This is a genomic window from Microvirga pudoricolor (assembly GCF_016892705.1).
Lineage (GTDB): Bacteria > Pseudomonadota > Alphaproteobacteria > Rhizobiales > Beijerinckiaceae > Microvirga > Microvirga pudoricolor.
Window position 1 is genome coordinate 167,884 of the sequence record NZ_JAFEMB010000006.1, and the last position, 54,633, is coordinate 222,516.

61 protein-coding genes and 4 tRNA genes (2 of these 65 cut by a window edge) are annotated in these 54,633 nt (G+C 63.8%); 54 read left to right on the forward strand and 11 right to left on the reverse strand.

The genetic code is table 11. The features are described from left to right. On the forward strand, positions 1 to 1,505 hold the 3' portion of the coding sequence (gene thrS / locus ILT42_RS18560) for a threonine--tRNA ligase (protein WP_204217263.1). The gene continues 508 nt to the left of window position 1, outside the view; the window shows 1,505 of its 2,013 coding nt (coding positions 509-2,013); its start codon lies off the left edge, out of view; the stop codon is at positions 1,503 to 1,505. A 52-nt stretch (positions 1,506 to 1,557) separates the two neighbouring features. Here thrS and ILT42_RS18565 read toward each other — a convergent pair whose 3' ends face one another. Continuing rightward, on the reverse strand, positions 1,558 to 2,439 hold the full coding sequence (locus ILT42_RS18565) for a hypothetical protein (protein ID WP_229428753.1): 882 nt from the start codon (positions 2,437 to 2,439) through the stop codon (positions 1,558 to 1,560). A 17-nt stretch (positions 2,440 to 2,456) separates the two neighbouring features. Beyond that, complete coding sequence (locus tag ILT42_RS18570) at positions 2,457 to 4,889, reverse strand: hypothetical protein (protein ID WP_204217265.1); 2,433 nt, start codon at positions 4,887 to 4,889, stop codon at positions 2,457 to 2,459. Positions 4,890 to 5,239: 350 nt separating this feature from the next. On the opposite strand from ILT42_RS18570, the gene ILT42_RS18575 reads away from it, so the two are divergent. Continuing rightward, positions 5,240 to 5,803 (forward strand): nitroreductase family protein, encoded by a 564-nt coding sequence (locus tag ILT42_RS18575; RefSeq protein WP_204217266.1) that lies wholly within the window; start codon positions 5,240 to 5,242, stop codon positions 5,801 to 5,803. Between the two features lie 3 nt (positions 5,804 to 5,806). Beyond that, positions 5,807 to 6,415 (forward strand): flavin reductase family protein, encoded by a 609-nt coding sequence (locus ILT42_RS18580; protein WP_204217267.1) that lies wholly within the window; start codon positions 5,807 to 5,809, stop codon positions 6,413 to 6,415. Between the two features lie 166 nt (positions 6,416 to 6,581). Here the strand turns inward: ILT42_RS18580 and ILT42_RS18585 are convergent, their stop codons facing one another. Genes ILT42_RS18585 through ILT42_RS18595 form a run of 3 tightly spaced genes read right to left on the reverse strand, consistent with a single transcriptional unit; the run spans position 6,582 to position 8,752 of the window. Beyond that, a complete protein-coding gene (locus ILT42_RS18585; RefSeq protein WP_204217268.1) occupies positions 6,582 to 7,454 on the reverse strand; it encodes an HpcH/HpaI aldolase/citrate lyase family protein in 873 nt (290 codons plus the stop codon). Next, the gene (locus ILT42_RS18590; RefSeq protein ID WP_204217269.1) at positions 7,454 to 7,951 is read right to left on the reverse strand and encodes a MaoC family dehydratase; all 498 of its coding nucleotides are present in this window, start codon (positions 7,949 to 7,951) and stop codon (positions 7,454 to 7,456) included. The genes ILT42_RS18585 and ILT42_RS18590 overlap by 1 nt, the downstream gene beginning before the upstream one ends. Before the next feature lie 27 nt (positions 7,952 to 7,978). Beyond that, positions 7,979 to 8,752, reverse strand: a complete 774-nt coding sequence (locus ILT42_RS18595; protein ID WP_204217270.1) for an NAD kinase — start codon at positions 8,750 to 8,752, stop codon at positions 7,979 to 7,981. A 133-nt stretch (positions 8,753 to 8,885) separates the two neighbouring features. Between ILT42_RS18595 and cutA the strand changes: the two genes are divergently transcribed. Next, positions 8,886 to 9,224, forward strand: coding sequence for a divalent-cation tolerance protein CutA (cutA, locus tag ILT42_RS18600; protein ID WP_204217271.1), 339 nt, complete (start codon positions 8,886 to 8,888; stop codon positions 9,222 to 9,224). 123 nt (positions 9,225 to 9,347) lie between these two features. Here the strand turns inward: cutA and ILT42_RS18605 are convergent, their stop codons facing one another. Beyond that, on the reverse strand, positions 9,348 to 10,340 hold the full coding sequence (locus ILT42_RS18605; RefSeq protein ID WP_204217272.1) for an MBL fold metallo-hydrolase: 993 nt from the start codon (positions 10,338 to 10,340) through the stop codon (positions 9,348 to 9,350). Between the two features lie 91 nt (positions 10,341 to 10,431). After that, on the reverse strand, positions 10,432 to 11,238 hold the full coding sequence (locus ILT42_RS18610; RefSeq protein ID WP_204217273.1) for a TrmH family RNA methyltransferase: 807 nt from the start codon (positions 11,236 to 11,238) through the stop codon (positions 10,432 to 10,434). A 169-nt stretch (positions 11,239 to 11,407) separates the two neighbouring features. Between ILT42_RS18610 and ILT42_RS18615 the strand changes: the two genes are divergently transcribed. Then, positions 11,408 to 11,569, forward strand: coding sequence for a hypothetical protein (locus ILT42_RS18615; RefSeq protein ID WP_204217274.1), 162 nt, complete (start codon positions 11,408 to 11,410; stop codon positions 11,567 to 11,569). A gap of 54 nt (positions 11,570 to 11,623) precedes the next feature. On the opposite strand, the gene ILT42_RS18620 is transcribed toward ILT42_RS18615, so the two are convergent. After that, positions 11,624 to 11,698: transfer RNA gene (locus ILT42_RS18620), tRNA-Thr, on the reverse strand. A 261-nt stretch (positions 11,699 to 11,959) separates the two neighbouring features. Between ILT42_RS18620 and ILT42_RS18625 the strand changes: the two genes are divergently transcribed. Beyond that, positions 11,960 to 12,232 (forward strand): hypothetical protein, encoded by a 273-nt coding sequence (locus tag ILT42_RS18625; RefSeq protein ID WP_204217275.1) that lies wholly within the window; start codon positions 11,960 to 11,962, stop codon positions 12,230 to 12,232. Between the two features lie 94 nt (positions 12,233 to 12,326). Here the strand turns inward: ILT42_RS18625 and ILT42_RS18630 are convergent, their stop codons facing one another. Both ILT42_RS18630 and ILT42_RS18635 read right to left on the reverse strand, forming a co-directional pair. Continuing rightward, a complete protein-coding gene (locus ILT42_RS18630; RefSeq protein WP_204217276.1) occupies positions 12,327 to 14,042 on the reverse strand; it encodes an MFS transporter in 1,716 nt (571 codons plus the stop codon). 250 nt (positions 14,043 to 14,292) lie between these two features. After that, a complete protein-coding gene (locus ILT42_RS18635; RefSeq protein ID WP_204217278.1) occupies positions 14,293 to 15,123 on the reverse strand; it encodes a TrmH family RNA methyltransferase in 831 nt (276 codons plus the stop codon). Positions 15,124 to 15,305: 182 nt separating this feature from the next. On the opposite strand from ILT42_RS18635, the gene ILT42_RS18640 reads away from it, so the two are divergent. The 12 genes from ILT42_RS18640 to rpoC all read left to right on the forward strand — a co-directional run bounded on the left by ILT42_RS18640 (position 15,306) and on the right by rpoC (position 29,783). Continuing rightward, positions 15,306 to 15,390, forward strand: a tRNA-Tyr gene (locus tag ILT42_RS18640). 33 nt (positions 15,391 to 15,423) lie between these two features. After that, positions 15,424 to 15,497, forward strand: a tRNA-Gly gene (locus tag ILT42_RS18645). Between the two features lie 333 nt (positions 15,498 to 15,830). Further along, positions 15,831 to 17,021 (forward strand): elongation factor Tu, encoded by a 1,191-nt coding sequence (tuf, locus tag ILT42_RS18650; protein WP_204217286.1) that lies wholly within the window; start codon positions 15,831 to 15,833, stop codon positions 17,019 to 17,021. Between the two features lie 41 nt (positions 17,022 to 17,062). Next, positions 17,063 to 17,139 (forward strand) — tRNA-Trp (locus ILT42_RS18655). Positions 17,140 to 17,297: 158 nt separating this feature from the next. Continuing rightward, entirely contained in the window at positions 17,298 to 17,495 is a 198-nt protein-coding gene (secE, locus tag ILT42_RS18660) for a preprotein translocase subunit SecE (RefSeq protein ID WP_204217288.1), read from the forward strand. A gap of 11 nt (positions 17,496 to 17,506) precedes the next feature. Further along, complete coding sequence (gene nusG, locus ILT42_RS18665) at positions 17,507 to 18,040, forward strand: transcription termination/antitermination protein NusG (RefSeq protein WP_204217290.1); 534 nt, start codon at positions 17,507 to 17,509, stop codon at positions 18,038 to 18,040. 195 nt (positions 18,041 to 18,235) lie between these two features. After that, entirely contained in the window at positions 18,236 to 18,664 is a 429-nt protein-coding gene (gene rplK, locus ILT42_RS18670; RefSeq protein WP_204217292.1) for a 50S ribosomal protein L11, read from the forward strand. An 11-nt stretch (positions 18,665 to 18,675) separates the two neighbouring features. Beyond that, positions 18,676 to 19,377, forward strand: coding sequence for a 50S ribosomal protein L1 (gene rplA / locus ILT42_RS18675; RefSeq protein WP_204217299.1), 702 nt, complete (start codon positions 18,676 to 18,678; stop codon positions 19,375 to 19,377). Between the two features lie 805 nt (positions 19,378 to 20,182). After that, positions 20,183 to 20,701 carry a 50S ribosomal protein L10 gene (gene rplJ, locus ILT42_RS18680; protein ID WP_204217301.1) on the forward strand — a complete coding sequence of 173 codons (519 nt, stop codon included), beginning with the start codon at positions 20,183 to 20,185 and terminating at the stop codon, positions 20,699 to 20,701. A gap of 50 nt (positions 20,702 to 20,751) precedes the next feature. Next, positions 20,752 to 21,123, forward strand: a complete 372-nt coding sequence (rplL, locus tag ILT42_RS18685) for a 50S ribosomal protein L7/L12 (protein ID WP_204217303.1) — start codon at positions 20,752 to 20,754, stop codon at positions 21,121 to 21,123. A gap of 243 nt (positions 21,124 to 21,366) precedes the next feature. Further along, positions 21,367 to 25,497: a DNA-directed RNA polymerase subunit beta gene (gene rpoB, locus ILT42_RS18690; RefSeq protein WP_229428755.1), complete on the forward strand. Its 4,131-nt coding sequence runs from the start codon at positions 21,367 to 21,369 to the stop codon at positions 25,495 to 25,497. A gap of 110 nt (positions 25,498 to 25,607) precedes the next feature. Then, on the forward strand, positions 25,608 to 29,783 hold the full coding sequence (gene rpoC / locus ILT42_RS18695; protein ID WP_204217306.1) for a DNA-directed RNA polymerase subunit beta': 4,176 nt from the start codon (positions 25,608 to 25,610) through the stop codon (positions 29,781 to 29,783). Between the two features lie 48 nt (positions 29,784 to 29,831). Here the strand turns inward: rpoC and ILT42_RS18700 are convergent, their stop codons facing one another. Then, complete coding sequence (locus ILT42_RS18700; RefSeq protein WP_324617752.1) at positions 29,832 to 31,178, reverse strand: glycosyltransferase family 4 protein; 1,347 nt, start codon at positions 31,176 to 31,178, stop codon at positions 29,832 to 29,834. A 99-nt stretch (positions 31,179 to 31,277) separates the two neighbouring features. Between ILT42_RS18700 and ILT42_RS22935 the strand changes: the two genes are divergently transcribed. The 36 genes from ILT42_RS22935 to ILT42_RS18875 form a co-directional block, all read left to right on the forward strand. Further along, positions 31,278 to 31,511 (forward strand): hypothetical protein, encoded by a 234-nt coding sequence (locus ILT42_RS22935; RefSeq protein ID WP_229428786.1) that lies wholly within the window; start codon positions 31,278 to 31,280, stop codon positions 31,509 to 31,511. Between the two features lie 423 nt (positions 31,512 to 31,934). Then, positions 31,935 to 32,306, forward strand: coding sequence for a 30S ribosomal protein S12 (gene rpsL / locus ILT42_RS18705; RefSeq protein WP_109596495.1), 372 nt, complete (start codon positions 31,935 to 31,937; stop codon positions 32,304 to 32,306). Between the two features lie 37 nt (positions 32,307 to 32,343). Further along, the gene (gene rpsG, locus ILT42_RS18710; protein ID WP_204217310.1) at positions 32,344 to 32,814 is read left to right on the forward strand and encodes a 30S ribosomal protein S7; all 471 of its coding nucleotides are present in this window, start codon (positions 32,344 to 32,346) and stop codon (positions 32,812 to 32,814) included. A 24-nt stretch (positions 32,815 to 32,838) separates the two neighbouring features. Beyond that, positions 32,839 to 34,914, forward strand: a complete 2,076-nt coding sequence (gene fusA / locus ILT42_RS18715; protein WP_204217311.1) for an elongation factor G — start codon at positions 32,839 to 32,841, stop codon at positions 34,912 to 34,914. Positions 34,915 to 34,959: 45 nt separating this feature from the next. After that, positions 34,960 to 36,150 carry an elongation factor Tu gene (gene tuf / locus ILT42_RS18720; RefSeq protein ID WP_204217286.1) on the forward strand — a complete coding sequence of 397 codons (1,191 nt, stop codon included), beginning with the start codon at positions 34,960 to 34,962 and terminating at the stop codon, positions 36,148 to 36,150. 63 nt (positions 36,151 to 36,213) lie between these two features. Further along, positions 36,214 to 36,522, forward strand: coding sequence for a 30S ribosomal protein S10 (gene rpsJ, locus ILT42_RS18725; RefSeq protein ID WP_009764298.1), 309 nt, complete (start codon positions 36,214 to 36,216; stop codon positions 36,520 to 36,522). 44 nt (positions 36,523 to 36,566) lie between these two features. Continuing rightward, positions 36,567 to 37,292, forward strand: coding sequence for a 50S ribosomal protein L3 (gene rplC, locus ILT42_RS18730; RefSeq protein ID WP_204217312.1), 726 nt, complete (start codon positions 36,567 to 36,569; stop codon positions 37,290 to 37,292). Next, entirely contained in the window at positions 37,292 to 37,912 is a 621-nt protein-coding gene (rplD, locus tag ILT42_RS18735; protein WP_204217314.1) for a 50S ribosomal protein L4, read from the forward strand. The genes rplC and rplD overlap by 1 nt, the downstream gene beginning before the upstream one ends. Next, positions 37,909 to 38,205 carry a 50S ribosomal protein L23 gene (locus tag ILT42_RS18740; protein ID WP_204217315.1) on the forward strand — a complete coding sequence of 99 codons (297 nt, stop codon included), beginning with the start codon at positions 37,909 to 37,911 and terminating at the stop codon, positions 38,203 to 38,205. Before rplD ends, ILT42_RS18740 begins: the two co-directional genes overlap by 4 nt. 20 nt (positions 38,206 to 38,225) lie before the next feature. After that, complete coding sequence (gene rplB / locus ILT42_RS18745) at positions 38,226 to 39,062, forward strand: 50S ribosomal protein L2 (RefSeq protein WP_204217317.1); 837 nt, start codon at positions 38,226 to 38,228, stop codon at positions 39,060 to 39,062. Positions 39,063 to 39,077: 15 nt separating this feature from the next. Further along, positions 39,078 to 39,356, forward strand: coding sequence for a 30S ribosomal protein S19 (gene rpsS / locus ILT42_RS18750; RefSeq protein WP_204217319.1), 279 nt, complete (start codon positions 39,078 to 39,080; stop codon positions 39,354 to 39,356). A gap of 1 nt (position 39,357) precedes the next feature. Next, on the forward strand, positions 39,358 to 39,738 hold the full coding sequence (gene rplV / locus ILT42_RS18755) for a 50S ribosomal protein L22 (RefSeq protein ID WP_204217326.1): 381 nt from the start codon (positions 39,358 to 39,360) through the stop codon (positions 39,736 to 39,738). 11 nt (positions 39,739 to 39,749) lie between these two features. Next, positions 39,750 to 40,454 (forward strand): 30S ribosomal protein S3, encoded by a 705-nt coding sequence (gene rpsC / locus ILT42_RS18760; RefSeq protein WP_204217328.1) that lies wholly within the window; start codon positions 39,750 to 39,752, stop codon positions 40,452 to 40,454. 24 nt (positions 40,455 to 40,478) lie between these two features. Further along, positions 40,479 to 40,892, forward strand: coding sequence for a 50S ribosomal protein L16 (gene rplP, locus ILT42_RS18765; RefSeq protein WP_112663949.1), 414 nt, complete (start codon positions 40,479 to 40,481; stop codon positions 40,890 to 40,892). A 10-nt stretch (positions 40,893 to 40,902) separates the two neighbouring features. Next, a complete protein-coding gene (gene rpmC / locus ILT42_RS18770) occupies positions 40,903 to 41,115 on the forward strand; it encodes a 50S ribosomal protein L29 (RefSeq protein ID WP_204217330.1) in 213 nt (70 codons plus the stop codon). 11 nt (positions 41,116 to 41,126) lie between these two features. Next, positions 41,127 to 41,366 (forward strand): 30S ribosomal protein S17, encoded by a 240-nt coding sequence (rpsQ, locus tag ILT42_RS18775; protein WP_204217337.1) that lies wholly within the window; start codon positions 41,127 to 41,129, stop codon positions 41,364 to 41,366. A gap of 165 nt (positions 41,367 to 41,531) precedes the next feature. Then, positions 41,532 to 41,900, forward strand: a complete 369-nt coding sequence (gene rplN / locus ILT42_RS18780) for a 50S ribosomal protein L14 (protein ID WP_099511397.1) — start codon at positions 41,532 to 41,534, stop codon at positions 41,898 to 41,900. Then, positions 41,900 to 42,217 (forward strand): 50S ribosomal protein L24, encoded by a 318-nt coding sequence (gene rplX / locus ILT42_RS18785; RefSeq protein ID WP_204217339.1) that lies wholly within the window; start codon positions 41,900 to 41,902, stop codon positions 42,215 to 42,217. Before rplN ends, rplX begins: the two co-directional genes overlap by 1 nt. Beyond that, positions 42,210 to 42,776 (forward strand): 50S ribosomal protein L5, encoded by a 567-nt coding sequence (gene rplE / locus ILT42_RS18790; protein WP_204217341.1) that lies wholly within the window; start codon positions 42,210 to 42,212, stop codon positions 42,774 to 42,776. The genes rplX and rplE overlap by 8 nt, the downstream gene beginning before the upstream one ends. 39 nt (positions 42,777 to 42,815) lie before the next feature. Beyond that, on the forward strand, positions 42,816 to 43,121 hold the full coding sequence (rpsN, locus tag ILT42_RS18795; RefSeq protein ID WP_204217348.1) for a 30S ribosomal protein S14: 306 nt from the start codon (positions 42,816 to 42,818) through the stop codon (positions 43,119 to 43,121). 13 nt (positions 43,122 to 43,134) lie between these two features. After that, positions 43,135 to 43,530, forward strand: a complete 396-nt coding sequence (gene rpsH, locus ILT42_RS18800) for a 30S ribosomal protein S8 (RefSeq protein ID WP_204217350.1) — start codon at positions 43,135 to 43,137, stop codon at positions 43,528 to 43,530. Positions 43,531 to 43,566: 36 nt separating this feature from the next. Then, positions 43,567 to 44,100, forward strand: coding sequence for a 50S ribosomal protein L6 (rplF, locus tag ILT42_RS18805; RefSeq protein ID WP_204217352.1), 534 nt, complete (start codon positions 43,567 to 43,569; stop codon positions 44,098 to 44,100). A gap of 12 nt (positions 44,101 to 44,112) precedes the next feature. Continuing rightward, positions 44,113 to 44,475: a 50S ribosomal protein L18 gene (rplR, locus tag ILT42_RS18810; RefSeq protein WP_204217353.1), complete on the forward strand. Its 363-nt coding sequence runs from the start codon at positions 44,113 to 44,115 to the stop codon at positions 44,473 to 44,475. Positions 44,476 to 44,535: 60 nt separating this feature from the next. Continuing rightward, positions 44,536 to 45,105: a 30S ribosomal protein S5 gene (gene rpsE, locus ILT42_RS18815; RefSeq protein ID WP_204217355.1), complete on the forward strand. Its 570-nt coding sequence runs from the start codon at positions 44,536 to 44,538 to the stop codon at positions 45,103 to 45,105. A gap of 14 nt (positions 45,106 to 45,119) precedes the next feature. Continuing rightward, positions 45,120 to 45,329: a 50S ribosomal protein L30 gene (gene rpmD, locus ILT42_RS18820; protein WP_204217357.1), complete on the forward strand. Its 210-nt coding sequence runs from the start codon at positions 45,120 to 45,122 to the stop codon at positions 45,327 to 45,329. A gap of 10 nt (positions 45,330 to 45,339) precedes the next feature. Further along, complete coding sequence (gene rplO, locus ILT42_RS18825; RefSeq protein WP_204217359.1) at positions 45,340 to 45,813, forward strand: 50S ribosomal protein L15; 474 nt, start codon at positions 45,340 to 45,342, stop codon at positions 45,811 to 45,813. Positions 45,814 to 46,013: 200 nt separating this feature from the next. Next, on the forward strand, positions 46,014 to 47,354 hold the full coding sequence (secY, locus tag ILT42_RS18830; RefSeq protein WP_204217361.1) for a preprotein translocase subunit SecY: 1,341 nt from the start codon (positions 46,014 to 46,016) through the stop codon (positions 47,352 to 47,354). A gap of 94 nt (positions 47,355 to 47,448) precedes the next feature. Next, positions 47,449 to 48,027 carry an adenylate kinase gene (locus ILT42_RS18835; RefSeq protein ID WP_204217362.1) on the forward strand — a complete coding sequence of 193 codons (579 nt, stop codon included), beginning with the start codon at positions 47,449 to 47,451 and terminating at the stop codon, positions 48,025 to 48,027. 202 nt (positions 48,028 to 48,229) lie between these two features. Then, positions 48,230 to 48,598, forward strand: coding sequence for a 30S ribosomal protein S13 (gene rpsM / locus ILT42_RS18840; protein ID WP_204217372.1), 369 nt, complete (start codon positions 48,230 to 48,232; stop codon positions 48,596 to 48,598). 172 nt (positions 48,599 to 48,770) lie between these two features. Further along, the gene (rpsK, locus tag ILT42_RS18845) at positions 48,771 to 49,160 is read left to right on the forward strand and encodes a 30S ribosomal protein S11 (protein ID WP_204217380.1); all 390 of its coding nucleotides are present in this window, start codon (positions 48,771 to 48,773) and stop codon (positions 49,158 to 49,160) included. Positions 49,161 to 49,243: 83 nt separating this feature from the next. Continuing rightward, positions 49,244 to 50,266, forward strand: coding sequence for a DNA-directed RNA polymerase subunit alpha (locus ILT42_RS18850; protein WP_407664640.1), 1,023 nt, complete (start codon positions 49,244 to 49,246; stop codon positions 50,264 to 50,266). Positions 50,267 to 50,397: 131 nt separating this feature from the next. Beyond that, on the forward strand, positions 50,398 to 50,823 hold the full coding sequence (rplQ, locus tag ILT42_RS18855) for a 50S ribosomal protein L17 (RefSeq protein WP_204217385.1): 426 nt from the start codon (positions 50,398 to 50,400) through the stop codon (positions 50,821 to 50,823). Positions 50,824 to 51,037: 214 nt separating this feature from the next. Then, entirely contained in the window at positions 51,038 to 52,468 is a 1,431-nt protein-coding gene (locus ILT42_RS18860) for a DegQ family serine endoprotease (protein WP_204217387.1), read from the forward strand. 3 nt (positions 52,469 to 52,471) lie between these two features. Then, positions 52,472 to 53,782 (forward strand): replication-associated recombination protein A, encoded by a 1,311-nt coding sequence (locus ILT42_RS18865; protein WP_204217389.1) that lies wholly within the window; start codon positions 52,472 to 52,474, stop codon positions 53,780 to 53,782. Between the two features lie 24 nt (positions 53,783 to 53,806). Next, complete coding sequence (gene crcB, locus ILT42_RS18870) at positions 53,807 to 54,190, forward strand: fluoride efflux transporter CrcB (protein ID WP_229428775.1); 384 nt, start codon at positions 53,807 to 53,809, stop codon at positions 54,188 to 54,190. Positions 54,191 to 54,268: 78 nt separating this feature from the next. Further along, positions 54,269 to 54,633, forward strand: partial view of a tetratricopeptide repeat protein gene (locus ILT42_RS18875; protein WP_204217392.1) — the 5' portion only. It continues 244 nt past the right edge of the window; only the first 365 of its 609 coding nucleotides appear in the window; it begins with the start codon at positions 54,269 to 54,271; the stop codon falls past the right edge of the window.

Below are 54,633 nucleotides of genomic sequence, written 5' to 3' on the forward strand. Positions count from 1 at the left end.
AGATCTACTTCCAGGGCGACTGGTTCGATCTGTGCCGCGGCCCGCACATGGCGTCCACGGGCAAGATCGGCACCGCCTTCAAGCTCATGAAAGTGGCTGGCGCCTATTGGCGCGGCGATTCGAACAACGCGATGCTCACCCGCATCTACGGCACCGCCTGGGCCTCCCAGGAGGACCTCGACGGCTACCTCAGGCAGCTTGAGGAAGCCGAGCGTCGGGACCACCGCCGCCTGGGTCGCGAGATGGACCTGTTCCACTTCCAGGAGGAGGGACCGGGCGTCGTGTTCTGGCACGCCAAGGGCTGGACGCTGTTCCAGGAGCTGACCAGCTACATGCGCCGCCGCCTCAAGGGCGATTACCAGGAGGTCAACGCTCCCCAGATCCTCGACAAGGCCCTGTGGGAGACGTCGGGCCACTGGGGCTGGTACCGCGAGAACATGTTCGTCACCAAGACCGAGGACGATCGCGTCTTCGCCATCAAACCGATGAACTGCCCCGGCCACGTGCAGATCTTCAAGCACGGCCTGAAGTCCTACCGCGACCTGCCGCTGCGGCTGGCCGAGTTCGGCGCGGTCTCACGCTACGAGCCGTCCGGGGCGTTGCACGGCCTGATGCGGGTGCGCGCCTTCACGCAGGACGACGCGCACGTGTTCTGCACCGAGGACCAGCTGGCGTCCGAATGCCTGAAGATCAACGACCTGATCCTCTCGACCTATGCGGATTTCGGCTTCGAGGAGATCGTCGTGAAGCTGTCCACCCGGCCCGAGAAGCGGGTCGGCACGGATGAGATGTGGGACCATGCCGAAGAGGTGATGACCCGCGTCCTGAAGCAGATCGAGGAGCAGTCCGGAGGACGCATCAAGACCGGGATCAATCCCGGCGAGGGCGCTTTCTACGGGCCGAAATTCGAGTACGTCCTGCGCGACGCGATCGGGCGCGACTGGCAGTGCGGCACCACGCAGGTGGATTTCAATCTGCCGGAGCGGTTCGGGGCTTTCTACGTCGACGCCGACGGCCAGAAGAAGACCCCTTGCATGGTCCACCGGGCCATCTGCGGTTCCATGGAGCGCTTCACGGGCATCCTGATCGAGCATTTCGCCGGTCATTTCCCGCTCTGGCTCGCGCCGACCCAGGTCGTTGTGGCCACCATCACGTCCGACGGCGACGCCTACGCGCAGGACGTGATACGGGCCGCGGAAGCGGCGGGCCTGCGCGTCGAGGCCGATCTTCGCAACGAGAAGATCAACTACAAGGTCCGCGAGCACTCGCTGGTGAAGGTGCCTGTCCTGCTCGTGGTCGGCCGCAAGGAAGCCGCGGAGCGCACCGTCTCGATCCGGCGCCTGGGCAGCCCCGACCAGACGACCATGAGCCTCGAGGAGGCCCTCAAGGTTTTGTCCGACGAGGCGATCTCGCCCGACCGCAGGCGCGCCGCGAAGGCGGTGTCGGAGCCCGGGGGCCATGTGACCCTCGACGGCCATCACGTGGTCGAGCGGACCGTGGCCTGACCTGTGACCGGAGAGCTCGGCGGCAGCCTGCGCCGCCGGGCTCTCCCGGCCCTCATTTCTGGGCGATGATCTCGATATCCCGGTTGAGGCCGCTTTCGACCTTGAACTCGCGGGTCTGCACCTTCCCGTCGTGGCGGGCGATGAGAACGTAGTCGCCCTCCGCCAAGGTGACGGACGGGAATGCGCCGATCGCCTCACGGATCACGTCGCCGCCGGGGGTCAGGACACTGAAGGCGGTTCCGGCGAAGGCTTCGCCGCCCTCGCTGGCCACGAGTTTGAGGGTGACCGTGGCGGCCCGGTGGTTCAGGGTCGCTTCCGTGACGCGTCCGGTCTCCACTTTCAGGTCCGCCCGCATGATCGCGTTCGCGTCCCCGTAGGTGGACACCACGTGGTATGTGCCCTCGGGCAGGCGGATCATATCGCCGGCATGGCCGCCCGACAGGATCATCCTTCCTTCGGAGTTCGAACCGACGGGGACATAGACCGAAAAGCTGAGCTGGTTACCCGGAATGGGTGAGTCGCCCACGGCACCCTTGAGGCGGAGGGCGCCGGAACTGATGGTGAGCCGCTCGTTGAGGGTCCCCGTCTGGGCACTGATGCGCTTGGACGCGCCCGCGAACCCGTAGGCCGCATGAATGATGTAGTTGCCGGACGGCAGGGCGAAGCGCGCCGTGGGGCTGCTCGACCGCGCCACGATGAGGGGCTGGGTGACATCGCCCTTGTCCTCGTAGACCCGCCAGACGAGGCCCGACGTGATGGGTTTCCCGCTTTCGGCGAAGGCCGCCGCCGTGTTGACGATGACCTGCCCGCCCGCCACCGGCGGAGGGGTGGGCCCCAGGGACGGCGTGGCGCCCTGGGCCAGGGCGGCGCCCGCGCTCAGGAAGCCGAACAGGGTCGTGATCGGGAAAAGCTTGTTCACCTTGACTGCCACCATCCTCGGGCCGAAGCGCCTCAACGCGCCGCGGCCGCAACGGTCCTCACCGGCTCCTCGTCGTTGTCGACGAGTTCGGTGGCGGCCGCAATGAGATTCTCCAGCGACGTGGGACGGAAGTCGAACTGCACCACGTGCCGTCCCTTTCCGACCTCGACCCCTCTGAACAGCAGATTTGCGCGCAAAATGGGGCGGCGAACGCCGTCCACCGTGGCTTCCCATCCCGGATAGAAGATGTCGTGCAGGACCAGCACGCCGGGCTGGTCGGTCTCGACCTCGATGGTCAGCGCGTTGCGCTCGAACTTCACGATCCGGGCCTTGCTGGCAGCCTTTTCGACGGGCGCCTCGGCATAGGTGCCGCCAAGGGCCTTCATGCTGTCCGTATCGACCAGGACCTCCGAAGCGCGGTCGAACTCGGGCAGCTCCTGCTGATCGAGGGCGGCCTCGGAATCCACCGGGGTCACCTTCTGGGCGACGTAAACGCGGGGGCTCTCGCTGTTCAGCCGGTAGACCCACATCTGGCCGGACCCGTAGAGCGGTTCCGCCCCTGACAGGCGCGGGAAATGGCGCGGCAGCTTCTGGATCGGGCGGTCGAGAACCAGATATTCCAGGCCCAGCAGGCTCGCGAGGCGGCACTGATAGCCCCGGAAGGTGGCCGGGAAGGTGCGCAGGTTGGGGTCCTCGGCGTTTTCGCCCGGCCCGACCGCGCGCTCGTAATCGGCGAGCCTCAACGGATTGTAGCCGATGATGTCCTCGATGCCGAAAACCATGGAAGCGTTCTGCCAGGGACCGCGCATGCCGAGGATCTCGACCCGGGGATACTCGCCGTCCGCATGCCGCTTGGCGAGCTCGGCCTTGAGGACCGCCAAGCCCTGCAACTGCTCCGGCGGAAGCTGTTCGAAGACGGCGTAGCGCTCCTTGGGCTCGGCGTTGAGGGCGGAGGCCGCATGGCGGCCGATCAACTCGCCGCCCGTCACGACGGCCAGCACGAGCGCGGCGGCGGTGCGCCAGCGGGAAGAGGAGCCGAAACGCGCCATCAGAACCAGGGCGGCGGCGGCCAAGACCAGTCCGATCCCGACCTCCTGCAAGGCGGGAGCCATTTGGCCGGCCTTGGCCGCGAAGGCGAGGGCGCCGGCGAGGGCGGCGGCCGCGAGGATCACGGCCAAGGCCGGCAAGGCGAAGCGAACGGCCGGCAGGCGCCCCGGGCTCCAACGGGGAAGTCCGTCGGTGGCGTAGCGGTGCACGAGATAGCCTGCCGCGAAAGCCAGGAAAATGTTGATCAGGAACGTCGCATCCGCAGGGCGACGGTAGAGATCGACGCCTGGAACGTAGTCGAAGACCAAGCCGAAGCCCGGCGTGTAGCGGCCCAGAGCGTAGAGCAGGACCACGAGGCCGAAGACCAGGAAGAACCGAAACTCCCGCGCCAGGAGGCGTCCGCCCGCAATGCCGTGCCACAGGATCAGGAGGGCCGGAATCGTGCCGGCGAAGAGATAGTTGGTCGCCCGGTCGGTCCAGGTGCCTTCCGTGACGCTGTGCCAGTCGGGACCCCAGTAATCGTAGGTCCAGCGAAGCGAGCCGAAGATGTTGCCGAACAGGATCGTCGCGAGGCTTTCCGGGGGCAGGGACCCCATGGCCGCAACGCCGTACCCGAAGGAGGGCCGGGTGGAGGTGCTGAGGAATTGCAGGGTCAGGATGACCGGCACCGCCAGGAGAGCCGCGCCGACGAACCCCATCGCGAGCAGGATCCCAAGCCGGGACCTCAGGTAGGCGAGGGGCGCATTCGCCGCGCAGATCCGCTGCAAAGCCACGGCGATGAGGGTCAGGGCGCACAGGAAGGCGACCTGGTCGCGCCCGATCACCATCATGGCGGCCACGCCGGCGAACAGGATGCCGAACAGATAGGACCGACGGTCGAGCGCCTCCTCCAGGAGCAGCAGGGCCAGCGGGAAGAACCCGTAGCTCAGGATCATGCCCGTGTGCTGGAGGCGGGCCGTGGCCGAGCCGCCGAGCATGAAGATCAGCGCCGCGATCACCGCGCCCGCCGGATGCCAGCCCCGGCGGCGGAACAGCGGCACGAAGGCCAGCGCGCCAGGCAGGAAATGGGCAAAGATCACCACGTCGAAGGCTTGCATGGACGGCTCGGGGACGAGCCAGCCGAAGAGCATCATCGTGGGGGTGAACAGGAGCGATTGCGGGTCGGCCGCCGAGGGATGTCCGCTGAAATGATACGGGTTCCAGAGCGGCATCTCGCCGTTCTTCAGGGCAGCCCCCAGATACCGCAGGGTCGGGTAGAACTGGTTCTTGGAATCCCAGGGCACGACGGCGCCCGTCAGCGGCCACACGGCGGCCGCCACGGCCCAGAGGGCGAGGATGAGCAGCAGCGCCGTGACGGTCTGGCGGCTCGTCCAGACGGAACGGGAGGGCTCGAAGGCTCCGGAAATGGATGTGCTCATCATCGTCGTTCGTGATGCCCAGCCGGCTCACCGGGCCGATCTGGCGTCGGCCTCGTGGGGAGCGGGGTCGGATCGGGACTGCAGGGGGCGCAGGACGATGGCCGGACGCCACCGTGACGGGCGGGCCGGTCGACCTGTCTTCCTCAGGACCGAATACCGGCTTGGCGGGCCAGCACGCTCCCCCTATACAGTCGCTGCTCTTGGTTATTGTCGCAGCGGGTTTCTTAGGAACTCGGCGGTCCCTCAAACGCAGAAAGACGGCGACAGCATGACGATGCCCCTCCGGGCAGGCCCATGCCAGCCGCTCTCTCCTTCCATCTTCACACTAATTCGACCCGGATGAAAGCCCGATGAACGAAAGCCTCGACCGCCTGCAGCAGCGCCGCTCCGTGCCGCCCAAATGGCTGGGCGGACCCGGTCCGACCCCCGAACAGCTCGACACCCTCCTGACGGTCGCCGCCCGGGTCCCGGACCACGGCAAGCTGGTGCCCTGGCGGTTCATCGTGATCGAGGGCGAGGCCCGCGCCCGTCTGGGCGAGATCGCCGCAGCCGCCTTCCAGGCCGACAATCCTGGCGTGGATCCGGAGAAGGTCAAGACTGAGCTCGATCGCTACACCCATGCGCCCGTGGTGGTGGCGGTGGTGTCGAACGTGGTGCCTCACGCCAAGATCCCGGACTGGGAGCAGGTCCTGTCGGCGGGCGCGGTCTGCATGAACCTCCTCAACGCCGCCGCGGCGATGGGCTTCGGGGCGATCTGGCTGACCGGGTGGGCAGCATTCGACCGCCGCGTCCTCGACGCCCTGGGCCTGAACCCCGGCGAGCGGCTGGCGGGCTTCATCCATGTGGGCGTGCCTCGGGAGACGCCTACGGACCGGGCCCGACCGGATCTCGCCACCATCGTCACCCGGTTCTGAGCTATGTTCTACGACGCGACGATCAACGATCACGGCCTGCCGCACGATCCCTTCAAGGCCATCGTGACCCCACGGCCGATCGGCTGGATCACGGCCCTGAGCGCCAAGGGCGAGATCAACCTCTCGCCCTATTCGTTCTTCAACGCCGTGTCGGACAATCCCCACATGGTGGCTTTCTCGTCCGGCGGCCGGAAGGACGCGGTGACCTTCATCGAGGAGACGAAGGAATTCGTCTGCAACCTCGCCACCTGGGACCTCAGGGACCAGATGAACGCCACCTCGGCCGTCCTGCCCCGAGGCGCCAACGAGATGATCCACGCAGGCCTGACGGCCGCCCCGTCGACTCTCGTGAAGCCGCCCCGCGTGGCCGAGGCTCCCGCGGCACTGGAATGCAAGTGGCTCCAGACCGTGCCGCTGACGCCGCTGGATGGCGGGGACCCGGCCTATTGGCTCGTGGTCGGCCAGGTGGTGGGCATCTACATCGACGACCGCTTCATCGTGAACGGCCTCGTGGATACGGCCGCCATGCAGCCCATCGCCCGCGCCGGCTACCGGGATTATTTCGTCTCGACGGCGGAGACCAAGTTCTCGATCCGGCGGCCGGGGACGTAGGCGGATTTCTAGCGACTGGCCGATCCTCCCCTCGAGGGGGAGGATCGGCCGAAGGCCGAGGTGGGGTAGAATCACCCCGTTTGGTAAGGTCGCGTGTCCCATTCCATCCCGCCGCTTGCGCGACGACCTTCCCCCCTCCAGGGGAAGGTGAGGCGGCAACCCGCCTTCAACGCTTTTCGGCCCGTGCCAGCAATCGCTCCGCGCGCGTCAGATGCGGCCGGTCCAGCATCTCGCCCTCGATCCCCACCACGCCCACGCCGGGATTGGCCTTGAAGGCATCGACCACGGCCTGGGCCCGGTCCAGAGCCTCCTTCGATGGCGTGAAGGCGTCGTTGATGACGGGCACCTGCGCCGGATGGATCGCCATCTTGGCCACGAAGCCGTCCCGGCGCGCGTCCCGGCATTCCCTCGCGAGACCGTCGAGGTCGCGGAAAGTGGTGAAGACCGAGTCGATGGCGTCCACCTCGGCGGCGGCGGCGCCCAGGAGGGTCAGCGAGCGGGCGAGCCGATAGGGGTCGGCATAGGCGCCGTCCTCCCGCCTGTTGGTCTCGGCTCCGAGATCGGCGGACAGGTCCTCGGCACCCCAGGTGATACCCATCAGGCGGTGGCTCGCGCCCGCGAATGTGCCCAGCGCGAACACCCCGCGGGCGTTCTCGGTCGCGATGGCGAGGATGCGGGTGCCGCCGTCCTTGAGCCCGTATTCGGCCTCGCGAACGGCAATCTTGGCGCCAAGATGCGAGACGTCCGGCCCGCCGACGGTTTTCGGCAGGACGAGTCCGTCAGGCGACGCCGGCATGACGCCGTCGAGGTCGGCATCGGTCAGGCCCGTGGTCAGGCCGTTGACCCGCACGAAGAGCCGGGGGCGATCGGCCTGCGGCATGGCCGACTGGAGAAAGGCGAGGGTCGTGCGCCTGGCCTCCTCCTTGGCCGACAACGCCACGGAATCCTCCAGGTCGATGAGGAGAACATCGGCGCCGGACGACAGTCCCTTTTCCAGCTTTCGGGCGCTGTCGCCGGGTACGAACAGGAGGGACCGCATCAGGCCTGTGCTCCTTCGGTCTTGCGCTTCAGCATGAAGGCTTGGCGGCGGCACTCGGCCACGAGGGTGCCGTCCTGCTTGTAGGCTCGGTGCCGGAAGTCCACGATCCCCGCGTTGGGACGGGACTTCGACTCCCGTTTGGACAGAATCTCAGTGGTGACGTTGATCGTGTCGCCTTCGAACAGGGGCGCCGGGAACGTCACGTCCGTCATGCCGAGATTGGCGATGGTGGTGCCCACCGTGGTGTCGTTCACCGAGATGCCGATCATCAGGCCGAGGGTGAACAGAGAGTTCATGAGCGGCTTGCCCCATTCCGTCTCGGTGGCGCAGAAATGGGCGTCGATGTGGAGGGGCTGAGGGTTCAGGGTCATGTTGGAGAACAGCATGTTGTCCATCTGCGTCACCGTTCGGGTCAGGCGGTGGCGGATGGTCGTGCCGATCTCGAAATCCTCGAAGTAGAGGCCGCCGCGCGGATGTTTTTCATGATCCGGGTTCATGCCGGTTCCTCCCTATTTGTATGCTGATCAATAGCCGAATTGTTCGCGCAGGATGCGCTCATCGAGACTGTGGCCGGGGTCGTGCAGCAGCACGAGGTCGATACTGCGGTCCATGGAAACATGGATGCGCGACACCCGCCGGAACTCCGTATGGTCCGCCACCGCGCTGACGGGGCGGTTGTCGGGCTCGAGCACCTCGATCTGGATATGGGCGTAGTCCGGCAGCAGGGCGCCCCTCCAGCGGCGGGGCCGGAAGGCCGAGATCGGCGTTAGGGCCAGGAGCGGGGCGTTCAAGGGCAGGATCGGGCCGTTGGCGGAGAGGTTGTAGGCGGTCGAGCCCGCCGGGGTCGCGATCAGGATGCCGTCGGCGATGAGCTCGGTCAGCCGCACCCGCGAATCGACGCTCACCCGGAGCTTGGCGGCCTGGTACGTCTGGCGGAGCATGTAGACGTCGTTGATGGCCCGGGCCGTATGGGTCTCGCCGTTCACGTCCCACGCCACCATGAGCAGCGGGTGGACCACGCTCCGATGGGCCTCCTCGAGCCGGTCGAACAGGGCGTCCTCCTGGAACTCGTTCATCAGGAACCCGACCGTGCCCTTGTTCATGCCGTAGATCGGCTTGGCGGAGCCCATGAATCGGTGAAGGGTCTGCAGCATCAGGCCGTCGCCGCCGAGGGCCACGATTACGTCGGCCGCCTCCGGCTCCACATGGGGATACCTCTCCGTCAGCGCCTGGAGCGCGCTCTGCGCATCCGGCGTCGGGCTGGCGATGAATGCCACATGGTTGAAACGGCGAGCCATGCCCGGATACCCTTGTCAGCGAACCCTATCCGGGAGACGGCTCCAGTTTCGGATCGGCCCCGGTCACCCCTGGCGCACGTCTGCCTGAGAGCGGGACTCACGGGCCGGGCGATGCACACGACAGAGGCATAGCATGGAGCGCCCACTTCTCGTCTATACGACGTTTCCCAACAGCGATGCGGCGCTCTCGGTCGGGGAGGACTTGGTCCGCCGGAAGCTCATCGCCTGCCTGAACGTGCTTCCCGGGATGGCGTCGGTCTACATGTGGAAAGGGCACGTGGAGCGGAGCCAGGAGGTCGTCGCCATCCTGAAGACCGTGAAGACGCGCCAGGAGGAGGTATACGCGGCCCTCAAGGCGCAGCACCCCTACGAAACGCCCGTGATCCTGTTCATCGAGCCGGCAGGGGCCGATTCCGGGACCCTGGCTTGGCTCACGGCCTCGACGCTGGCTCCAGAAGCGACGGTGGGATGAGGCGGGCTGCCCTGGAGGAACAGCCCGTCGCGTGTCGTGAAATGGCTCCGGAGGGCTGCCCCCGGAGTTGAGGGCATCGTCCTGCGGACGGCCAAGTCTTGCCGTCCGGCAGGATGAGCCTGCTCAGATCACCGGCATCCACTGCACTGGCACGAACTGGAAGCCGCTGCCGTCCTTGGCGATGTGGCCCGTGGCCGGGAAGGGTGCGTGATAGAAGGCCACCTGGGCCCGTTCGGACGCGGCCATGTCGAGCATGCGATGACGGGTCTTGCGCGCCTGTTCGGCGTCCATGTCGAAGATGGCGGCCCAGTCGGGGTTGCGGACGAAGAGAGCCGGGTGGTTGGTCACGTCCGACATGATCATCAGCTTGCCATTGCCCGACGAGAGCATATAGGCCGTGTGGCCCGGCGTGTGGCCGACTGCGTTGACGCTGGTCAGGCCCGGAACTACCTCCTTGTCCCACCCGTAGCGCTTCACGTCGGCGGCGTTGGGGCCGAAAACCCGTCGGACGGACTGGAAGGCGCCCTTCATGGCCTCGGGCGCCTGGTTCATCCGGGCGTCGTCCATCCAGAAGGCCCACTCGGCCTCCGGAACCGCTATTTCCGCCTTGGGGAATGTCGGGTTGCCGTCCTTGCCCCGCAGGCCGTTGATGTGGTCGCCGTGGAAATGGCTGATCACCACGTTCGTCACCTGGGACGGGTCGAAGCCGGCTGCGCGGAAGTTTTTCATCCAGTTGCCGGAGGTCGGGCTGCCGAACTCGCCGTTGCCCGTATCGATCACGGTCACGCGGTCGCCCTGCCGCAGGACGAGGCCAGTGAACGTAATGGGGAGCGCGTCCGTGGGCAGGAAAGCCTCGGCGGCCGCCTTCTGCACGGCGGCCAGCTCCGCATTCTTGATGAAGCCCTCAAGCGGCCGCTTCGCGAAACCGTCGTTCACGGCGGTGACTTCGATGTCTCCCACCTTGTAGCGATAGAAGCCCGGCGCCTGGGCGCTCGGGGAGCCCATGCCGGAGGGTTGGGACGTTGCGGGGGTCGATTGTGCCAAGGCGAATTCTCCAAACGGGGTCGCCATCGCGAGGGCTGTGCCTGCGAGGACCGAGCGGCGTGTCATGGACATGGGGCGTTCTCTCCGGTCGAACAGGCGGGATGCTAGAAGTGAAGCCCGCCCCTTCAAGGGATCTAAGCTTCACGATTGAGCGAGCTTGGCCTTACTCGGTCGCATCCGGCTGAGAAAGATGGTGCAGGACGATGCCGCTGGTGGTGGCAACGTTCAGCGAATCGAAGCCGCCGCTCATGGGGATGGTGACGGTGCGCGTCTCCTGGAGAACCTCCTGTGGCAGCCCGGGTCCCTCCGCACCGAGAAGAACCGCCGTCCGGGGCGCCCGGCGCACCTCGCTCAGGCGGAGCGAGCCCGCGGGCGAGAGGGCGATCACGTCGAATCCGGCCTCCCTCAGGAGCCGAACCATGTCGGTCGCGTGCGGAACCCTCAGGAACGGCACCCTTAGCGCCCCGCCGACGGAGACGCGAATCGCCTTGCGGTACAGGGGATCGCAGCTCTCGCCGTCGAGCAGAACGGCATCGGCACCGAAGGCTGCCGCATTCCGGAAGATGCCGCCGACATTGTCGTGATTGGCCAGTCCCACGAGACCCACGACCAGAGCGCGGCGAGGCAGTCGCGCCAGAAAGTCAGCGGGCTCCTTCTCGGGGCCACGCCGCCCGAGGGCCAGAACCCCGCGATGGATCGGAAATCCCACGATGGCGTCCATTACGGGCCGGCCTGCCACGTAGACCGGTATCTCGGCCGGGATTCCGGCGAGGAGCTCGGCCAGGGAATCGATCCGGTTCTCGCCGATCAGCAGCGATTCGACCTCGAAGCGGGATTGCGAGAGCAGGACCCTCAGGACCACTTCGCCCTCGGCGATGAAGCGATCCTGCCGGCCGACGAGGTCGCGTTCCCTGACGGAGCGATAGGGCTCGATCCGGACGTCTGTCGGGTCGCTAACGGTGTGACGCATGGCTGCCCTCTCGAACGATCCCGCTTTAGCGCCTCGAACCTGAACAGGGAACACGGCATCGGGAGAACGCTCCCGTTCGTAGCCGTTCTTTGGAACCTCCCCATCCGAGGCCGGTTAGCCCCTCAGGCAGACCCATGCGGTCGATCGGTCATGCGACAGGAGTATCGAGATGGAAGGTCTATTGTGGGGGCTCGTCATCGTGGGAGGCCCGATCCTGCTCGGCCTTGCAGTGTTTTTCTTCGGACAGCGCCAGCGCCGTTTGACCCAGAGCGAAAAGCAGGCGTCACAGCAGGCGACCCGCGAGAACTGGGGCAAGGAGCAGATCCGCTAGGAGACATTGGAGGGCGTCTGTCGTGCCCGGACACGGCACTCGGTGGATGGAATATGGTGCCGGCGGAGAGGATCGAACTCCCGACCTTCGGTTTACAAAACCGCTGCACTACCGCTGTGCTACGCCGGCTGATCGAACATTCGGTTGGAAATGTTCGCTCGGTCAAAATCCGGCAACCACAGGTGTCCAGCCGGATTCGATCATGTGTGTGCGACATCCCACGTCCCTGAGTGAACGAGCACAAGCTCGGCGACACGAAGGGCTGTGTGTGAAACGGCACGAAGGTTCCCCTTAGCATCAAAATAAAGTGCGCTTCAACACCGCAACCAAGCGGGATCTCGGGAATTATCGTCCGACGTTGATTTTCTCGGGACATTCCAGGGGGTTACAGTGACATTTTATTCGATCCGGGCGGGCCTCGCGGCGCTCGCGGGCCTGGCGGTCGCTTTCGGTCTGATGGCCTTCGCCGAACCGGCCCGCGCGGGCCATGGCCTCGAGCACAAGGCCATTGCTCAGGCCCAAGAGGCGATGGCGGCCAAGGATCCACAGACGACGTCGTCGATCACCACCGACGAGCTTCCCTCGAACTGCCAGCGCTCGCGCAAGAAGCTCTGGGTGCAGGACGAAGGCTGGATCGTTCGCAAGGTTACCACCTGCTATTGATCGGCCCAGAGCCAGGTCGCCCAAGCGAAAAGCCCCGCCGGTGGCGGGGCTTTCCATTTTGACGCATCGTCAGACATTACATGTCTTGCGGGCCTCAGCGACGAGCCGTGCCCTCGAAGGTCATGATGTCACGGTCCTTGGTCTCCGGCACGAACAGGAGGCCGACCACGAAGGTGATCATGGCGATGACGATCGGGTACCACAGGCCATAATAGATATCGCCGGTCGCGGCCACCATGGCGAAGGCCGTGGGTGGCAGCAAGCCGCCGAACCAGCCATTGGCGATATGGTAGGGCAGGGACATGGCGGTATAGCGGATGCGGGTCGGGAAGAATTCGACCAGGGCCGCCGCGATCGGGCCGTAGACCATCGTGACGTAGATCACCAGGATGGTGAGGATGCCGATGGCCTTGAGCGCCTGCGCGTTGCCCAAGGCAGCGAAGAACCCGCTGACCTTCACGATGCTCGGATCGCCAGCTTTCGGATAGCCCGCCACGGACGCAGCCTCGGTGAAGGCTGTGATGTTGGCCGGAATGGCCGGAGCTACGGGCGCCTCGGTGCCGTTGAAGGTAACCTTCGTGGGCGTACCGGCGGCACCGGGGACCAACTCGTACTTCACGGCCGAGCGGGCAAGAGCCACGCGGGCCACGTCGCAGGGAGCCGTGAAGGTACGGATGCCGACCGGGTCGAACACCGAGCCGCAGGTGGCGGGATCGGCCACGACCTGGACCTTCACCGTTTCCAGCGCCTGTTCCAGGCGCGGGCTGACCACGCCGGTGAGGGCATGGAAGAGCGGGAAGTAGGTGATCGCGGCGATCAGGCAGCCGCCGAGAATCACCGGCTTACGGCCGATCTTGTCGGACAGGGCGCCGAAGAACACGAAGCCGCCGGTGCCGATGATCAGCGAGTAGGCGATCAGCACGTTCGAGGTCAGCAGGTCGACCTTGAGGATGCTCTGGAGGAAGAACAGGGCGTAGAACTGGCCCGTGTACCACACCACGGCCTGACCGATGGCGAGGCCGACCAAGGCGATGAGCACCATCTTCATGTTCGGCCAATGACCGAATGCTTCCTTCAGCGGAGCCTTCGACTGGGTCCCTTCCTCCTTCATCTTCTTGAAGGCAGGCGATTCGTTCATCTGGAGACGAATCCAGACCGAGATGGCGAGCAGCAGCACCGAAAGCAGGAACGGAATGCGCCAGCCGGCGATGGGCCAGCCCTCACCGGTCTGGAAGCCTTGCTCGCCCATCCACGTGCGCAGCACGAGGATCACGACGAGGGAAAGCAGAAGGCCCACGGTCGCCGTGATCTGGATGAAGCTCGTGTAGAAACCCCGGCGTCCGACGGGTGCGTGCTCGGCCACGTAGACCGCCGCGCCGCCATACTCGCCGCCCAGGGCGAGACCCTGGAGCATGCGCAGGGCGATGAGGATGACGGGTGCGATCCAGCCGATCTGGTTGTAGCTCGGCAGCAGGCCGACCAGGAAGGTCGAGAAGCCCATGATCAGGATGGTCACGAGGAAGGTGTATTTGCGGCCGACGAGGTCGCCGATCCGCCCAAAGAAGATCGCGCCGAAGGGACGGACCAGGAAGCCGGCCGCGAAGGCCAGGAGGGCAAAGACGTTACGGGTCGTGACGTCGAAGGCCGAGAAGAACTGGGCTCCGATGATCGTGGCCAAGGAGCCGTAGAGATAAAAATCGTACCATTCGAAGACCGTGCCGAGGGAGGAGGCCAGAATGACCTTCCTTTCCTCCTTGGTCATGGGGCGGGGCGAGGCCGCCGTCCCTGGACTGGCTGTAACTGTCGCCATGAGCAATTCCCTTCTGAAGTTCACCATCGGCCCGGTTTTCCGGGCCTTGTCGTATGGTTCTGAGGGTTTGATGCTGAACGCTTCGGGCCAAACGGCCGGACGCGCAGCGGACAAACTTCATCGTCGGGAAAGCTAACGCCGGACGGTTTCTATACAATTCCCAATTCGTATTTGCGACTTCAGTCTAAGGTTAGGTGCTTCTCTTCGTACAATTCACAGGCAGCATATACTTTAGCTGCAGCTCGATTGCTTAAGCGCCGCCGCGCTGCAGGCCCCGGGTGACCGCATAGAGGGCGATGGCGGCGGCGTTCGATACGTTGAGGCTCTTGATGGCTCCGGGCATGTCGAGACGGCCGACGGTGTCGCAGCAATCCCGGGTCCGCTGGCGCAGGCCCTTGCCCTCGGACCCGAGAACCAGCACGACGGGAGCTCTGAGGGTCATTTCGTCGATCTGCCCGTCCCCATCCGAGTCGAGGCCGATCCGTTGGAATCCGCGCTCTCCCAGGGTCGTAAGGGCATCCCCGAGGTTACGCACGACGAGGAACGGCACGTGCTCGAGGCCCCCCGAGGCGGATTTAGCGAGCACGCCCGTGGCGGCCGGGCTGTGCCGGGCTGTTGTGATGATCGCCTCCACGTCGAAGGCCGCGGCGCTGCGCACGATGGCGCCCACATTGTGCGGGTCCGTGATCTGGTCGAGGGCCAGAACCACGCGCTCGCCGCTGAGGGTATCGAGGGTGGGCGAGACGAGGGGATCGGCTTCCAGGTAGAGACCCTGGTGGACCGCATCGGGCTCGACGAGACGGTTGATCTCGTCCGGCCGGACGATCTCGGGCTGAAGCGGCAGCGGGACTCCCAGTTCTTCCTCGAGGCGGCGCAGGGAGTTTTCCGTGGCCAGGAGGCGGTGCAGCTTGCGCTTGCCGTTGCGTAAAGCTTCGGCCACCGGATGCCAGCCGTAGAGAATCGTCGGTCCGTCCGGGTCATGCTGGCGCCGGGGACCGGCGTCGCGGCGGCCTCCCTTGCCGGCAGGGCGCCCGGAGGGTCGGCCGAACCGGGGTTTCCGGGAGTAGGGGCGCTCGCTCATGGTCGAATCTCTGCACTGATGTCCGGTGCGCATATCACAGCCATGGCAAAAGTCTCGGCACGATGTTGGTTTTGACGGTTGACACCGTTCGAGCAGGTCACCATAAGGGCGCCCACGGCTGGCGGGCTTCGGTTCGCTGGTCGGGTGAACGGCCCTGGCGCTGTGCGTTACGGTTGGCTCATGGGGGAATGTCCCGAGCGGCAAAGGGGGCGGACTGTAAATCCGCTGGCTACGCCTTCGTAGGTTCGAGTCCTACTTCCCCCACCACCCAACGCCCACTATGTTAGGATTGGCGTTCGAGCGGGTGTAGCTCAATGGTAGAGCAGCAGCCTTCCAAGCTGAATACGAGGGTTCGATTCCCTTCACCCGCTCCAACGGCCCTTCCTTCAAATCCTGCCCAATCCAGCTAAGCCCCCCTCGCAGAATTTCTTGATTCGCAAGGAATGTGATCGGTAGCGGCTGGAGTTCCGCTTCCTGCCGGGCGGCCGGCGGCCCGTGGGGCGATCTTGCAATTTGCCGGGTTGATCCCCTCATTAGGCGCAGGCGGGGCGCGTCGGCGTCCTCATTCGGCCCGGGCGGTCTCAGACGGATGGCTTCTTCAGCCCTTCATGGACCGATTTCGAAATTGGCTCTTGCGCAAAGAGCATAACCGCAATATCGGGACGCCCTGAGTTTTTTCGTTCCTGGCCTCTGTAAGGTAGAAATCAATGGCGAAGGAAAAGTTTGAGCGGAACAAGCCGCACTGCAACATTGGCACGATTGGTCACGTTGACCACGGCAAGACGTCGCTGACGGCAGCGATCACGAAGGTTCTGGCGGAGAAGGGCGGGGCGCAGTTTACGGCGTACGACCAGATCGACAAGGCGCCGGAAGAGAAGGCGCGCGGCATCACGATCTCGACGGCTCACGTGGAGTACGAGACGCCCAACCGCCACTACGCCCACGTCGACTGCCCCGGGCACGCGGATTATGTGAAGAACATGATCACGGGCGCGGCGCAGATGGACGGCGCGATCCTGGTGGTGTCCTCGGCCGACGGCCCGATGCCGCAGACCCGCGAGCACATCCTTCTGGCGCGCCAGGTCGGTGTTCCGGCTCTGGTGGTGTTCATGAACAAGGTCGACATGGTCGACGACGCCGAGCTTCTCGACCTGGTGGAGCTGGAAGTCCGCGAACTGCTGTCGAAGTACGACTTCCCGGGCGACGACATCCCGATCGTGAAGGGCTCGGCTCTTTGCGCTCTGGAGGACCGTTCGCCTGAGATCGGCCGCGATGCGGTTCTCAAGCTGATGGACGAGGTGGACGCCTACATCCCGCAGCCGGAGCGTCCGGTGGACCAGCCGTTCCTGATGCCGATCGAGGACGTGTTCTCGATCTCGGGCCGTGGCACGGTGGTGACGGGTCGTGTTGAGCGCGGCATTGTCAAGGTTGGCGAGGAAGTGGAGATCGTGGGCCTGAAGCCGACGGTGAAGACCACGGTGACGGGCGTTGAGATGTTCCGCAAGCTGCTCGACCAGGGCCAGGCGGGCGACAACGTGGGCGTTCTGCTGCGTGGCACGAAGCGCGAGGACGTGGAGCGCGGACAGGTTCTGTGCAAGCCGGGCTCGATCAAGCCGCACACGAAGTTCAAGGCCGAGGCGTACATCCTGACGAAGGAAGAGGGCGGGCGTCATACGCCGTTCTTCACGAACTACCGTCCTCAGTTCTACTTCCGGACGACGGACGTGACGGGTGTTGTGACGTTGCCTGAGGGCACCGAGATGGTGATGCCGGGCGACAACATCTCGATGGACGTGACGCTGATTGCGCCGATCGCGATGGAAGAGAAGCTGCGCTTTGCCATCCGGGAAGGCGGCCGTACCGTCGGCGCCGGCGTCGTCGCCGCCGTCGTGGATTAATAGGTTCCAGGGGGCGGCATGCGCCCCCTGTGATCCGCCGGAGGAGTGTAGCTCAATCGGCTAGAGCACCGGTCTCCAAAACCGGGGGTTGGGGGTTCGAGTCCCTCCACTCCTGCCAGCGGATCGACAAAGGCGGCGCCTTGGTTTATAGAGGCGCCCGAAATCGAAGACATTCGATCGGTGGCGCGAAGCTCGAAACGGCTTCGCGCCCCTTCAATTTGGGCCATATGGAGCCCACCAGAGGACGTTCCGAGGCCCAGGCCCGGACGGAGCGAAATGGCGAAGACGAACCCGTTTGACTTTATACAGCAGGTCCGCTCGGAGGCCGCCAAGGTCACCTGGCCGACGCGCAAGGAAACGATGATCACGACCGCCATGGTGTTTCTGATGGTGGTGGTGGCGAGCGTGTTCTTCCTGGTGGTCGATCAGGTGATCGGCTGGGGCGTTCGCATGATCCTCGGCGCTGGCGGTTAGGAGCGGATACGATGACGAAGCGCTGGTACATCGTCCACGCTTACTCGAATTTCGAGAACAAGGTCGCTCAGTCCATCAAGGACCAGGCCGCACAGCGTGGCCTTGAGGACAAGTTCGAAGAGGTCATGGTGCCGACCGAGAAGGTCGTCGAAGTGCGCCGCGGCCGCAAGGTCGATGCGGAGCGCAAGTTCTTCCCGGGCTATGTGCTCGTGAAGTGCGACCTCACCGACGAGGTCTACCACCTCATCAAGAACACCCCGAAGGTGACGGGCTTCCTGGGCGCCGACAAGTCCAAGCCGGTCCCGATCCCGGACCGCGAAGCGGAGCGGATCAAGGGCCAGGTGGCCGAGGGCGTCGACCGCCCGAAGCCCTCCGTCAGCTTCGAGATCGGCGAGCAGGTGCGCGTCTCGGACGGCCCGTTCGCCTCGTTCAACGGCGTCGTCGAGGAAGTCGACGAGTCCCGGGCCCGCCTCAAGGTGGCGGTGTCCATCTTCGGCCGCGCCACGCCGGTCGAACTCGAATACGCTCAGGTCGATAAGGTCTGATCGTCGGCGAGTGGCGAAGGGTGAGCGGCGAATGGCGGGCTAACGCCCCATTCGCCCTTCGCCAGTCACCGCTCGCTCTCACCCGCGGGAGGCCTGCCCGGTTGCCAGCCGGGCCTTCAAGGGGCCGCACCGCGATCTGCAACCGCCACTCCGTCCGGCCGGCTCCGGAGGGATGGTTTATAGGGAAGCAGCCACATGGCTAAGAAAATCTCGGGCTACGTCAAGCTCCAGGTCCCCGCCGGCGCCGCCAATCCGTCGCCGCCGATCGGCCCCGCTCTCGGTCAGCGCGGTCTGAACATCATGGAATTCTGCAAGGCCTTCAATGCGAAGACCGCGCAGATGGAAAAGGGCACCCCGATCCCGGTGATCATCACCGCGTATCAGGACCGTTCCTTCACCTTCGAGATGAAGCAGCCCCCGGTCTCCTTCTTCCTCAAGAAGGCCGCCAAGCTCGACAAGGGGTCCCAGACTCCTGGCAAGGGCAACACGGTCGGTAAGGTGACCCAAGACCAGATCCGCGAGATCGCCGAGAAGAAGATGGCCGATCTCAACTGCGACAGCGTCGAATCCGCCATGGCTATGATCGCCGGCTCCGCCCGGTCGATGGGCATGGAAGTGGCGTAAGGAGAGGCACGATGGCTATCAAAGAAGGTAAGCGCATCCGCGCCGCTCGCGAAGGTGTCGACACCGTCAAGCTCTACGGCATCCAGGACGCCGTGAAGCTCGTCAAGGAGCGCGCCAAGGCCAAGTTCGACGAGACGATCGAGGTTTCCATGAACCTCGGCGTCGATCCCCGCCACGCCGACCAGATGGTTCGCGGCGTCTGCAACCTGCCCAACGGCTCCGGCCGGACGGTGCGCGTTGCCGTGTTCGCCCGCGGCGCCAAGGCCGACGAGGCCAAGGCGGCCGGTGCCGACATCGTCGGTGCCGAGGAGCTGTTCGAGACCGTCAACGGCGGCACGATCGACTTCGACCGCTGCATCGCCACTCCGGACATGATGCCGCTGGTCGGCCGTCTCGGTAAGGTGCTCGGCCCGCGCGGCATGATGCCGAACCCGAAGGTCGGCACCGTGACCATGGACGTGAAGAGCGCCGTCGAGGCCGCCAAGGGCGGCGCGGTGGAGTTCCGCGTCGAGAAGGCCGGTATCGTTCATGCCGGTATCGGCAAGGCCTCCTTCGACGAGGGCAAGCTGATCGAGAACATCAAGGCTTTCGCCGACGCGGTCTCCAAGGCCAAGCCGTCGGGCGCCAAGGGCACCTACGTCCAGCGCGTCGCGATCTCCTCGACGATGGGCCCGGGCGTGAAGGTGGATCCGTCATCCGTTCTGAACGGCTAAGTCAGCGTTAAATATTCAAAAAGACCCGGCACATGTGCCGGGTCTTTTCTTTTTGCCGGATTTGAAACTCTAATTCGTTGTCCCTATCCTTAGCTGGAGAAGCTTTGGCTGGGAAAAATCTGGGACTTCGGACCTCGGTGCCATCGGGAATATGATAACCGAGGGTCTGACGCCGTTTTGCGCAATCTACACGCTTGTCCCGGCTCTCTCAGGCAGAATGACACTCAGTGGTTTCCACGGAGAGTGCTCCCCAGAGTCGAGGGCGAAGAGCCGAAAAACGGCTCCAGCTCGGGCTCTTGAACAGCCAAGCCTGGCCCCCATATCAGGTATCCAGCCCACAATCCCTCCACAATCCCGCCATGCAAATGCCTCTTGGCATTTGATGGAAAAGGGCTTATGGAACCCATTCTAGATTCACTAAAAGCGCCCTCAGCAGGAGCTACTGTCTAGAGTAGCGGAGTTGTTGGCAACGAATCCGTCCCGGAAACGGGACGGTGACAGGCCGGAAGGCCAGAGGGAAACCTTTGGCGTTTTCCGGCTATGTCCTGTCCAAGACTGCAGGCGCTGGCTCGTCCAGCTTAATTCGTGAGGGCCTGCATAGACGGGGAAGCCGAATTCACGTCCGTCAACGCGGACACCGGGTATCGGTTCGAACCATCTCGCCCGAATGTTTTCATGGACCCGCTCCATGGCATCCGGGGGACAGGGCTTGCGAGAGCGTCGCTTGAGACGCCCCGGCGCAGCCCAGGGCCTTGAGCGACAAGTGCAACCGGCGGAATTATTTCCGCCAACCGGAGAGAGCCCAGTGGATAGAGCAGCAAAAAGCGAGCTCGTCTCGACGCTCAACGGCGTATTCAGCGATACGTCCGTCGTCGTCGTGGCCCACTATGCTGGCCTCACGGTCGCCGACATGCAGAAGCTGCGCTCGCAGATGAAGCAGGCTGGCGCCACCGTGAAGGTCGCGAAGAACCGCCTCGCCAAGATCGCTCTCGAAGGCACAGACGTCGCGTCCATCTCGAATCTCATGAAGGGGCCCACCCTGATTGCGTATTCGAGCGATCCGGTCGCGGCGGCAAAGGTCGCAGTCGATTTCTCCAAGACCAACGACAAGCTCGTTATACTTGGCGGAGCCATGGGCGCGACTTCCCTGAACGTGGACGGAGTGAAGGCGCTTGCCACCCTTCCGTCCCTTGATGAACTGCGCGCCAAGCTGGTCGGCCTTATCCAGGCTCCGGCTACCAAGATCGCACAGCTCAGCACTGCGCCGGCGGCGAAGCTCGCCCGCGTGTTCGGGGCCTATGCCAAGACAGGCGAAGCGGCGTGAGGCCGTAACCTCAACTATCAACCGTTCGAACCATACCTAAGGAACTAAACATGGCTGATCTTGCCAAGCTCGTCGACGATCTGTCGTCGCTGACCGTTCTCGAGGCCGCCGAGCTCTCGAAGATGCTCGAAGAGAAGTGGGGCGTGTCCGCCGCCGCTGCGGTGGCTGTTGCCGCTGCTCCGGGCGCTGCTGCTCCGGCTGCCGAAGAGCAGACCGAGTTCACGGTCGTCCTCGCCGGCGCCGGCGACAAGAAGATCGAGGTCATCAAGGAAGTCCGTGCGATCACGGGCCTCGGCCTCAAGGAAGCTAAGGACCTCGTCGAAGGTGCGCCGAAGCCTGTCAAGGAAGGCGTTGCCAAGGACGAAGCCGAGAAGATCAAGGCGACCCTCGAGAAGGTCGGCGCCAAGGTCGAGCTTAAGTGATTTTCGCGGCCATACGGTTGCAAAATCAGCCCTCGCGTCGAAAACGAGGGTTCTGAAAACCAGCGGTCCCAGGCTTTTTGGCTTGGGGCCGTTGTGTCGTCCAAGGCGCCAGCGCCTCCAGGATGACCAAGTCGGGTTCGATGAAGCCCAGGTTCGGTAATCCGGCAGATGTTGCCGGACAGCTGATCCAGCCTCCGGCGGAACGGCGGCTGGATCAGCTGTGGTATGAGGAATGAGGTCCAGATGGCCAATACACTGATCGGCCGGAAGCGCATTCGTAAGTTCTTCGGGAAAATTCAGGAAGTGGCGGAGATGCCGAACCTCATCGAGGTTCAGAAGGCATCCTACGACCAGTTCCTGATGGTCGATGAACCGAAAGGCGGCCGGGCGGAAGAGGGCTTGCAAGCCGTCTTCAAGTCGGTTTTCCCGATTTCGGACTTTTCGAACACCGCCTTGCTCGAATTCGTCCGCTACACCTTCGAGCAGCCCAAATACGACGTGGACGAGTGCCGGCAGCGCGGCATCACCTTTGCGGCCCCGCTCAAGGTCACTCTCCGCCTGATCGTGTTCGATGTGGATCCGGACACCGGCGCCAAGTCGGTGAAGGACATCAAGGAGCAGGACGTCTACATGGGCGACATGCCGCTCATGACCGACAACGGCACCTTCATCGTGAACGGCACCGAGCGCGTCATCGTCTCCCAGATGCACCGTTCGCCGGGCGTGTTCTTCGATCACGACAAGGGCAAGACCCACTCGTCGGGCAAGCTCCTGTTCGCCGCGCGCATCATCCCCTATCGCGGCTCCTGGCTCGACATCGAGTTCGACGCCAAGGACATCGTCTATGCCCGTATCGACCGGAAGCGTAAGCTCCCGGTGACGTCGCTGCTGTACGCGCTGGGCCTGGACGGCGAGGAGATCCTCAACACGTTCTACAACCACATCGCCTACACCAAGGCGAAGGATGGCTGGCGCGTGCCGTTCGACGCCGAGCGCATGAAGGGCTTCAAGGCGACCGCGGACCTGATCGACGCCGATTCCGGCGAGGTCGTCCTGGAAGCCGGCAAGAAGCTGACCGTTCGCGCCGCCCGCCAGCTCGCCGAGAAGGGCCTCAAGGCCCTGCGCGCGACGGACGAGGACCTGTACGGCCAGTACATTGCCGAGGATCTGGTCAACGCCAACACGGGCGAGATCTACGCGGAAGCCGGTGACGAGATCACCGAAAAGCTCCTCAAGGGCTTGGAAGATGCCGGTCTCGACGAGATCCCGGTTCTCGACATCGATCACGTCAATGTCGGGCCCTACATCCGCAATACGCTCGCCATCGACAAGGCTTCGTCCCGCGAGGACGCCCTGTTCGACATCTACCGCGTCATGCGTCCGGGTGAGCCTCCGATCCTCGAGACCGCAGAGGCGATGTTCAACTCGCTCTTCTTCGATCCCGAGCGCTACGACCTCTCGGCCGTCGGCCGCGTGAAGATGAACATGCGCCTCGACCTCGACGCCGAGGACACGGTTCGCACTCTTCGCCGCGAGGATATCCTCGCCGTGTCGAAGGCCCTGGTGGACCTGCGCGACGGCAAGGGCGAAATCGACGACATCGACCATCTCGGCAACCGCCGGGTCCGTTCGGTGGGCGAGCTCATGGAGAACCAGTATCGCCTGGGCCTCCTGCGCATGGAGCGTGCCATCAAGGAGCGCATGTCCTCCGTCGATATCGACACGGTCATGCCGCAGGACCTCATCAACGCGAAGCCCGCAGCGGCCGCGGTGCGCGAGTTCTTCGGCTCGTCCCAGCTGTCGCAGTTCATGGATCAGACGAACCCGCTCTCGGAGGTTACCCACAAGCGCCGTCTCTCGGCTCTTGGACCGGGCGGCTTGACCCGCGAGCGCGCCGGCTTCGAGGTGCGCGACGTGCACCCGACGCATTACGGCCGCATCTGCCCCATCGAGACGCCGGAAGGACCGAATATCGGTCTGATCAACTCGCTCGCGACCTTCGCCCGCGTCAACAAGTACGGCTTCATCGAGACGCCGTTCCGTCGCGTGCGCGACAGCAAGGTCACCGACGAGGTCGTGTACCTCTCGGCCATGGAAGAGGCGAAGTACAACATCGCCCAGGCCAACGCCGTTCTCGATAAGGCCGGTACGCTCACCGACGAACTCGTCATCTGCCGTCGCGCGGGTGAAGTGATCGTCGTGGCGCCTGATCGCGTCGACCTCATGGAGGTGTCGCCGAAGCAGCTCGTGTCGGTCGCGGCCGCGCTCATCCCGTTCCTCGAGAACGACGACGCGAACCGCGCGCTCATGGGTTCGAACATGCAGCGTCAGGCTGTGCCCCTCGTGCAGGCGGACGCTCCGTTCGTCGGCACCGGCATGGAGGCCATCGTGGCCCGTGATTCCGGCGCCGCCATCGCGGCACGTCGGGCTGGCGTAGTGGATCAGGTGGATGCGACTCGTATCGTTATCCGCGCCACGGGCGAGACCGATCCGACCCGTCCGGGCGTCGACATCTACCGCCTGCAGAAGTTCCAGCGCTCCAACCAGTCGACCTGCATCACGCAGAAGCCGCTGGTTCGCGCCGGTGACGTGGTGGGGAAGGGCGACATCATCGCTGACGGTCCTTCCACGGAGTTCGGTGAGCTCGCACTCGGCCGGAACGTGCTCGTCGCGTTCATGCCGTGGAACGGCTATAACTTCGAAGACTCGATCCTGCTCTCCGAGCGGATCGTGAAGGACGACGTCTTCACCTCGATCCATATCGAGGAATTCGAGGTGATGGCCCGCGACACGAAGCTGGGGCCTGAGGAAATCACGCGCGATATTCCGAACGTGTCGGAAGAGGCGCTGAAGAACCTCGATGAAGCCGGCATCGTGTATATCGGCGCCGAGGTCCATGCGGGCGACATCCTCGTCGGCAAGATCACGCCGAAGGGCGAAAGCCCGATGACGCCGGAAGAAAAGCTTCTGCGCGCCATCTTCGGCGAGAAGGCCTCTGACGTTCGCGACACGTCGCTCCGCGTGCCTCCGGGCGTAACGGGCACCATCGTGGAGGTCCGCGTCTTCAACCGTCACGGCGTCGACAAGGACGAGCGTGCCCAGGCCATCGAGCGCGAAGAAATCGAGCGCTTGGCCAAGGACCGCGACGACGAGCAGGCGATCCTGGACCGCAACACCTACGCGCGTCTGGCCGAGATCCTCTCGGGTCAGACCGGTGTGGCAGGTCCCAAGGGTTTCAGGAAGGACAGCGCCCTGTCCCGCGAGCTGCTCAATGAGTATCCGCGGTCCCAGTGGTGGCAATTCGCCGTGGCTGACGACGCTCGCATGACCGAGATCGAGGCCATGCAGAAGCAGTACGACGAGTCGAAGAAGCGTCTCGAGCAGCGCTTCCTCGACAAGGTCGAGAAGCTGCAGCGTGGCGACGAGCTTCCGCCCGGCGTCATGAAGATGGTCAAGGTCTTCGTGGCGGTGAAGCGCAAGATCCAGCCTGGCGACAAGATGGCGGGCCGCCACGGCAACAAGGGTGTCGTGTCGCGCATCGTTCCCATCGAGGACATGCCATTCCTGGAAGACGGGACGCACGCCGATATCGTGCTGAACCCGCTCGGCGTGCCGAGCCGCATGAACGTCGGCCAGATCTTGGAGACCCACCTGGGTTGGGCCGCTGCCGGCCTCGGCCGACAGGTCGCTCAGGCGGTCGACGCCTATCTGCGTAACGGCAAGGCCCAGGGGCTGCGCGACCAGCTGACATCGATCTACGGCAAGATGCCGGAGATCGAGGACGCATCTGAAGAGCAGCTTGTGGAGCTGGGGCAGAACGTGCGCCGCGGCGTGCCGTTCGCAACTCCGGTCTTCGACGGCGCCAAGGAAGCCGACATCGAGGCCATGCTGCAGAAGGCAGGCTTCGATCCCTCTGGCCAGGTCACGCTCTATGACGGCCGCACGGGTGAGCCCTTCGACCGTAAGGTGACTGTGGGCTACATCTACATGCTGAAGCTGCACCACCTCGTGGACGACAAGATCCACGCTCGCTCCATCGGCCCCTACAGCCTCGTCACCCAGCAGCCGCTGGGCGGCAAGGCCCAGTTCGGCGGTCAGCGCTTCGGCGAAATGGAGGTGTGGGCGCTCGAGGCTTATGGCGCGGCGTACACGCTGCAGGAGATGCTCACCGTCAAGTCGGACGACGTGGCGGGTCGTACCAAGGTCTACGAGGCCATCGTGCGCGGTGACGACACGTTCGAGTCTGGCATCCCGGAGAGCTTCAACGTTCTCGTGAAGGAAATGCGCTCCCTCGGATTGAACGTGGAGCTCACCAGCTCCAAGCGCGCGGCCAACGAGGCTGAGCAACTGCCTCCGGCCGAGGCTGCCGAATAAGGCGTCCGGCACGGCCCATGAAACGACCAAGGCCGCGGCTCTCATGCCGCGGCCGCATGTAATTTCCGGCGAGGCTGTCAATTCAGGCACCTCCCACCCAGGAGACGGCGATGACTCAAGAGGTCATGAATCTCTTCAATCAAACTGCCCAGCCGCAGAGCTTCGATCAGATCAAAATCTCGATCGCGAGCCCTGAGAAAATTCTTTCTTGGTCGTACGGCGAGATCAAGAAGCCCGAGACCATCAACTACCGGACGTTCAAGCCCGAGCGCGACGGCTTGTTCTGTGCGCGCATCTTCGGCCCGATCAAGGATTACGAGTGCTTGTGCGGCAAGTACAAGCGCATGAAGTACAAGGGCGTCATCTGCGAGAAGTGCGGCGTCGAGGTCACCCTCGCGCGCGTCCGTCGCGACCGCATGGGTCATATCGAGCTGGCCGCTCCCGTCGCCCACATCTGGTTCCTGAAGTCCCTGCCGAGCCGCATTGGCCTGCTGCTCGACATGACCCTCAAGGATCTGGAGCGCATTCTCTATTTCGAGTCCTACATCACCGTCGATGCTGGCCTGACGCCCCTCAAGGACCGTCAGCTGCTGACCGAGGACGAGTATCTGCGCGCTCAGGACGAGTACGGCGAGGACAGCTTCACCGCCATGATCGGCGCGGAAGCGATCCGTCGCATCCTGCAGGAGCTCGACCTTGAGAAGGTCGCGGCCGATACCCGCGAGGAACTCGCCACGACCACTTCGGAGCTGAAGCCCAAGAAGCTTCTCAAGCGCCTGAAGATCATCGAGGCCTTCATCCAGTCCGGCAACAAGCCCGAGTGGATGATCCTGACGGTCGTGCCCGTGATCCCGCCGGATCTTCGCCCGCTCGTTCCCTTGGACGGCGGCCGGTTCGCCACGTCGGATCTGAACGATCTGTACCGCCGCGTGATCAACCGCAACAACCGCCTGAAGCGCCTCATCGAGCTGCGCGCGCCGGACATCATCATCCGCAACGAGAAGCGCATGCTTCAGGAGGCGGTGGATGCGCTGTTCGACAACGGTCGCCGCGGCCGGGTCATCACGGGCGCCAACAAGCGTCCGCTGAAGTCGCTCGCCGACATGCTCAAGGGTAAGCAGGGTCGTTTCCGCCAGAACCTTCTGGGCAAGCGCGTGGACTACTCCGGCCGTTCGGTCATCGTGGTCGGCCCGGAGCTGAAGCTGCACCAGTGCGGCCTGCCGAAGAAGATGGCGCTCGAGCTCTTCAAGCCGTTCATCTACGCCAAGCTCGATGCGCGCGGCCTGTCCGCCACCGTCAAGCAGGCCAAGAAGCTCGTCGAGAAGGAAAAGCCCGAGGTTTGGGACATCCTGGACGAGGTCATTCGCGAGCACCCGGTTCTCCTGAACCGCGCTCCGACCCTGCACCGTCTCGGCATCCAGGCATTCGAGCCCACCCTCATCGAGGGCAAGGCGATCCAGCTGCATCCGCTCGTCTGCGCCGCGTTCAACGCGGACTTCGACGGTGACCAGATGGCCGTTCACGTGCCGCTGTCGCTGGAGGCGCAGCTGGAAGCCCGCGTGCTGATGATGTCGACGAACAACATCCTGCACCCGGCCAATGGTCAGCCGATCATCGTGCCGTCGCAGGATATCGTCCTCGGCCTCTACTACCTCTCCATCGTGTCCGATGGAGAGCCGGGCCAGGGCAAGGCATTCTCGGATATCGGCGAGCTTGAGCACGCCCTGCACGAGAAGGTCATCACCCTGCACACGAAGATCCGCTACCGTGCGGAGCGCATGGGCGAGGACGGCAAGATCTTCTCGAAGGTCTACGACACGACCGCCGGTCGCGTCATGCTCTCGCGCCTGCTGCCGCAGCATCCGGCCCTGTCCTTCGACGTCGTGAACAAGCTCATGACCAAGAAGGAGATTTCCAACATGATCGATGCCGTGTACCGGCATTGCGGTCAGAAGGAATCGGTCATCTTCTGCGATCGCATCATGAAGCTCGGCTTCTACAATGCTTTCCGGGCCGGTATCTCGTTCGGCAAGGACGACATGGTGATCCCGGAGAACAAGTGGGACATCGTCGAGGAGACCCGCGCCCTCGCGAAGGACTACGAGCAGCAGTACCAGGATGGCCTCATCACTCAGGGTGAGAAGTACAACAAGGTCGTCGATGCCTGGGCGAAGTGCTCGGATCGTCTCGCTGGAGAGATGATGGCGCGCATCTCGGCCGTGAAGAAGGACGATGCCGGTCGCGACAAGCCGGTGAACTCCATCTACATGATGTCCCACTCGGGTGCCCGTGGTTCGCCAGCCCAGATGAAGCAGCTCGCCGCCATGCGTGGCCTCATGGCCAAGCCGTCGGGCGAGATCATCGAGACGCCGATCATCTCGAACTTCAAGGAAGGCCTCGACGTTCTCGAGTACTTCAACTCGACCCACGGCGCCCGCAAGGGTCTGGCCGATACCGCGCTCAAGACCGCGAACTCGGGTTACTTGACCCGCCGTCTGGTCGACGTGGCGCAGGATGCGGTCATCCGCGAGACCGATTGCGGCACCGACAAGGGCATCCGCATGCGGGCCATCATCGACGCGGGCCAAGTGGTCGCGACGCTGGGCTCCCGCATTCTCGGCCGTTCGACAGCCGAGGACCTGATCGCGAGCGACGGCAGCGTCATCGTGGCCAAGGGCACGATGATCGAGGAAGCGCATCTGGAGGCGATCAACGCCGCCGGCATCCAGGAAGTGAAGATCCGTTCGGTGCTCGTCTGCGCCTCGAAGAACGGCGTCTGCGCTACCTGTTACGGTCGCGACCTTGCGCGCGGCACGCCCGTCAACCACGGCGAGGCTGTGGGCGTGATCGCGGCCCAGTCTATCGGTGAGCCTGGCACGCAGCTGACGATGCGTACCTTCCACATCGGCGGCGCTGCTCAGATCGCCGACTCGTCCTTCTTCGAGTCGAGCTTCGAGGGCACGATTAGCTTCCGCAACAAGCACATTGCGCGCAACTCCGACGGCGATCTCGTCGTCATGGGCCGTAACGTGGCTGTCGTGATCTCCGGTCCCGATGGGACCGAGCGTGCGGTTCACCGCCTGCAATACGGCTCGCGCCTGCGGGTCGACGAGGGCGACACGATCAAGCGTGGCCAGCGCATCGCCGAGTGGGATCCCTATTCCCGCCCGATCCTGACGGAGACGGACGGCGTCGTGGGCTACGAAGACCTCGTGGACGGCGCGTCGATGATTGAAACGATGGACGAGTCGACCGGCATCGCCAAACGTGTGGTCATCGACTGGCGCGGTTCGCCTCGCACGGCCGATCTGCGCCCGGCGGTCATCATCGAGGGCAAGGGCGGCAAGGTTGCCAAGCTCGCCCGCGGCAGCGATGCCCGTTACATGCTCCCGGTGGATGCGATCCTCGCGGCCGATCCGGGCGCGAAGGTCAAGGCCGGTGACGTGCTGGCCCGTGTCTCGCTGGAGAGCGCCAAGACTCGCGACATCACGGGCGGTCTGCCGCGCGTGGCGGAGCTGTTCGAGGCCCGCCGTCCGAAGGACGCGGCCATCATCGCGGAGAAGTCCGGCACGATCCAGTTCGGCCGCGACTACAAGAACAAGCGGCGTCTGTCGCTGATCCCGCACGATGGCTCGGAGACTGTCGAGTACCTGATCCCGAAGGGCAAGCACATCCACTTGCAGGACGGCGACGTGGTCGAGCTCGGCGACTTCATCGTGGACGGCAACCCGGCCCCGCACGACATCCTTGCGATCAAGGGCGTCGAGGAGCTGGCCGCTTACCTGGTGAACGAGATCCAGGAGGTCTACCGCCTCCAGGGCGTGCTCATCAACGACAAGCACATCGAGGTGATCGTTCGCCAGATGCTGCAGAAGGTCGAGATCACGGAGGGCGGGGATTCCGAACTGCTCGCCGGCGAGCAGGTGGATCGCCTCGAACTCGAGGAGATCAACGAGCGGCTCGTGTCCGAAAAGAAGAAGCCCGCCGAAGGCGTGCCGGTTCTGCTCGGTATTACCAAGGCCTCGCTCCAGACCCGCTCCTTCATTTCGGCGGCATCCTTCCAGGAGACCACCCGCGTCCTCACCGAAGCGGCGGTCAACGGCAAGGTCGACACGCTGGAAGGCCTGAAGGAAAACGTCATCGTCGGCAGCCTGATCCCAGCCGGCACGGGCGCTCTGAATGCTCAGATCAAGGCTGTCGCGTCTCATCGCGACAACCTCATTCTGCAGCAGAAGCGCTCCGACACCCAGGCGACCTTGAGCGAACTGCCTCCGGCAGCCGAGTAAGAGATCGCGCCGAACCAAGACGAAAAGGCCGCCCGAGGGCGGCCTTTTTTATGGCTCGGATAGAGATATCAGGTCGAGCTTTGCCAGGAGGAGAAGGGCACGAATCCCAGCCGTCCCCGGAATGAGCGTCTGCCGCCTCAGAAATGTCGAAACATCATCCCCATTCGATCCGATCTCCTGCCAGAACCGGAAGAGCGTCGATTCATCCACCTCGGGAAAAACCGCCAGGATCGCGGTCTTCAATCGAAGCCTCGCTCCAACATCTCGCAAGCCAATCCCGGGCTTTTGACGAACTCGCCAGGCTCCGGAGAGAGTGCGCGATGGGAAACTTGCAAACAGCTCGTACGGGTCCGGCCGCGCCACCCAGCCTCGCTGTCGTCCAAGCGTGGCAGGGATGGTATCGCGCTTATCCAACCGAAGCTTCGCGAGCTCTCTCCACAGCTCTTCGTAAGCACGCACGACGACCTGCCAATCGTAGACTTCCCGGGCCCGCCGAGCGCCAGCCCGTCCCATTTGGTGCCGTCGGTCCGGATCCGTCAGATGCTCGAAGGCCCGGACGGTGGCATCGATATCGACCACGGCAGTCGTGGAAATGTGGCCGATATAGGCGTCATATGAATCGATTTCGAGGGCATGACGTAGCGCAGGTTCGAGTCCGGCGCCTGGAGGTGCCGTGAGAGTCGGAACCGAAAAACCGTCGATTCCGTGCCGAACCGTGTCTTTATACCCATCCCAGTCCGTCACCACGACGGGCAGAGCCGCAGCCATGGCCTCGATCGGCGTCAGGCCGAATGTCTCCTGAATATTGTCCGTCAGCGAGCAGAAGATGTCTGCGGCCGCCCATGAGAATGTTCGATCCTGCTCCTGCCGCCCATCGGTGCGAATCGACCGCACGGAAGGGCAAAGCTCGGCTCGTGCATCGGCGAAGGCCCGATCGATGGAGGGGTTCGACGCCCATCCGCACTCGATCAGGGCGACACGATGCCTTTGAGCCAATCGCTCGAGGGCCAAGTACATCGGCACCGGATTCGCCTTCGCGTGGAAGGACAACCGGCCGACGAAGAGAACGGCAAGCTCGTCCGCTTCGAGGTCAAACCTTGCTCTCGCCTGTTCCCTTCTCGACATCCGGAGCGCCTGAGCGTCGCAATCGACCCCAAGCGGGATGACCGGGAGCTGCGGCAATGGGAATCGCTTCGCTCCGGTCCGCTCCTTCAGGAACTCCATCTGTCGATCCAAGAGCACCTGCACCGCCGCCCGTGAGGCACGGGACGTGCAGATAAGGGCGTCCCAGTCTTGGAAGGGCAGGGTCGGAAGAGCGGCCACGGCGTCCATGGCCCGATTCGAAGACAGGGTGTGGTTCACCCCGCACAGACTCCAAGCCCGCGCCCCATGCATGTTGCGCAGCCAAGCTTGCGAAGCCGTCGGAATGCCGGACGTGAAAAGGCAGCCGGCGCTCCGCAAGCGTCCGGCGACACCCGGCGTCAGGACGCTGGGATGGGAGCTTGGCCGAATCGCCCGCACGAAATCGCGAAAAGACTCGCCGTCCTTGACATCCTGCACGAAAGCGATGAGTTCGCTGCTCTCAGCGTGACGAGCGTAGGCCGTCAGGAAGCCATGACCGGCGAAATTCCGGCCCATCGGCTTCTCGGATGGAATTACGAAGGCATCGCCCTCAAAGTGGATGGCTGCGCCCACAGCTTGTTCCTAAACGTCAAGCTTGCGGCTTAATGCATCCCAAGCTCCCATGATCCTCTCCAAATCAAGGGGAGCGGCGGAAAATCCGGCTTCCGAGGACCCTATCACGCTCAAAGATCAGATCAGGGTTGACTTTTCCCGACTCGGGCTATACAGAAACCCCACTTTCCGACTGGCCGTAGGTTTTCGCCAGTTGAAGCGCCGAGCTTCAACCGATGCTGCCTAAACGCTGTCGAACTCAAAACTGACTGGCACATCGTCAGCTTGAGGCATGAATGCGACAGGCAACTGTCGTGATCCTCTGCTCTCTTAACACGCTAAAGGCTCGTTCGAGCCGATGGCGTGGTTTTGTTTTGCGCTAACCTTAGCGGTTACGTGAAGCAGAATGGAGCAGAGCTGAACCATTGGATTAGGAACTAGCGTCACCTCGCAGTGACCGGTGAAAGAGGGCACAGGATGCCAACGATCAGCCAGCTGATCCGCAAGCCGCGGACGGCGCAGAAGAGCCGGAATAAGGTTCCCGCGCTTGAGGCCTGCCCGCAGAAGCGCGGCGTCTGCACGCGCGTTTACACCACGACCCCGAAGAAGCCGAACTCGGCTCTCCGTAAGGTCGCGAAGGTTCGTTTGACGAACGGTTACGAGGTCATAGGGTACATTCCGGGCGAGGGGCACAACCTCCAGGAGCACTCTGTGGTCATGATCCGCGGCGGCCGTGTGAAGGACCTTCCCGGCGTTCGCTATCACATCCTGCGCGGTGTCCTCGACACGCAGGGTGTCAAGAACCGTAAGCAGCGTCGTTCGAAGTACGGCGCGAAGCGGCCGAAGTAAGCCGCTCGTTTTGCAAATTTAAGGTCGGAGTCGCCTCATGTCCCGCCGCCATAGCGCCGAGAAGCGTGAGATCATCCCGGACGCCAAGTTCGGTGATATCGTCGTCACCAAGTTCATGAATTCCATCATGTACGACGGCAAGAAGTCTGCTGCCGAAAGCATCGTCTATGGTGCATTCGACATCATCGAGGGTCGCGCCAAGGCCGATCCGCTCGAAGTGTTCAAGCAGGCCCTCGACAATGTCGCTCCGGCGATCGAGGTCCGCTCCCGTCGCGTCGGCGGCGCCACCTACCAGGTGCCTGTCGAAGTTCGTACCGAGCGCCGCCAGGCCCTGGCGATCCGTTGGATCATCCAGGCCGCCCGCGCCCGCAACGACAAGACGATGGTCGACCGGCTCTCCGCCGAGCTGCTGGACGCCTCTAATAACCGCGGCAATGCCGTGAAGAAGCGCGAAGACACCCACCGTATGGCGGAAGCCAACCGTGCGTTCTCGCATTACCGCTGGTAACGGCTAGACCCGAGGATCAGAGCGATGCCCCGCACGCATGCGATTGAGGACTACCGCAACTTCGGCATCATGGCCCACATTGATGCCGGCAAGACCACCACGACCGAGCGCATCCTGTACTACACCGGCAAGTCCCATAAGATCGGTGAAGTGCACGAAGGTGCCGCCACCATGGACTGGATGGAGCAGGAGCAGGAGCGTGGCATCACGATCACGTCCGCTGCGACGACCTGTTTCTGGAACGACAAGCGCCTGAACATCATCGACACCCCCGGCCACGTCGACTTCACCATTGAAGTCGAGCGTTCGCTGCGCGTGCTCGACGGCGCCGTCTGCGTTCTCGACGGCAACCAGGGCGTCGAGCCCCAGACCGAGACCGTCTGGCGCCAGGCCGACAAGTACGACGTCCCGCGCATCGTGTTCGTCAACAAGATGGACAAGACTGGCGCTGACTTCTTCAAGTGCGTGGCCGACATCATCGACCGCGTCGCCGGAAAGCCTGTCTGCCTCCAACTGCCGATCGGCGCCGAAAGCGACTTCCAGGGCGTCATCGACCTCGTCAAGATGAAGGCGATCGTGTGGTCCGGTGAGGCCCTCGGCGCCAACTTCAACGAGACCGAGATTCCCGCCAATCTGCTCGATCAGGCCAAGGAATACCGCACCAAGCTCGTCGAGGCCGCCGTCGAAATGGACGACGACGCCATGGGCGCATATCTCGATGGCCAGGAGCCGGATGCCGAGACCCTGCGCCGGTTGGTTCGCACGGCGGTTCAGCGCCGGGCATTTCACCCGGTCTTCTGCGGCTCGGCGTTCAAGAACAAGGGCGTTCAGCCGCTCCTCGATGCCGTCGTCGATTTCCTGCCGTCGCCTGCCGACCGTGGCGCGATCAAGGGCATCGACTTCAAGACCGAGGAAGAGACCGTCCGCAGGCCGACCGACGACGATGCGTTCTCCATGCTCGCCTTCAAGATCATGGACGATCCCTTCGTGGGCACCATCACGTTCTGCCGCGTGTATTCGGGCAAGGTCGAGGCTGGTTCCTCGATCCTGAACTCGACCCGCGACAAGAAGGAGCGCGTCGGCCGCATGTTGCTGATGCACGCGAATAACCGGGAAGACATCAAGGAAGCGTATGCCGGCGACATCGTCGCGCTGGCCGGCCTGAAGGATGTCCGCACCGGCGATACGCTGTGCGATCCCAACAAGGCCGTCATCCTCGAAAAGATGGAGTTCCCGGAGCCTGTCATCGAGATCGCCATCGAGCCGAAGTCGAAGGCCGACCAGGAAAAGCTCGGCTTGGCACTGTCCAAGCTCGCTGCCGAGGACCCGTCCTTCCGCGTGTCGACCGATCAGGAGTCTGGCCAGACGATCCTGAAGGGCATGGGCGAACTGCACCTTGACATCAAGGTCGACATTCTGCGCCGCACCTACAAGGTCGACGCAAACATCGGCGCTCCGCAGGTCGCCTATCGTGAGACGATCACGAAGAAGGCCGAGATTGACTACACCCATAAGAAGCAGACCGGTGGTACGGGTCAGTTTGCCCGCGTCAAGCTCGTCGTTCAGCCGAACGACCAGGGTGCTGGCTTCTCGTTCGAGTCCAAGATCGTTGGCGGTGCCGTTCCCAAGGAATACATCCCCGGCGTCGAAAAGGGTCTGCAATCGGTTGTCGGTGCGGGTATCATCGCCGGCTTCCCGGTCGTCGATCTCAAGGTCGAACTCGTCGATGGCGCCTACCACGAGGTCGACTCGTCGGCTCTGGCCTTCGAAATCGCGTCCCGCGCCGCTCTTCGTGAAGCGCTCCAGAAGGGCGGTTCCGCCCTGCTCGAGCCGGTCATGAAGGTCGAAGTCGTGACTCCGGAAGACTACACGGGCTCGGTCATCGGCGACCTGAATTCTCGCCGTGGTCAGATCCAGGGTCAGGACATGCGTGGCAACGCGGTGGTGATCAACGCCATGGTGCCGCTGGCCAACATGTTCGGTTATGTCAACACCCTCCGCTCCATGAGCCAGGGTCGCGCGAACTACACCATGCAGTTCGACCACTACGAGCAAGTGCCGTCGAACGTGGCAGCCGAGGTTCAGGCGAAGTACGCCTGAACCCACTGAACACATTGTCTGAGATTTAAAGGAACGGGTGCCACGATGGCGAAGGAAAAGTTTGAGCGGAACAAGCCGCACTGCAACATTGGCACGATTGGTCACGTTGACCACGGCAAGACGTCGCTGACGGCAGCGATCACGAAGGTTCTGGCGGAGAAGGGCGGGGCGCAGTTTACGGCGTACGACCAGATCGACAAGGCGCCGGAAGAGAAGGCGCGCGGCATCACGATCTCGACGGCTCACGTGGAGTACGAGACGCCCAACCGCCACTACGCCCACGTCGACTGCCCCGGGCACGCGGATTATGTGAAGAACATGATCACGGGCGCGGCGCAGATGGACGGCGCGATCCTGGTGGTGTCCTCGGCCGACGGCCCGATGCCGCAGACCCGCGAGCACATCCTTCTGGCGCGCCAGGTCGGTGTTCCGGCTCTGGTGGTGTTCATGAACAAGGTCGACATGGTCGACGACGCCGAGCTTCTCGACCTGGTGGAGCTGGAAGTCCGCGAACTGCTGTCGAAGTACGACTTCCCGGGCGACGACATCCCGATCGTGAAGGGCTCGGCTCTTTGCGCTCTGGAGGACCGTTCGCCTGAGATCGGCCGCGATGCGGTTCTCAAGCTGATGGACGAGGTGGACGCCTACATCCCGCAGCCGGAGCGTCCGGTGGACCAGCCGTTCCTGATGCCGATCGAGGACGTGTTCTCGATCTCGGGCCGTGGCACGGTGGTGACGGGTCGTGTTGAGCGCGGCATTGTCAAGGTTGGCGAGGAAGTGGAGATCGTGGGCCTGAAGCCGACGGTGAAGACCACGGTGACGGGCGTTGAGATGTTCCGCAAGCTGCTCGACCAGGGCCAGGCGGGCGACAACGTGGGCGTTCTGCTGCGTGGCACGAAGCGCGAGGACGTGGAGCGCGGACAGGTTCTGTGCAAGCCGGGCTCGATCAAGCCGCACACGAAGTTCAAGGCCGAGGCGTACATCCTGACGAAGGAAGAGGGCGGGCGTCATACGCCGTTCTTCACGAACTACCGTCCTCAGTTCTACTTCCGGACGACGGACGTGACGGGTGTTGTGACGTTGCCTGAGGGCACCGAGATGGTGATGCCGGGCGACAACATCTCGATGGACGTGACGCTGATTGCGCCGATCGCGATGGAAGAGAAGCTGCGCTTTGCCATCCGGGAAGGCGGCCGTACCGTCGGCGCCGGCGTCGTCGCCGCCGTCGTGGATTGATCATAGAGGACTTGCGGCAGGCCGACCCCCGGGCTCGGCCGCCGCTCGCTAAACGGTAAAACCATGAACGGTCAGAACATTCGCATTCGCCTTAAGGCGTTTGATCACCGGATCCTCGACGCTTCGACACGGGAAATCGTGTCGACCGCGAAGCGGACCGGAGCCCAGGTTCGCGGGCCCATCCCGCTGCCGACGCGCATCGAACGCTTTACGGTTCTTCGCTCGCCGCACATCGACAAGAAGTCGCGCGAGCAATTCGAGATGCGCACTCACAAGCGCGTTCTCGATATCGTGGACCCCACTCCCCAGACGGTGGACGCGCTGATGAAGCTCGACCTCGCCGCGGGCGTGGATGTGGAGATCAAGCTCTGAGCCCTCGGGCTTGGAGCTTTCGGTAGCGCCGAGAGGATACGCAGATGCGCTCAGGCGTCATTGCACAAAAACTCGGGATGACCCGCATCTTTACCGATGCCGGTGAACACGTCCCCGTCACGGTTCTCAAGGTCGACCAGTGCCAAGTGGTCGCCCATCGAACCAAAGATAAGAATGGCTATACCGCCCTGCAGGTCGGCGTCGGTAAGGCCAAGGTCAAGAACGTTTCGAAGGCCGAGCGCGGACAGTTTTCCGTCGCCAAGGTCGAGCCGAAGCGCAAGGTCGCGGAATTCCGCGTCAGCGAAGATGCCGTGATCCCGGTCGGTGCCGAGATCACAGCTGATCACTTCGTCGCCGGGCAGTTCGTCGATGTGACGGGCACCACGACGGGTAAGGGCTTCGCAGGCGGCATGAAGCGCTGGAACTTCGGCGGACTTCGGGCGACTCACGGCGTCTCGGTTTCGCACCGTTCGATCGGTTCGACCGGCGGCCGTCAGGATCCGGGCAAGACCTTCAAGAACAAGAAGATGCCGGGTCATCTCGGCGCCGAGCGCGTGACGACGCAGAACCTGCGTGTCGTGTCGACCGACGTCGAGCGCGGACTGATCCTCGTCGAAGGCGCCGTTCCGGGCGTTGCCGGCGGCTGGATCTACATCCGTGACGCCGTCAAGCGGAAGCTGCCGACCGACGTGCCGATGCCCGGCAAGTTCCGTGCGGCCAACGATACCGCTGCGGCTCCGGCTGAGCAGGCTGTTGAGGAGAACGCGTGATGAAACTCGATATCACCACGCTTGAGGGCACCAACTCGGGTTCCGTAGAGCTCAACGAGGCTATCTTCGGTCTCGAGCCCCGCGCCGATCTTCTGGCCCGTTGCGTGCGCTGGCAGCTCGCCAAGCGCCAGGCCGGTACCCACGCGGTGAAGAACCGCTCGGATATCGACCGGACGACGAAGAAGGTTTACAAGCAGAAGGGCACCGGTAGCGCTCGTCACGGCGCAGCCAGCGCTCCTCAGTTCCGTGGGGGCGGTCGCGCCTTCGGACCGCAGGTTCGCAGCCACGCACACGACCTTCCCAAGAAGGTCCGTGCTCTTGCCCTGCGGCATGCGCTCTCGTCAAAGGCCAAGGACTCCTCGCTCATCGTCGTCGATGACGTGAAGCTCTCGGATCCGAAGACGAAGGCTCTCGTCGAGCGCTTCGGCAAGCTCGGCCTCGCCAACGCCCTGATCATCGGTGGCGCTGAGATCGAGGCGAACTTCCAGCGGGCTGCTCGCAACATCCCGAACATCGATGTCCTGCCCGTGCAGGGGATCAACGTCTATGACATCCTCCGTCGCGAGAAGCTCGTTCTCACGAAGGCTGCTGTCGATGCGCTGGAGGCGCGCTTCAAATGAGCCTGGACCCGCGCCATTACGATGTGATCGTGAGCCCGGTCATCACCGAGAAAGCCACGGCCCTGTCCGATCAGAACAAGGTCGTCTTCAAGGTGAAGTCCGATGCGACGAAGCCGCAGATCAAAGAAGCGGTTGAGAAGCTGTTCGATGTCAAGGTGAAGAGCGTCAACACGCTCGTCACCAAAGGCAAGGTGAAGTTGTTCCGCGGCATCCGCGGCCAGCGGTCGGACGTGAAGAAGGCGGTTGTGACCCTCGAAGAGGGCCAAACCATCGACGTCACGACGGGCCTCTGATCGGTTGAGAGAGTGATCCGATGGCTTTGAAGACTTTCAAACCGGTCACCCCCGGCCTCCGCCAGCTGGTGATCGTGGACCGCAGCGAGCTCTACAAGGGCAAGCCGGTCAAGGCGCTGACGGAGGGCAAGAGCTCCTCCGGCGGCCGTAACAACACGGGTCGCGTGACCGTTCGTTTCCGTGGCGGCGGACATAAGCGCACCCTGCGCAATGTCGATTTCAAGCGCCGTTCGCGCATGGGCGACGTGGCGACCGTGGACCGGATCGAGTACGATCCGAACCGCACCGCCTTCATCGCGCTCATCCGCTATGAGGATGGCGAGCTGTCCTACATCCTGGCCCCGCAGCGCTTGGCTGTCGGCGACCAGGTGTCGGCGGGCGAGCAGGTCGACATCAAGCCCGGCAACGCGATGCCGATCGGCAACATGCCGGTGGGCACCATTATCCACAATGTGGAGCTGAAGATCGGCCGCGGCGGCGCTATCGCCCGCTCCGCCGGTACCTACGCCCAGATCGTGGGTCGCGATCAGGGTTACGTCACGGTTCGCCTGAATTCCGGCGAGCAGCGTCTGGTCCATGGCCAGTGCTTCGCCAGCATCGGCGCCGTGTCCAACCCGGACCACATGAACACCTCGGTCGGTAAGGCCGGTCGTAACCGTTGGCTCGGCAAGCGCCCGCATAACCGCGGTGTCGCCATGAACCCCATCGACCACCCGCACGGTGGTGGTGAGGGCCGTACCTCCGGTGGCCGCCATCCGGTGACCCCCTGGGGCATCCCGACCAAGGGTAAGAAAACCCGTTCGAACAAGCGGACCGACAAGTTCATCCTGTCGAGCCGTCACGCTCGGAAGAAGTAAGGTAAGAGGCACGTCATGGCACGTTCGCTTTGGAAGGGTCCGTTCGTCGACGGCTACCTCCTCAAGAAGGCCGAGGCTGCCCGTGGTGCGGGCCGGGCCGAGGTCATCAAGATCTGGAGCCGTCGCTCCACGATCCTCCCGCAGTTCGTGGGCCTCACGTTTGGGGTCTACAACGGTCAGAAGCACATCCCGGTCTACGTGAGCGAGGAAATGGTGGGACACAAGTTCGGCGAGTTCTCGCCGACCCGCACCTTCCACGGTCATGCCGCGGACAAGAAGGCGAAGAGGAAGTAAGATGGGTCAGGCCAAGACTCCTCGCGCGCTGAGCGATCAAGAGGCGCAAGCCGTCGCCCGCATGCTGCGCGTCAGCCCTCAGAAACTCAACCTCGTCGCGGCCCTCATCCGCGGCAAGAAGGTCTCGACGGCTCTTGCCGACCTCGAGTTTTCGCGCAAGCGGATCGCTCATGAGGTTCGCAAGTGCCTGCAGAGCGCCATCGCGAACGCCGAGAACAACCACAACCTCGATGTGGACGATCTCGTGGTCAGCCAGGCCTATGTGGGCAAGGCGCTCGTCATGAAGCGCTTCCATGCCCGCGCCCGCGGCCGGGGTGCTCGTATCATGAAGCCGTTCTCGAACCTCACGATCGTGGTTCGGGAAGTCGCCGAACAGGCGTAAAGGAGAACCAGATGGGTCAGAAAGTTAACCCGATCGGTCTTCGGCTCGGCATCAACCGGACCTGGGACTCGCGCTGGTTCGCCGGCAAAGGCGAGTATGCCAAGCTGATGCATGAGGACATGGCGATCCGCGATGCCCTCCTGAAGCAGCTCAAGCAGGCCGCCGTTTCGAAGATCGTGATCGAGCGTCCGCACAAGAAGTGCCGCGTCACCATTCACTCGGGTCGTCCCGGCGTGGTGATCGGCAAGAAGGGCGCCGATATCGAGAAGCTGCGCAAGCTCGTCAACAAGATGACGGATGCCGACGTGGCGATCAACATCGTCGAAGTGCGCAAGCCGGAGATCGACGCGACCCTGGTCGCCGATTCGATCGCCCAGCAGCTCGAGCGCCGTGTCGCCTTCCGTCGTGCCATGAAGCGTGCCGTTCAGTCGGCGATGCGTCTGGGCGCCGAGGGGATCCGGATCAACTGCTCCGGTCGTCTCGGCGGTGCTGAGATCGCCCGTCTGGAATGGTACCGCGAGGGTCGTGTCCCGCTGCACACGCTGCGCGCGGATGTCGATTACGGAACGTCCACTGCCTTCACGACCTATGGCACTTGCGGCATCAAGGTCTGGATCTTCAAGGGTGAAATCCTCGAGCACGATCCGATGGCGCAGGACAAGCGGATGAACGACGAAGGAGGCCGCTCAGGTGGCCGCCGCGAGCAAGCGGCGTAACCGAGGGGTCAGGAGAGGTTTGCCATGTTGCAACCGAAGAAAACCAAGTTCCGTAAGCAGTTCAAGGGCCGCATTTCCGGCACCGCGAAGGGTGGTACGGACCTCAACTTCGGCCAGTTCGGCCTGAAGGCGATGGAACCGGAGCGTGTCAACGCCCGACAGATCGAGGCGGCTCGCCGCGCGATCACCCGTGCCATGAAGCGCGCGGGCCGGGTCTGGATCCGCATTTTCCCGGATGTGCCGGTCAGCTCGAAGCCGACCGAAGTGCGTATGGGTAAGGGCAAGGGCGCTCCCGAATTCTGGGCCGCCCGAGTCAAGCCTGGCCGTATCATGTTCGAGATCGACGGCGTGCCGGAGGATATCGCCCGTGAGGCGCTCCGTCTCGGCGCGGCCAAGCTCCCGATCAAGACGCGCTTCATCCAGCGCATCGCGGAGTAAGGAGGGTATCATGAAGTCAACTCAGAGATCTTCCGACCTCAAGGCCATGTCGACGGACCAGCTGTCGGACGAGCTGCTCAACCTCAAGAAGGAGCAGTTCAACCTTCGCTTCCAGCGCGCCACCGGCCAGCTTGAGAATACCGGACGCGTGAAGGAGGTCCGCAAGGACATCGCCCGCGTCAAGACGCTGCAGCGCCAGAAGTCGTCTGCGGCGAAGGCTTAAAGGGGAACCAGATGCCGAAGCGCGTTTTGCAGGGCGTCGTTGTCAGCGACAAGCAGGACAAGACGGTCGTCGTGAAGGTTGAACGCCGTTTCACGCACCCGGTCATGAAAAAGACCGTGCGTAAGACGAAGAACTACCATGCCCACGACGAGAACAATAATGCCAAGGTTGGCGACACGGTCTTCATCGAGGAGTCCAAGCCGCTTTCCAAGCTCAAGACCTGGGTGCTCGTGGACCAGTCCAAGGCCTGAGGGCTGACAGATTGGGGGTTGTCTTTGCGAGGCGGCTCGTGTATACGGCCGCCTTTCTCGACATTATGAGGGCTGGGGACATCAGATCCCCGTCAGGCGTAGTCCGGGAAGGCAATCGTGCCTTGGCCCGGAAACCTGTCTGAAACAAAGGAAAGGATCAAAGCCATGATCCAGATGCAGACGAATCTAGACGTCGCCGACAATTCCGGTGCGCGCCGAGTGATGTGCATCAAGGTTCTCGGCGGTTCGAAGCGTAAATACGCTTCCGTCGGCGATATCATCGTCGTCTCCGTGAAAGAAGCGATCCCGCGCGGGCGCGTAAAGAAGGGCGACGTCATGAAGGCGGTCGTCGTTCGCACCGCAAAGGACATCCGTCGCGTCGACGGGTCCGTTATCCGGTTCGACCGGAACGCCGCCGTTCTGATCAACAATCAGAAGGAGCCGGTGGGCACCCGTATCTTCGGCCCCGTTCCCCGCGAACTGCGCGCCAAGAACCACATGAAGATCATTTCGCTTGCGCCGGAGGTGCTCTAATGGCCGCTAAGATCAAGAAGGGCGACAAGGTCGTCGTTCTGACCGGTCGCGACAAGGGCAAGACCGGTGAGGTGCTCCAGGTCATGCCGAAGGATGAGCGCGCGCTCGTTCGCGGCGTCAACCTCGTGAAGCGCCACCAGCGCCAGACGGCTTCGCAGGAAGGTGGCATCATCTCGAAAGAGGCGTCGCTCCACCTGTCGAACCTGGCTTACGCGGACCCGAAGGACGGCAAGCCGACCCGGGTTGGTTTCAAAGTTCTCGAAGACGGTCGCAAGGTCCGTTTCGCCAAGCGTTCGGGAGACCTGATCGATGGCTAAGGCTCAGGCAGACGCCTATACCCCCCGGCTGCGGCAGCACTACGAGGAAGTCGTGCGTCCGAAGCTCATCGAAGAGTTCGGCTATAAGAACCCCATGGAAGTGCCGACGATCACCAAGATCGTGCTCAACATGGGCGTTGGCGAGTCAACCGCGGATTCGAAGAAGGCCTCCGTTGCGGCCGCCGATCTCGCGCTCATCGCCGGCCAGAAGCCGGTGATCACGAAGGCCCGCAAGGCGATCTCGCAGTTCAAGGTTCGCGAGAACATGCCGATCGGCGCCAAAGTCACGCTTCGCAAGACCCGTATGTACGAGTTCATGGACCGCCTCGTCACGATCGCGCTCCCGCGCGTCCGCGACTTCCGTGGCCTGAACCCGAAGTCTTTCGACGGCCGTGGCAACTACGCCCTCGGGATCAAGGAGCACCTCGTGTTCCCTGAGATCAACTACGACAAGGTCGAGCAGGTGTGGGGCATGGACGTCATCATCGCCACGTCTGCAAAGACGGATGATGAAGCTCGCGCGCTCCTGCGTCACTTCAACTTCCCGTTCCGGCAGTGAGGACAACCGTCCTCAAACGCGGACACTGGAGATTATCGAATGGCTAAGAAAAGCTCTATTGAGAAGAACAAGCATCGTCGTGAGCTGGTGAAGAAGTTCGCCGGCAAGCGCGAGCGGCTTCTGGCTGCCGCCAACGACGAGTCGAAGTCCATGGAGGAGCGCTTCGAGGCGCGCCTCAAGCTGGCTGAACTGCCGCGCAATTCGAGCAAGACGCGCATCCGGAATCGGTGCGAAGTGTCGGGCCGTCCGCGCGCTTATTACCGCAAGCTTGGAATGTCTCGGATTGCCCTGCGCGAGCTCGGCAACAAGGGCATGATCCCCGGCCTTGTGAAGTCCAGCTGGTAAGGGAGGGATATTCATGGTCAATGACCCGTTGGGCGATATGCTCACCCGTATTCGCAACGCGCAGATGCGCCGTCGCGGTACCGTCTCGACCCCCGGCTCGAAGCTTCGCGCCCGTGTCCTCGAAGTTCTGAAAAGCGAGGGCTACATCCGCGACTATTCGCAGACCGAGTTCGGCAACGGCCGGACCGAGTTCTCGATCGAGCTCAAGTACTATGACGGCCAGCCCGTGATCCGCTCCATCCAGCGTGTCTCGAAGCCCGGCCGCCGGGTGTACTCGTCCGTCGACACCATGCCCCGCGTGGCTGACGGTCTCGGCATCACCATTCTCTCGACCCCGCAGGGCGTCATGTCCGACCACGAGGCTCGGGAGAAGAACGTGGGCGGCGAAGTGCTCTGCAAGGTCTTCTAAGGCCGGGCAACAGCACAGAACCACGGAGTTTCGAACATGTCTCGCGTAGGCAAAAAGCCCGTCCCGGTTCCGTCAGGTGTGACGGCTTCGGTGGACGGCCAGAATGTGAAGATGAAGGGTGCGAAGGGCGAGCTGTCGTTCGTCGTGCCGGATGAGGTCTCGGTGGTCTTCGAGAATGGTGCCGTCGCGGTGCAGCCGCGCGACCAGTCGAAGACGGCTCGCGCCAAGTGGGGTCTGTCCCGCGCTCAGGTCGCGAACTTGGTCGAGGGCGTCACCAAGGGCTTCGAGAAGCGTCTCGAGATCAACGGCGTCGGCTATAAGGCCGCTGTGGCTGGCAAGGTGCTGAAGCTCTCGCTCGGCTACAGCCACGATATCGACTACGAGATCCCGACCGGTGTCACGATCACGACGCCGCGTCCGACCGAAGTCGTCGTCACGGGCATCGACAAGCAGGTCGTCGGTCAGACGGCTGCGGAGATCCGCGACTATCGCGGCCCCGAGCCTTACAAGGGCAAGGGCGTCAAGTACGCTGGCGAGTTCATCTTCCGCAAGGAAGGCAAGAAGAAGTAAGGACGACGCATCATGGCACTCAAGAAAGGCGTTGCTGATCGCCGTAAGGCCCGTGTGCGCCGCGCGATTCAGAAAGCAGCGAACGGCCGTCCGCGTTTGTCGGTCTTCCGTTCCTCCAAGCAGATCTATGCTCAGGTCATCGACGACGTGCGTGGTCACACGCTTGCTCAGGCTTCGACTCTCGATCAGGACCTCAAAGGCAAGCTGAAGACGGGTGCAACCGTCGATGCCGCCAAGGAAGTCGGTCGGATCGTTGCCGAGCGCTCCGTGCAGGCTGGCGTGAAGCAGGTCATCTTCGATCGCTCGGGCTATCTCTTCCACGGTCGCGTCAAGGCTCTTGCCGATGCGGCCCGCGAAGGCGGTCTGGAATTCTAACGGCGGGTTTCAAATACCCCAAAGCGAGCGGGCCCGCCGCCCGCGCAAGTGAGAGGTCTCATGGCTAGAGAACCAAGAGAACGCGCTGATCGCGAAGAGCGCGACAGCGAATTCGTGGACCGCCTGGTTCACATCAACCGCGTTGCCAAGGTCGTGAAGGGTGGTCGCCGCTTCGGCTTCGCCGCTCTCGTCGTCGTCGGCGATCAAAAGGGCCGCGTCGGCTTCGGTCACGGCAAGGCCCGTGAGGTTCCGGAAGCGATTCGTAAGGCAACCGAAGCCGCCAAGCGTGGCATGATCCGCGTGGCGCTTCGCGAGGGCCGTACCCTTCACCATGACGTCCACGGCCGTCACGGCGCCGGCAAGGTGATCCTCCGCGCCGCTCCGCAGGGAACCGGCATCATCGCTGGCGGCCCGATGCGCGCTGTCTTCGAGACGGTCGGCATGCAGGACGTTGTGGCGAAATCCCTCGGCTCCTCCAACCCGTACAACCTCGTTCGCGCGACGTTCGACGCGCTCAAGAACGAGGACAGCCCGCGCTCGGTGGCTGCTCGCCGTGGCCTGAAGGTCTCGACGCTCCAGGCGCGCCGCCGCGATGCGGATGCCGGCGAAGTCGCCGGCGCTGAAGCGTAAGGGAGGCGGACACAATGGCAACGAAGCCAGCCGCTGCGGCTCAGCAGACCGTCACCGTTGAGCAGATCGGCTCGCCGATCCGTCGTGAAGGCAAGCAGCGCGAGACGCTGATTGGCCTCAAGCTCAACAAGCTGCACCGTACTTCGACCCTCGAGGACACGCCTGCGGTTCGCGGCATGATCGAGAAGGTCAAGCACCTCGTGCGCGTTGTCGACGGGCAGTGAGGAGACAGTCATGAAACTCAACGAAATTCGTGACAACGAAGGTTCCACCAAGAACCGCATGCGCGTGGGCCGTGGTATCGGCTCGGGCAAAGGCAAGACCGGCGGCCGTGGCGTCAAGGGTCAGAAATCCCGCACCGGCGTGGCCATCAAAGGCTTCGAAGGCGGCCAGATGCCCCTGCATCGCCGTCTGCCCAAGCGTGGCTTCAACAAGCCGAATGCTGTGGTGCTCAATGAGGTCAATATCGGCCGTATCCAGCAGGCGGTGGAAGCCGGCAAGCTGGATCAGGGCGCTCCGATCACCATCGAGTCGCTCGTCGCGGCCGGCGTGGTGTCGAAGCCCCGCGACGGCGTGAAGATCCTCGGCATCGGTGAGCTCAAGGCTAAGCTGTCCTTCCAGGTTGCGCGCGCCTCCAAGTCGGCGGTCGAGGCGATCGAGAAGGCGGGCGGCTCGGTGACCCTCCTGGGTGCTGTTGCGGAAGCGTGATCGCGCGCCCACATGAATGAAGATCCGAGCGGCGGCCCGCGTTGATCGTGCGGCCGCCGTTCGCGTGTAAGACACAGCGCCGAAAGCTTTTCCCCAGGGCCGAAAGACGGCTTTCGTCGGGAAACTGGGCGATATAAGACATCCGGCACGGGTCGCGATTCCATGGGGCGACGCCGGTCCGGCAGATCGGGGATCAGACGATGGCTTCAGCAGCCGAACAGCTTGCGGCAAACCTCAATTTCGGCGCCCTCGCGAAGGCCGACGAACTCAAAAAGCGAATTTGGTTCACTCTCGGCGCGCTCATCGTCTATCGCCTCGGCACGTACATCCCGCTGCCGGGCATCAACCCCGAGGCCTTGCGGCAGAGCTTCCAGAGCGCCAGCGGCGGCATGCTCGGCCTGTTCAACATGTTCTCCGGCGGCGCCGTGGAGCGCATGGCGATTTTCGCCCTCAACATCATGCCGTACATCTCGGCATCGATCATCATCCAGCTTCTTACCTCCGTGCTGCCCACTCTTGAGGCGCTCAAGAAGGAAGGGGAGGCAGGCCGCAAGATCCTCAATCAGTACACCCGTTACCTAACCGTCGCCCTCGCGATCTTCCAGTCCTGGGGCATCGCGGTCGGCCTTCAGAGCTCCGGCGGCATCGTCCAATCTCCAGGGCCCTTCTTCCTGGTTTCCACCGTAATCACCCTGACGGGCGGCACCATGTTCCTCATGTGGCTGGGCGAGCAGATTACGTCCCGCGGCATTGGCAACGGTACGTCCCTCATCATCTTCGCGGGTATCGTGGCCAACCTGCCGACCGCCATCGCCGGCACCCTCGAGCTGGGCCGCCAGGGCGCGATCTCGACGGGACTGATCCTCGGCGTGATCGTCATGGCGGTCGCGATCATCTATTTCGTGGTGTTCATGGAGCGCGCCCAGCGGCGCCTGCTCATCAACTACCCGAAGCGCCAGGTGGGCAACCGCATGTACGAGGGGCAGACCTCGTTCCTGCCGCTCAAGCTCAATACATCGGGCGTCATCCCGCCGATCTTCGCCTCGTCCCTTCTGCTGCTGCCCGCGACGATCGCCAGCTTCCAGGCGAACCAGACTGGCACTGGGATCATCTCGACGCTCTCGGCTTACCTGGCCCATGGCCGTCCGGCCTACATGCTCCTCTACGCGGCGCTGATTATATTCTTCGCGTTTTTCTACACGGCCATCGTGTTCAACCCGACGGAGACCGCCGACAACCTGAAAAAGCAGGGCGGCTTCATCCCGGGCATTCGTCCCGGCGAGCGGACAGCCGACTATATCGACCAAGTGCTAACGCGGATCACGGTCCTCGGGGCGGCGTATCTGGTTATCATCTGCTTGATTCCGGAACTGCTCGTGTCCTACGCGGCGCTTCCCTTCTATTTCGGCGGCACCTCGCTGCTGATCGTCGTCTCGGTCACCATGGACACGGTGGCTCAGGTGCACGGACATCTGCTGGCCCACCAGTACGAGGGGCTTGTGAAGAAGGCCAAGCTGAAGGGCAGTACCCGGAGGCGCTAGGCGGATGGTGTTCCCGGACGGGTCGAGTCGGCCGGGCGCATCAAGTTTTCTCCCCGTCTGCGGCGGGGACGCTCGACGAAGTCAGGGGGGCTCGATGAGAATTATCCTGCTCGGACCACCGGGTGCCGGGAAGGGAACGCAGGCGGTGCGTCTCGTGGAAAGGCTGGGCGTTCCCCAGTTGTCCACGGGCGACATGCTCCGTGCTGCCATAGCGGCTGGTACGCCCGTCGGGCTGAAGGCCAAGGCGATCATGGATCGCGGCGATCTGGTGTCGGACGACGTGGTGCTGGGCATCATCGCCGAGCGGATCGAGGAGCCGGATACCCGCAAGGGCTTTATTCTGGACGGATTCCCTCGGACGGTCGCTCAGGCCGAGGGCTTCGACCGAATGCTGGAGCAGAAGGGCTTGAAGCTCGACGCCGTGATCGAGTTCAAGGTCGACCAGGACGCCCTCGTCGAGCGCATCGTTAAGCGGGCCAAGGAAACCGAGGCACGGGGCGAGCCTGTCCGCAAGGACGACAACCCCGAGGTCTTCAAGACCCGGCTCGAGGCCTACCGGACCCAGACGGCGCCGCTATCGACCTATTACGAGGGCAGGGGCTGCCTTCGGGCGGTCGATGGCATGCGGCCCATCGACGAGGTGACCGAAGCCCTCAAAAAAATCGTCGGCTGAGCCCTGAGGGTCTTGACGTGACGTGAATGTTGCGCTAGGGCCCTGTGTTCTTGCCACAGACAGATGCTTTTCGGGATGCTTCTTATGAGGCTGCCCATGATTGCCATGTTTCGGCGAGCAACTTCAAACCCGCGCAAGGGCCGGCCTCCACCGGACGCGCGATAACCCACCGGGGCCAAGCCCCGACCACATGGAGATGACGATGGCCCGTATTGCAGGCGTCAACATTCCGACCAACAAGCGCGTCGTGATCGCGCTCCAGTATATCCATGGTATCGGCCCGAAGAAGGCTCAGGAGATCGTGGAGAAGGTCAACATCACGCCAGAGCGTCGCGTGAACACGCTGACGGACGCCGAAGTGCTCCAGATCCGCGAGACCATCGACCGCGACTATCTCGTCGAAGGTGACCTGCGCCGCGAAGTGTCGATGAACATCAAGCGCCTCATGGACCTGGCGGCTTATCGCGGTCTGCGCCACCGCCGCAGCCTTCCGGTGCGCGGCCAGCGGACGCACACCAACGCCCGCACCCGCAAGGGTAAGTCCAAGCCGATCGCCGGCAAGAAGAAGTAACGTTGGGCGGCCATTGGCCTGCCCCCTGACCCGGGTGAAGACCCGGGGATCTCCCGCCGGCGCCGGCGCGGAATCACGAACACGATGGCCGGGGCGGTTCCCGGCCATGACACTTTGAGAACCACCATCCCGAGCGCCTGGCATGACGGGCGTGTCTGAAGGACTTTGAAGAATGGCTAAAGAAGCTACCCGCGTTCGCCGCCGCGAACGCAAGAACATCGTGTCCGGCGTCGCTCACGTGAACGCCTCGTTCAACAACACGATGATCACGATCACGGATGCCCAGGGCAACACGATCTCCTGGTCTTCGGCAGGATCCATGGGTTTCAAAGGCTCGCGGAAGTCGACCCCCTACGCGGCTCAGGTTGCCGCCGAGGACGCCGCCCGCAAGGCCTCCGAGCACGGCATGCGCACCCTCGAGGTCGAGGTGTCGGGCCCCGGCTCGGGACGCGAATCCGCTCTGCGCGCGCTCCAGTCGGCCGGTTTCACCGTCACGTCGATCCGTGACGTGACGCCGATCCCGCACAACGGCTGCCGTCCGCGCAAGCGCCGCCGCGTCTAAATCAAGACCGTCAGCGCGCAGGGCTCGCCTTGCGCGTTCCGCTTTCGGGGTGGTTCGCCGCCCCTGTCCGTACCTCATGAGGTGTGGTTGTGATCCAAAAGAACTGGCAAGAGCTGATTAAGCCGAACAAGCTCGAGGTGTCTCCCGGCGACGATCCGAAGCGCGTTGCGACGGTCGTGGCCGAGCCGCTCGAGCGCGGCTTCGGCACGACGCTCGGTAACTCGCTGCGCCGCGTGCTCCTCTCGTCGCTGCAGGGCGCCGCCGTCACGTCCGTCCACATCGACGGCGTGCTGCACGAGTTTTCGTCCATTCCTGGCGTCCGCGAGGACGTGACCGACATCGTCCTCAACGTGAAGACGATCGCCATCAAGATGCAGGGCGAAGGCCCCAAGCGCATGACCCTTCGCAAGACGGGTCCGGGCGCCGTCACGGCCGGCGATATCAACACCATCGGCGACGTCCAGATCCTGAACCCGGACCTGGTCCTCTGCACCCTCGACGACGGGGCCGAGATCCGCATGGAGTTCACGGTCGATACCGGCAAGGGCTATGTCCCGGCCGAGCGCAACCGCGCCGAGGACGCTCCGATTGGTCTCATCCCGGTCGATTCGCTCTACAGCCCGGTCAAGAAGGTGTCGTACCGCATCGAAAACACCCGCGAGGGCCAAATTCTCGATTACGACAAGCTCATCATGACCGTGGAGACCAATGGCGCCGTGACGCCTGAAGATGCCGTCGCCTATGCGGCCCGCATCATTCAGGACCAGCTCCAGGTCTTCGTGAACTTCGAGGAGCCCCGCAAGGAGGAGGCCGCGACCGCCGCGCCGCAGCTGCCCTTCAACCCGGCGCTGCTCAAGAAGGTCGACGAGCTCGAGCTTTCGGTCCGTTCGGCGAACTGCCTGAAGAACGACAACATCGTCTATATCGGCGACCTCATCCAGAAGTCCGAGGCGGAAATGCTCCGTACCCCGAACTTCGGCCGCAAGTCGCTCAACGAGATCAAGGAAGTTCTCGCCGGCATGGGCCTGCACCTCGGCATGGAAGTGCCGGGTTGGCCGCCGGAGAACATCGAAGACCTCGCGAAGCGCTTCGAAGAGCATTACTAAGACGCGAATGGCGAGTGGTGAGTGGCGAATAGGGTGATCGCTACTTCCATTCGCCATTTACCAACCACCACTCGCAATCAAGAGAGACGGCCGTACCGTGGCACGGCGGCCGCAAGATCAAGGAGATAGCCATGCGTCATGGATTCCGCGGCCGTCGGTTCAACCGTTCGTCCGAACACCGTAAGGCGATGTTCGCCAACATGTCCGCCGCGCTGATCAAGCACGAGCAGATCATCACCACCCTGCCGAAGGCCAAGGACCTGCGTCCCGTCGTCGAGAAGCTGATCACCCTGGCCAAGCGCGGCGATCTGAACTCCCGCCGCCTGGCCATGTCGCAGCTCCGCGACGCCGCCATGGTCAAGAAGCTCTTCGACGTGCTCGGCCCGCGCTACAACGCCCGTCCGGGCGGGTATTGCCGGATCATGAAGGCGGGCTTCCGCTTCGGCGATAACGCCCCGATGGCCGTGATCGAGTTCGTGGACCGCGACGTCGATGCGCGCGGCCAGGATTCCGGCCCGTCCCAGAATGTGGAAGTGATCGGCAGCGAGGCGGCGTAAATCGTCTGCCGGGACTGATCCCGATCGGAAGGGCGGCTTTCGGGCCGCCCTTTTTATTTGGTGTTTCACCCCGCCGAGCCCATCTTGGGGCCATGCGTCACCCCGCGGAGAAACGGGTCCCTTTCTTCGCGCGACGCCCTACCTCTTCGCCAACGGCTTTTCCTATCGAAAGGCCCGGCTTATCGACATGCGTCACAGGCAGGATGGATTCGCCATGCGCTCTACTCTTCTCCGGGTCGCCCTAGCCCTCACGGTCGCCGCGACCGGCCTGTCCGGAGGGCTGCCGACCGGGGCACGGGCCCAGACCCGAGCGGTGCCCGAAAGCAAGGCTCAGGTGCAACTGTCCTTCGCGCCCATCGTGCGCCAGACCGCCCCGGCGGTCGTCAATGTCTATGCCAGCCGGTCCGAGCGCCGGCAGCAGAACGCCTACATGGACGAGTTCTTCCGCCGGTTCTTCGGCGAAGGCGGACAGGGCTCCCCCGGCGTGCCCCAGGGCCGGTCCCAAAGCTCTCTCGGGTCCGGCGTGATCGTCGATTCGTCCGGCCTCGTGGTCACCAACAACCACGTCATCGAGAACATGACGGACGTGAAAGTGGCGCTGGCGGATCGCCGGGAATTCGAGGCCGACATCGTCCTGCGCGACGCCCGCACGGATCTGGCCGTTCTCAAGCTCAAGGACCCGTCGAACCTCCAGATCCTGCCGCTGGGCGACTCGGAGGCCCTTCAGGTCGGCGATCTGGTCCTGGCGGTCGGCAATCCGTTCGGCGTGGGCCAGACGGTGACCCAGGGCATCGTCTCGGCGCTGGCCCGGTCCCAGGTCGGCGTCTCCGACTATCAATCCTTCATCCAGACCGACGCCGCCATCAATCCCGGCAATTCCGGCGGCGCCCTCATCGACATGAACGGCAGGCTCGTCGGCATCAACACGGCCATCTACTCTCGCTCGGGCGGCAGCATCGGCATCGGATTCGCGATCCCCTCCAGCATGGTGCGGGCGGTGATCGACTCGGCCCGCGGTGGCGCTCGCTCGGTCAGGCGCCCTTGGCTCGGAGCCCAGCTTCAGGCCATCGACGGCGAAATTGCCACCAGCCTCGGCCTCGAGCGCCCCATGGGCGTGCTGGTGTCGTCGCTCTACGACAACGGCCCCGCCGCCGAGGCGGGCCTGCGGCGCGGCGACGTGATCCTGTCGGTGGACGGCCAGGCCGTGGATAGCCCGGACGCCTTCGGCTACCGGTTCGCCCTGAAGGGCGTGGAGGGCCGGACCAACGTCACCGTCCTTCGCGGGGGGAAGCAGGTCGAGGTCCCGGTCAAGCTCACGTCGCCGCCGGAGACGCGTCCCCGCGAGCCCCTGCGCCTGCGCACGCGGTCGCCCCTGTCGGGCTCCACCATCGTCAACATGTCCCCGGCTGTGGCCGACGAGCTTCAGCTCGAAGTCTCGGAGGACGGGGTCGTCGTCGCGGATCTGGACGAGAACGGCGTCGCCGGCCGGGTCGGCTTCCAGAAGGGCGACCAGATCCTGGCGATCAACGGCCAGCGGATCCGGGCGACCCGCGACGTGGAGCGGTTAATCCAGCGCGGGGACGCCTATTGGGAGATCACCATCAACCGGCGCGGGCGCACGTTTACGACCGTTCTGGGCGGCTGATCCTTGAGCGACCTTTTCACCTCCGCCGGAATGGACCAGGGCGCTCCGCGCCCCCTGGCCGACCGGATGCGGCCGCAGAAGCTGTCGGAGGTGGTGGGGCAGGACCATCTCGTCGGTCCAGACGGCATCCTAACCCGGCTGATCGCCTCGGGCAGCCTCGGCTCGCTGATCTTCTGGGGACCGCCCGGCACCGGCAAAACCACCGTGGCGCGCCTCCTCGCCCACGAGACCGAGCTTCACTTCGAGCAGATTTCCGCGATCTTCTCCGGTGTGGCCGACCTGAAGAAGGTCTTCGAGGCGGCTCGGATGCGGCGCACGACCGGGAAGGGCACCCTGCTGTTCGTGGACGAGATCCACCGCTTCAACCGCGCTCAGCTCGACGCCTTCCTGCCCGTCATGGAGGACGGCACCATCACCCTCGTGGGCGCCACCACGGAAAATCCTTCCTTCGAGCTGAACGCCGCGCTCCTGTCCCGCGCCCGAGTCCTCCTGTTCCGGTCCCTGGACGAGACCGCCATCGGGCAGATCCTGCTCAGGGCCGAGGAGATTACCGGGAAGTCGTTGCCGCTGGACACACAGGCTCGGAGCTCCCTCGTGCGCATGGCCGACGGGGACGGCCGTGCCGTCCTGACGCTGGCCGAGGAGGTTTGGCGCTCGGCCAAGCCCGACGAGATCTTCGACGCCGACGCCCTCCAGGAGATCATTCAGCGCCGCGCGCCCATCTACGACAAGGGCCAGGAGGGCCACTACAACCTCATTTCGGCTCTTCACAAAACCATCCGGGGCTCCGACCCGGATGCCGCCCTGTATTATCTCGCCCGGATGCTGGACGCTGGCGAGGACCGGCTGTTCATTGCCCGCCGCCTCGTGCGGGCCGCCGTCGAGGATATCGGCATGGCCGATCCGCAGGCCCTGGCGGTTGCCAACGCCGCCAAAGACGCCTTCGACTTCCTGGGTTCGCCGGAGGGGGAGTTGGCCCTGGCCCAGGCAGCCGTCTACCTCGCCACCGCCCCGAAGTCGAACGCCCTTTATACCGCCTACAAGGCGGCCACTCTCGCGGCCAAGGAGCATGGCTCCCTCACGCCGCCGAGGACGATTCTCAACGCGCCTACCAAGCTGATGAAGCAGATCGGCTACGGGGCGAGCTATGCCTACGACCACGACCAGCCGGACGCATTCTCAGGACAGGATTACTGGCCGGACAAACTCGGGCCGCAGACATTCTACGAGCCGGTCGACCGCGGGTTCGAGCGCGAGATCCGCAAGCGGCTGGACTGGTGGGAAAAGCTTCGACGGGAGAGGCGGAATGGCTGAGCGGGCCAACGGATCCCGGGCGTGCTGAACTTTCTGCTCGTTTTCGTGGGAGCGGGGGTCGGGGGCGCCCTTCGCCATGCGGTAAACCTGGGGTGCGCCCGCTTTTGCGGCACGACCTTTCCTTGGGGAACGCTCCTGATCAATGTGGCCGGGTCGACCGCCATGGGTGTCGTGGCGGGCTGGCTCGCCTTCAAAACCGGTGAGGGCTGGAGCCAACCGGTTCGGCTTCTCGTCGCCACCGGCATCCTGGGCGGTTTCACCACGTTCTCGGCCTTCTCCCTGGACGCGGTGCTGCTGTGGGAGCGCGGCGCGACCGTCCAGGCCTTCGCCTACGTGACGGCGTCCGTCCTCCTCTCTCTCACCGGCCTGGTCATTGGCCTAGGGGCGGTCCGAGCCCTATCGAACTGACGGCGGCGTTCGACTAAACTAAACGTTATACCGTGAAACTTTCGGAGATCGTCCGCATTGCCGTCCTAGGAGGTGGCAATGAGGCACCCATGCATTGTCCTCGCCGTTGTCGTAAGCTTGGGGGTCGGGTTTCAGGCCAGGGCCGAACTGGTCAAAGTCGCTCCCAATGTCAGGATCGAGAAGCGCATCTTTCCGGCGGACGACGAGGAAGCCCCGTTCTCCAACCTCCGCGACAAATCGGCGGATGTCAGGCGGAGCGAGCGGGCCGTCTTCGATCTTTTCCTGAACAAGGGGATCGGACGGGTCCAAGCCGCCGGGATGGTGGGGCTTGCGGCATGGCGGGCTTTCCACGAGGGCGACCTGAGACAGGCGGGCTTTCTCTTCAATCAGGCCTGCGTCCTAGAGCCCCGCCACAGCGTTTCCTACCACGGCTTCGCGGCGAT

Coding starts and splice junctions, on each gene's coding strand:
- rplO (WP_204217359.1), top strand. CDS start 45,340: ATGAAACTCAACGAAATTCGTGACAACGAAGGTTCCACCAAGAACCGC.
- rplB (WP_204217317.1), top strand. CDS start 38,226: ATGGCTTTGAAGACTTTCAAACCGGTCACCCCCGGCCTCCGCCAGCTG.
- rplR (WP_204217353.1), top strand. CDS start 44,113: ATGGCACTCAAGAAAGGCGTTGCTGATCGCCGTAAGGCCCGTGTGCGC.
- ILT42_RS18635 (WP_204217278.1), bottom strand. CDS start 15,123: ATGAGCGAGCGCCCCTACTCCCGGAAACCCCGGTTCGGCCGACCCTCC.
- rpsG (WP_204217310.1), top strand. CDS start 32,344: ATGTCCCGCCGCCATAGCGCCGAGAAGCGTGAGATCATCCCGGACGCC.
- ILT42_RS18615 (WP_204217274.1), top strand. CDS start 11,408: ATGGAAGGTCTATTGTGGGGGCTCGTCATCGTGGGAGGCCCGATCCTG.
- rplF (WP_204217352.1), top strand. CDS start 43,567: ATGTCTCGCGTAGGCAAAAAGCCCGTCCCGGTTCCGTCAGGTGTGACG.
- ILT42_RS18580 (WP_204217267.1), top strand. CDS start 5,807: ATGTTCTACGACGCGACGATCAACGATCACGGCCTGCCGCACGATCCC.
- ILT42_RS18630 (WP_204217276.1), bottom strand. CDS start 14,042: ATGGCGACAGTTACAGCCAGTCCAGGGACGGCGGCCTCGCCCCGCCCC.
- rplQ (WP_204217385.1), top strand. CDS start 50,398: ATGCGTCATGGATTCCGCGGCCGTCGGTTCAACCGTTCGTCCGAACAC.
- ILT42_RS18610 (WP_204217273.1), bottom strand. CDS start 11,238: ATGCGTCACACCGTTAGCGACCCGACAGACGTCCGGATCGAGCCCTAT.
- rpmC (WP_204217330.1), top strand. CDS start 40,903: ATGAAGTCAACTCAGAGATCTTCCGACCTCAAGGCCATGTCGACGGAC.
- rplE (WP_204217341.1), top strand. CDS start 42,210: ATGGCTAAGGCTCAGGCAGACGCCTATACCCCCCGGCTGCGGCAGCAC.
- rplK (WP_204217292.1), top strand. CDS start 18,236: ATGGCTAAGAAAATCTCGGGCTACGTCAAGCTCCAGGTCCCCGCCGGC.
- rpsQ (WP_204217337.1), top strand. CDS start 41,127: ATGCCGAAGCGCGTTTTGCAGGGCGTCGTTGTCAGCGACAAGCAGGAC.
- rplA (WP_204217299.1), top strand. CDS start 18,676: ATGGCTATCAAAGAAGGTAAGCGCATCCGCGCCGCTCGCGAAGGTGTC.
- ILT42_RS18565 (WP_229428753.1), bottom strand. CDS start 2,439: ATGGTGGCAGTCAAGGTGAACAAGCTTTTCCCGATCACGACCCTGTTC.
- ILT42_RS18835 (WP_204217362.1), top strand. CDS start 47,449: ATGAGAATTATCCTGCTCGGACCACCGGGTGCCGGGAAGGGAACGCAG.
- cutA (WP_204217271.1), top strand. CDS start 8,886: ATGGAGCGCCCACTTCTCGTCTATACGACGTTTCCCAACAGCGATGCG.
- ILT42_RS22935 (WP_229428786.1), top strand. CDS start 31,278: ATGGGAGCTTGGCCGAATCGCCCGCACGAAATCGCGAAAAGACTCGCC.
- rpsE (WP_204217355.1), top strand. CDS start 44,536: ATGGCTAGAGAACCAAGAGAACGCGCTGATCGCGAAGAGCGCGACAGC.
- rplC (WP_204217312.1), top strand. CDS start 36,567: ATGCGCTCAGGCGTCATTGCACAAAAACTCGGGATGACCCGCATCTTT.
- rplV (WP_204217326.1), top strand. CDS start 39,358: ATGGGTCAGGCCAAGACTCCTCGCGCGCTGAGCGATCAAGAGGCGCAA.
- rplN (WP_099511397.1), top strand. CDS start 41,532: ATGATCCAGATGCAGACGAATCTAGACGTCGCCGACAATTCCGGTGCG.
- secY (WP_204217361.1), top strand. CDS start 46,014: ATGGCTTCAGCAGCCGAACAGCTTGCGGCAAACCTCAATTTCGGCGCC.
- rpoC (WP_204217306.1), top strand. CDS start 25,608: ATGACTCAAGAGGTCATGAATCTCTTCAATCAAACTGCCCAGCCGCAG.
- rplD (WP_204217314.1), top strand. CDS start 37,292: ATGAAACTCGATATCACCACGCTTGAGGGCACCAACTCGGGTTCCGTA.
- ILT42_RS18860 (WP_204217387.1), top strand. CDS start 51,038: ATGCGCTCTACTCTTCTCCGGGTCGCCCTAGCCCTCACGGTCGCCGCG.
- ILT42_RS18590 (WP_204217269.1), bottom strand. CDS start 7,951: ATGAACCCGGATCATGAAAAACATCCGCGCGGCGGCCTCTACTTCGAG.
- rpsL (WP_109596495.1), top strand. CDS start 31,935: ATGCCAACGATCAGCCAGCTGATCCGCAAGCCGCGGACGGCGCAGAAG.
- rplX (WP_204217339.1), top strand. CDS start 41,900: ATGGCCGCTAAGATCAAGAAGGGCGACAAGGTCGTCGTTCTGACCGGT.
- fusA (WP_204217311.1), top strand. CDS start 32,839: ATGCCCCGCACGCATGCGATTGAGGACTACCGCAACTTCGGCATCATG.
- nusG (WP_204217290.1), top strand. CDS start 17,507: ATGACGAAGCGCTGGTACATCGTCCACGCTTACTCGAATTTCGAGAAC.
- ILT42_RS18700 (WP_324617752.1), bottom strand. CDS start 31,178: ATGCATGGGGCGCGGGCTTGGAGTCTGTGCGGGGTGAACCACACCCTG.
- ILT42_RS18575 (WP_204217266.1), top strand. CDS start 5,240: ATGAACGAAAGCCTCGACCGCCTGCAGCAGCGCCGCTCCGTGCCGCCC.
- secE (WP_204217288.1), top strand. CDS start 17,298: ATGGCGAAGACGAACCCGTTTGACTTTATACAGCAGGTCCGCTCGGAG.
- rpsS (WP_204217319.1), top strand. CDS start 39,078: ATGGCACGTTCGCTTTGGAAGGGTCCGTTCGTCGACGGCTACCTCCTC.
- ILT42_RS18740 (WP_204217315.1), top strand. CDS start 37,909: ATGAGCCTGGACCCGCGCCATTACGATGTGATCGTGAGCCCGGTCATC.
- rpsM (WP_204217372.1), top strand. CDS start 48,230: ATGGCCCGTATTGCAGGCGTCAACATTCCGACCAACAAGCGCGTCGTG.
- ILT42_RS18585 (WP_204217268.1), bottom strand. CDS start 7,454: ATGCGGTCCCTCCTGTTCGTACCCGGCGACAGCGCCCGAAAGCTGGAA.
- tuf (WP_204217286.1), top strand. CDS start 34,960: ATGGCGAAGGAAAAGTTTGAGCGGAACAAGCCGCACTGCAACATTGGC.
- ILT42_RS18570 (WP_204217265.1), bottom strand. CDS start 4,889: ATGAGCACATCCATTTCCGGAGCCTTCGAGCCCTCCCGTTCCGTCTGG.
- rpsH (WP_204217350.1), top strand. CDS start 43,135: ATGGTCAATGACCCGTTGGGCGATATGCTCACCCGTATTCGCAACGCG.
- ILT42_RS18605 (WP_204217272.1), bottom strand. CDS start 10,340: ATGTCCATGACACGCCGCTCGGTCCTCGCAGGCACAGCCCTCGCGATG.
- rplL (WP_204217303.1), top strand. CDS start 20,752: ATGGCTGATCTTGCCAAGCTCGTCGACGATCTGTCGTCGCTGACCGTT.
- rpmD (WP_204217357.1), top strand. CDS start 45,120: ATGGCAACGAAGCCAGCCGCTGCGGCTCAGCAGACCGTCACCGTTGAG.
- rpsK (WP_204217380.1), top strand. CDS start 48,771: ATGGCTAAAGAAGCTACCCGCGTTCGCCGCCGCGAACGCAAGAACATC.
- rpoB (WP_229428755.1), top strand. CDS start 21,367: ATGGCCAATACACTGATCGGCCGGAAGCGCATTCGTAAGTTCTTCGGG.
- ILT42_RS18595 (WP_204217270.1), bottom strand. CDS start 8,752: ATGGCTCGCCGTTTCAACCATGTGGCATTCATCGCCAGCCCGACGCCG.
- rplP (WP_112663949.1), top strand. CDS start 40,479: ATGTTGCAACCGAAGAAAACCAAGTTCCGTAAGCAGTTCAAGGGCCGC.
- rpsC (WP_204217328.1), top strand. CDS start 39,750: ATGGGTCAGAAAGTTAACCCGATCGGTCTTCGGCTCGGCATCAACCGG.
- rpsJ (WP_009764298.1), top strand. CDS start 36,214: ATGAACGGTCAGAACATTCGCATTCGCCTTAAGGCGTTTGATCACCGG.
- rpsN (WP_204217348.1), top strand. CDS start 42,816: ATGGCTAAGAAAAGCTCTATTGAGAAGAACAAGCATCGTCGTGAGCTG.
- tuf (WP_204217286.1), top strand. CDS start 15,831: ATGGCGAAGGAAAAGTTTGAGCGGAACAAGCCGCACTGCAACATTGGC.